This window comes from Xanthomonas campestris pv. badrii, from assembly GCF_012848175.1.
GTDB classification, from domain to species: Bacteria; Pseudomonadota; Gammaproteobacteria; order Xanthomonadales; family Xanthomonadaceae; genus Xanthomonas; species Xanthomonas campestris_C.
Genome location: NZ_CP051651.1, coordinates 3739582 through 3794357 on the forward strand (window position 1 = coordinate 3739582; position 54776 = coordinate 3794357).

The 54776-nt window shown below is 62.1% G+C and carries 59 protein-coding genes, 1 tRNA gene, 1 other RNA gene and 6 pseudogenes (2 of these 67 only partly in view); 43 read left to right on the forward strand and 24 right to left on the reverse strand.

Annotation, left to right across the window (positions count from 1 at the left end):
- The 3 genes in view from HG421_RS15780 to HG421_RS15790 are tightly spaced (each overlapping or abutting the next) and all read left to right on the forward strand, a layout consistent with a single transcriptional unit that may run on beyond the window.
- Nucleotides 1-767: the 3' end of a DUF802 domain-containing protein gene (locus tag HG421_RS15780; protein ID WP_169707189.1), read on the forward strand. Its footprint begins 1891 nt before the window's first position; the window shows 767 of its 2658 coding nt (coding positions 1892-2658); the start codon falls outside the window, past its left edge; it ends in the stop codon at nt 765-767.
- Complete coding sequence (locus HG421_RS15785) at nt 764-1429, forward strand: OmpA family protein (RefSeq protein ID WP_169707190.1); 666 nt, start codon at nt 764-766, stop codon at nt 1427-1429. The genes HG421_RS15780 and HG421_RS15785 overlap by 4 nt, the downstream gene beginning before the upstream one ends.
- The gene (locus HG421_RS15790; protein WP_169707191.1) at nt 1426-2085 is read left to right on the forward strand and encodes a DUF2894 domain-containing protein; all 660 of its coding nucleotides are present in this window, start codon (nt 1426-1428) and stop codon (nt 2083-2085) included. Before HG421_RS15785 ends, HG421_RS15790 begins: the two co-directional genes overlap by 4 nt.
- A gap of 269 nt (nt 2086-2354) precedes the next feature.
- On the opposite strand, the pseudogene HG421_RS15795 reads toward HG421_RS15790, so the two are convergent.
- Nucleotides 2355-3184, reverse strand: a pseudogene (locus HG421_RS15795) (LysR substrate-binding domain-containing protein); the annotation flags it as partial.
- A gap of 433 nt (nt 3185-3617) precedes the next feature.
- On the opposite strand from HG421_RS15795, the gene HG421_RS15800 reads away from it, so the two are divergent.
- Entirely contained in the window at nt 3618-4355 is a 738-nt protein-coding gene (locus HG421_RS15800; RefSeq protein ID WP_169707192.1) for a DNA/RNA non-specific endonuclease, read from the forward strand.
- A 51-nt stretch (nt 4356-4406) separates the two neighbouring features.
- On the opposite strand, the gene HG421_RS15805 is transcribed toward HG421_RS15800, so the two are convergent.
- The 3 genes from HG421_RS15805 to HG421_RS15815 all read right to left on the reverse strand — a co-directional run bounded on the left by HG421_RS15805 (nt 4407) and on the right by HG421_RS15815 (nt 5472).
- The gene (locus HG421_RS15805) at nt 4407-4739 is read right to left on the reverse strand and encodes a hypothetical protein (RefSeq protein WP_169707193.1); all 333 of its coding nucleotides are present in this window, start codon (nt 4737-4739) and stop codon (nt 4407-4409) included.
- Between the two features lie 35 nt (nt 4740-4774).
- Nucleotides 4775-5005: a DUF1653 domain-containing protein gene (locus HG421_RS15810; protein ID WP_169707194.1), complete on the reverse strand. Its 231-nt coding sequence runs from the start codon at nt 5003-5005 to the stop codon at nt 4775-4777.
- Nucleotides 5006-5286: 281 nt separating this feature from the next.
- Nucleotides 5287-5472, reverse strand: coding sequence for a hypothetical protein (locus HG421_RS15815; RefSeq protein ID WP_169707195.1), 186 nt, complete (start codon nt 5470-5472; stop codon nt 5287-5289).
- Nucleotides 5473-5669: 197 nt separating this feature from the next.
- Here HG421_RS15815 and HG421_RS15820 point away from each other — a divergent pair.
- A pseudogene (locus HG421_RS15820) lies at nt 5670-5863 on the forward strand (hypothetical protein).
- A gap of 38 nt (nt 5864-5901) precedes the next feature.
- On the opposite strand, the gene HG421_RS15825 reads toward HG421_RS15820, so the two are convergent.
- Together HG421_RS15825 and HG421_RS15830 are read right to left on the reverse strand one after the other, a co-directional pair.
- Nucleotides 5902-7701, reverse strand: a complete 1800-nt coding sequence (locus HG421_RS15825; protein WP_169707196.1) for a chloride channel protein — start codon at nt 7699-7701, stop codon at nt 5902-5904.
- 392 nt (nt 7702-8093) lie between these two features.
- Nucleotides 8094-8969: a LysR family transcriptional regulator gene (locus HG421_RS15830; RefSeq protein WP_228330891.1), complete on the reverse strand. Its 876-nt coding sequence runs from the start codon at nt 8967-8969 to the stop codon at nt 8094-8096.
- A 154-nt stretch (nt 8970-9123) separates the two neighbouring features.
- On the opposite strand from HG421_RS15830, the gene HG421_RS15835 reads away from it, so the two are divergent.
- From HG421_RS15835 to rarD, 5 genes are all read left to right on the forward strand, one after another.
- Entirely contained in the window at nt 9124-9876 is a 753-nt protein-coding gene (locus tag HG421_RS15835) for an SDR family oxidoreductase (protein WP_169707198.1), read from the forward strand.
- A 109-nt stretch (nt 9877-9985) separates the two neighbouring features.
- Complete coding sequence (locus HG421_RS15840) at nt 9986-10600, forward strand: isochorismatase family cysteine hydrolase (RefSeq protein ID WP_169707199.1); 615 nt, start codon at nt 9986-9988, stop codon at nt 10598-10600.
- 27 nt (nt 10601-10627) lie between these two features.
- Nucleotides 10628-10927 (forward strand): putative quinol monooxygenase, encoded by a 300-nt coding sequence (locus HG421_RS15845; protein ID WP_169707200.1) that lies wholly within the window; start codon nt 10628-10630, stop codon nt 10925-10927.
- Between the two features lie 93 nt (nt 10928-11020).
- A non-coding RNA gene (locus HG421_RS15850) (sX9 sRNA) lies at nt 11021-11096 on the forward strand.
- Between the two features lie 31 nt (nt 11097-11127).
- Entirely contained in the window at nt 11128-12021 is an 894-nt protein-coding gene (rarD, locus tag HG421_RS15855; protein WP_169707201.1) for an EamA family transporter RarD, read from the forward strand.
- 421 nt (nt 12022-12442) lie between these two features.
- Here the strand turns inward: rarD and HG421_RS21305 are convergent, their stop codons facing one another.
- Together HG421_RS21305 and HG421_RS15870 are read right to left on the reverse strand one after the other, a co-directional pair.
- Complete coding sequence (locus HG421_RS21305; protein WP_248279394.1) at nt 12443-12673, reverse strand: hypothetical protein; 231 nt, start codon at nt 12671-12673, stop codon at nt 12443-12445.
- Nucleotides 12674-12853, reverse strand: a complete 180-nt coding sequence (locus HG421_RS15870) for a DUF1778 domain-containing protein (RefSeq protein ID WP_343204217.1) — start codon at nt 12851-12853, stop codon at nt 12674-12676.
- 222 nt (nt 12854-13075) lie between these two features.
- Between HG421_RS15870 and HG421_RS15875 the strand changes: the two genes are divergently transcribed.
- The 7 genes and pseudogenes from HG421_RS15875 to HG421_RS15905 all read left to right on the forward strand — a co-directional run.
- Nucleotides 13076-13819: an alpha/beta hydrolase family protein gene (locus HG421_RS15875; protein WP_211161736.1), complete on the forward strand. Its 744-nt coding sequence runs from the start codon at nt 13076-13078 to the stop codon at nt 13817-13819.
- A 177-nt stretch (nt 13820-13996) separates the two neighbouring features.
- Nucleotides 13997-14926, forward strand: coding sequence for an AraC family transcriptional regulator (locus HG421_RS15880; RefSeq protein WP_169707202.1), 930 nt, complete (start codon nt 13997-13999; stop codon nt 14924-14926).
- Between the two features lie 481 nt (nt 14927-15407).
- Nucleotides 15408-17645 carry an ATP-binding protein gene (locus HG421_RS15885; RefSeq protein WP_248279395.1) on the forward strand — a complete coding sequence of 746 codons (2238 nt, stop codon included), beginning with the start codon at nt 15408-15410 and terminating at the stop codon, nt 17643-17645.
- Nucleotides 17642-18115, forward strand: a complete 474-nt coding sequence (locus HG421_RS15890) for a response regulator (RefSeq protein ID WP_169707203.1) — start codon at nt 17642-17644, stop codon at nt 18113-18115. Before HG421_RS15885 ends, HG421_RS15890 begins: the two co-directional genes overlap by 4 nt.
- On the forward strand, nt 18108-20501 hold the full coding sequence (locus HG421_RS15895; RefSeq protein WP_169708234.1) for a response regulator: 2394 nt from the start codon (nt 18108-18110) through the stop codon (nt 20499-20501). The genes HG421_RS15890 and HG421_RS15895 overlap by 8 nt, the downstream gene beginning before the upstream one ends.
- A gap of 463 nt (nt 20502-20964) precedes the next feature.
- Nucleotides 20965-21926 (forward strand): annotated as a pseudogene (locus HG421_RS21310) (BCCT family transporter); the annotation flags it as partial.
- A gap of 41 nt (nt 21927-21967) precedes the next feature.
- Nucleotides 21968-22345: pseudogene (locus HG421_RS15905) on the forward strand (phage virion morphogenesis protein); the annotation flags it as partial.
- 21 nt (nt 22346-22366) lie between these two features.
- Here HG421_RS15905 and HG421_RS15910 read toward each other — a convergent pair.
- On the reverse strand, nt 22367-22801 hold the full coding sequence (locus tag HG421_RS15910; RefSeq protein ID WP_248279396.1) for a hypothetical protein: 435 nt from the start codon (nt 22799-22801) through the stop codon (nt 22367-22369).
- A gap of 190 nt (nt 22802-22991) precedes the next feature.
- On the opposite strand from HG421_RS15910, the gene HG421_RS15915 reads away from it, so the two are divergent.
- The 19 genes and pseudogenes from HG421_RS15915 to HG421_RS15990 all read left to right on the forward strand — a co-directional run bounded on the left by HG421_RS15915 (nt 22992) and on the right by HG421_RS15990 (nt 31908).
- Nucleotides 22992-23882: a baseplate assembly protein gene (locus HG421_RS15915; protein WP_169707206.1), complete on the forward strand. Its 891-nt coding sequence runs from the start codon at nt 22992-22994 to the stop codon at nt 23880-23882.
- A complete protein-coding gene (locus HG421_RS15920) occupies nt 23875-24423 on the forward strand; it encodes a phage tail protein I (protein ID WP_169707207.1) in 549 nt (182 codons plus the stop codon). Before HG421_RS15915 ends, HG421_RS15920 begins: the two co-directional genes overlap by 8 nt.
- 3 nt (nt 24424-24426) lie before the next feature.
- Entirely contained in the window at nt 24427-25623 is a 1197-nt protein-coding gene (locus HG421_RS21440) for a phage tail protein (protein WP_169707208.1), read from the forward strand.
- Nucleotide 25624: 1 nt separating this feature from the next.
- On the forward strand, nt 25625-25852 hold the full coding sequence (locus tag HG421_RS15930) for a hypothetical protein (protein WP_169707209.1): 228 nt from the start codon (nt 25625-25627) through the stop codon (nt 25850-25852).
- A gap of 78 nt (nt 25853-25930) precedes the next feature.
- Nucleotides 25931-26494 (forward strand): phage baseplate assembly protein V, encoded by a 564-nt coding sequence (locus HG421_RS15935; RefSeq protein ID WP_169707210.1) that lies wholly within the window; start codon nt 25931-25933, stop codon nt 26492-26494.
- Entirely contained in the window at nt 26491-26850 is a 360-nt protein-coding gene (locus HG421_RS15940; RefSeq protein WP_169707211.1) for a GPW/gp25 family protein, read from the forward strand. The genes HG421_RS15935 and HG421_RS15940 overlap by 4 nt, the downstream gene beginning before the upstream one ends.
- 11 nt (nt 26851-26861) lie before the next feature.
- Nucleotides 26862-27284, forward strand: a pseudogene (locus HG421_RS15945) (phage tail protein); the annotation flags it as partial.
- Nucleotides 27285-27311: 27 nt separating this feature from the next.
- Nucleotides 27312-27530, forward strand: a complete 219-nt coding sequence (locus HG421_RS15950) for a hypothetical protein (protein WP_169708235.1) — start codon at nt 27312-27314, stop codon at nt 27528-27530.
- On the forward strand, nt 27527-27814 hold the full coding sequence (locus HG421_RS15955) for a hypothetical protein (RefSeq protein WP_169707212.1): 288 nt from the start codon (nt 27527-27529) through the stop codon (nt 27812-27814). The genes HG421_RS15950 and HG421_RS15955 overlap by 4 nt, the downstream gene beginning before the upstream one ends.
- Nucleotides 27814-28086, forward strand: coding sequence for a hypothetical protein (locus tag HG421_RS15960; protein WP_169707213.1), 273 nt, complete (start codon nt 27814-27816; stop codon nt 28084-28086). Before HG421_RS15955 ends, HG421_RS15960 begins: the two co-directional genes overlap by 1 nt.
- A 78-nt stretch (nt 28087-28164) precedes the next feature.
- Entirely contained in the window at nt 28165-28590 is a 426-nt protein-coding gene (locus HG421_RS15965) for a hypothetical protein (RefSeq protein WP_169707214.1), read from the forward strand.
- Entirely contained in the window at nt 28583-28765 is a 183-nt protein-coding gene (locus HG421_RS21320; protein WP_248279397.1) for a hypothetical protein, read from the forward strand. The genes HG421_RS15965 and HG421_RS21320 overlap by 8 nt, the downstream gene beginning before the upstream one ends.
- Nucleotides 28758-29030, forward strand: coding sequence for a hypothetical protein (locus tag HG421_RS15970; RefSeq protein WP_169707215.1), 273 nt, complete (start codon nt 28758-28760; stop codon nt 29028-29030). Before HG421_RS21320 ends, HG421_RS15970 begins: the two co-directional genes overlap by 8 nt.
- Nucleotides 29027-29251 (forward strand): hypothetical protein, encoded by a 225-nt coding sequence (locus tag HG421_RS15975; protein WP_169707216.1) that lies wholly within the window; start codon nt 29027-29029, stop codon nt 29249-29251. Before HG421_RS15970 ends, HG421_RS15975 begins: the two co-directional genes overlap by 4 nt.
- Nucleotides 29248-29520 (forward strand): hypothetical protein, encoded by a 273-nt coding sequence (locus tag HG421_RS15980; RefSeq protein ID WP_169707217.1) that lies wholly within the window; start codon nt 29248-29250, stop codon nt 29518-29520. Before HG421_RS15975 ends, HG421_RS15980 begins: the two co-directional genes overlap by 4 nt.
- Nucleotides 29517-29726 carry a DUF7696 family protein gene (locus HG421_RS21325; RefSeq protein ID WP_248279398.1) on the forward strand — a complete coding sequence of 70 codons (210 nt, stop codon included), beginning with the start codon at nt 29517-29519 and terminating at the stop codon, nt 29724-29726. Before HG421_RS15980 ends, HG421_RS21325 begins: the two co-directional genes overlap by 4 nt.
- Complete coding sequence (locus HG421_RS21330) at nt 29723-29947, forward strand: hypothetical protein (protein WP_248279399.1); 225 nt, start codon at nt 29723-29725, stop codon at nt 29945-29947. Before HG421_RS21325 ends, HG421_RS21330 begins: the two co-directional genes overlap by 4 nt.
- Nucleotides 29947-31134 (forward strand): site-specific integrase, encoded by a 1188-nt coding sequence (locus HG421_RS15985; protein WP_169707218.1) that lies wholly within the window; start codon nt 29947-29949, stop codon nt 31132-31134. Before HG421_RS21330 ends, HG421_RS15985 begins: the two co-directional genes overlap by 1 nt.
- 246 nt (nt 31135-31380) lie before the next feature.
- Nucleotides 31381-31908 carry a hypothetical protein gene (locus HG421_RS15990; RefSeq protein ID WP_169707219.1) on the forward strand — a complete coding sequence of 176 codons (528 nt, stop codon included), beginning with the start codon at nt 31381-31383 and terminating at the stop codon, nt 31906-31908.
- Between the two features lie 7 nt (nt 31909-31915).
- Here HG421_RS15990 and HG421_RS15995 read toward each other — a convergent pair whose 3' ends face one another.
- From HG421_RS15995 to HG421_RS16005, 3 genes are all read right to left on the reverse strand, one after another.
- The gene (locus HG421_RS15995; protein WP_169707220.1) at nt 31916-32902 is read right to left on the reverse strand and encodes a YagK/YfjJ domain-containing protein; all 987 of its coding nucleotides are present in this window, start codon (nt 32900-32902) and stop codon (nt 31916-31918) included.
- A gap of 304 nt (nt 32903-33206) precedes the next feature.
- Entirely contained in the window at nt 33207-33419 is a 213-nt protein-coding gene (locus HG421_RS16000; RefSeq protein ID WP_169707221.1) for a helix-turn-helix transcriptional regulator, read from the reverse strand.
- Between the two features lie 887 nt (nt 33420-34306).
- The gene (locus tag HG421_RS16005; protein WP_169707222.1) at nt 34307-35326 is read right to left on the reverse strand and encodes a hypothetical protein; all 1020 of its coding nucleotides are present in this window, start codon (nt 35324-35326) and stop codon (nt 34307-34309) included.
- Nucleotides 35327-35627: 301 nt separating this feature from the next.
- On the opposite strand from HG421_RS16005, the gene HG421_RS16010 reads away from it, so the two are divergent.
- Nucleotides 35628-36014: a helix-turn-helix domain-containing protein gene (locus HG421_RS16010; RefSeq protein ID WP_248279400.1), complete on the forward strand. Its 387-nt coding sequence runs from the start codon at nt 35628-35630 to the stop codon at nt 36012-36014.
- A gap of 55 nt (nt 36015-36069) precedes the next feature.
- On the opposite strand, the gene radC is transcribed toward HG421_RS16010, so the two are convergent.
- The 6 genes from radC to HG421_RS16040 all read right to left on the reverse strand — a co-directional run bounded on the left by radC (nt 36070) and on the right by HG421_RS16040 (nt 44810).
- Nucleotides 36070-36570, reverse strand: coding sequence for a RadC family protein (gene radC, locus HG421_RS16015; RefSeq protein ID WP_169707223.1), 501 nt, complete (start codon nt 36568-36570; stop codon nt 36070-36072).
- Nucleotides 36567-37523, reverse strand: coding sequence for a DUF932 domain-containing protein (locus HG421_RS16020; RefSeq protein ID WP_169707224.1), 957 nt, complete (start codon nt 37521-37523; stop codon nt 36567-36569). Before HG421_RS16020 ends, radC begins: the two co-directional genes overlap by 4 nt.
- A gap of 400 nt (nt 37524-37923) precedes the next feature.
- Nucleotides 37924-38574, reverse strand: a complete 651-nt coding sequence (locus tag HG421_RS16025) for a hypothetical protein (RefSeq protein WP_169707225.1) — start codon at nt 38572-38574, stop codon at nt 37924-37926.
- Between the two features lie 40 nt (nt 38575-38614).
- Nucleotides 38615-42634 carry a hypothetical protein gene (locus HG421_RS16030; RefSeq protein ID WP_168968114.1) on the reverse strand — a complete coding sequence of 1340 codons (4020 nt, stop codon included), beginning with the start codon at nt 42632-42634 and terminating at the stop codon, nt 38615-38617.
- 37 nt (nt 42635-42671) lie between these two features.
- The gene (locus tag HG421_RS16035; protein WP_169707226.1) at nt 42672-43313 is read right to left on the reverse strand and encodes a DUF1629 domain-containing protein; all 642 of its coding nucleotides are present in this window, start codon (nt 43311-43313) and stop codon (nt 42672-42674) included.
- Nucleotides 43314-43586: 273 nt separating this feature from the next.
- The gene (locus HG421_RS16040) at nt 43587-44810 is read right to left on the reverse strand and encodes a DNA cytosine methyltransferase (protein WP_169707227.1); all 1224 of its coding nucleotides are present in this window, start codon (nt 44808-44810) and stop codon (nt 43587-43589) included.
- Nucleotides 44811-44977: 167 nt separating this feature from the next.
- Between HG421_RS16040 and HG421_RS16045 the strand changes: the two genes are divergently transcribed.
- Nucleotides 44978-45232 (forward strand): helix-turn-helix domain-containing protein, encoded by a 255-nt coding sequence (locus HG421_RS16045; RefSeq protein ID WP_169707228.1) that lies wholly within the window; start codon nt 44978-44980, stop codon nt 45230-45232.
- Nucleotides 45165-46223: a Cfr10I/Bse634I family restriction endonuclease gene (locus HG421_RS16050; RefSeq protein WP_248279401.1), complete on the forward strand. Its 1059-nt coding sequence runs from the start codon at nt 45165-45167 to the stop codon at nt 46221-46223. The genes HG421_RS16045 and HG421_RS16050 overlap by 68 nt, the downstream gene beginning before the upstream one ends.
- Here the strand turns inward: HG421_RS16050 and HG421_RS16055 are convergent.
- The 5 genes and pseudogenes from HG421_RS16055 to dtd form a co-directional block, all read right to left on the reverse strand.
- Nucleotides 46220-47398 (reverse strand): tyrosine-type recombinase/integrase, encoded by a 1179-nt coding sequence (locus HG421_RS16055; RefSeq protein ID WP_169707230.1) that lies wholly within the window; start codon nt 47396-47398, stop codon nt 46220-46222. The genes HG421_RS16050 and HG421_RS16055 overlap by 4 nt on opposite strands.
- A gap of 182 nt (nt 47399-47580) precedes the next feature.
- A tRNA-Ile gene (locus HG421_RS16060) sits at nt 47581-47656 on the reverse strand.
- Nucleotides 47657-47770: 114 nt separating this feature from the next.
- Nucleotides 47771-48095: pseudogene (locus HG421_RS16065) on the reverse strand (hypothetical protein).
- Between the two features lie 175 nt (nt 48096-48270).
- Nucleotides 48271-50148 carry an RNA polymerase sigma factor RpoD gene (gene rpoD / locus HG421_RS16070; RefSeq protein ID WP_169707231.1) on the reverse strand — a complete coding sequence of 626 codons (1878 nt, stop codon included), beginning with the start codon at nt 50146-50148 and terminating at the stop codon, nt 48271-48273.
- A gap of 107 nt (nt 50149-50255) precedes the next feature.
- Nucleotides 50256-50696, reverse strand: coding sequence for a D-aminoacyl-tRNA deacylase (gene dtd / locus HG421_RS16075; RefSeq protein WP_169707232.1), 441 nt, complete (start codon nt 50694-50696; stop codon nt 50256-50258).
- Between dtd and HG421_RS16080 the strand changes: the two genes are divergently transcribed.
- Entirely contained in the window at nt 50695-51711 is a 1017-nt protein-coding gene (locus HG421_RS16080) for a lauroyl acyltransferase (protein ID WP_211161739.1), read from the forward strand. The genes dtd and HG421_RS16080 overlap by 2 nt on opposite strands.
- Nucleotides 51712-51730: 19 nt before the next feature.
- Here HG421_RS16080 and HG421_RS16085 read toward each other — a convergent pair whose 3' ends face one another.
- Nucleotides 51731-52252 (reverse strand): GNAT family N-acetyltransferase, encoded by a 522-nt coding sequence (locus HG421_RS16085; protein WP_169707234.1) that lies wholly within the window; start codon nt 52250-52252, stop codon nt 51731-51733.
- A 239-nt stretch (nt 52253-52491) separates the two neighbouring features.
- Between HG421_RS16085 and ribA the strand changes: the two genes are divergently transcribed.
- From ribA to HG421_RS16100, 3 genes are all read left to right on the forward strand, one after another.
- A complete protein-coding gene (gene ribA, locus HG421_RS16090) occupies nt 52492-53625 on the forward strand; it encodes a GTP cyclohydrolase II RibA (protein WP_169707235.1) in 1134 nt (377 codons plus the stop codon).
- A gap of 174 nt (nt 53626-53799) precedes the next feature.
- Complete coding sequence (locus tag HG421_RS16095; protein WP_211161861.1) at nt 53800-54276, forward strand: PH domain-containing protein; 477 nt, start codon at nt 53800-53802, stop codon at nt 54274-54276.
- On the forward strand, nt 54273-54776 hold the beginning of the coding sequence (locus tag HG421_RS16100; protein WP_169707237.1) for a PH domain-containing protein. The gene runs 1005 nt beyond the window's last position; 504 of the gene's 1509 nt are visible here — the first part of the coding sequence; it begins with the start codon at nt 54273-54275; its stop codon lies off the right edge, out of view. Before HG421_RS16095 ends, HG421_RS16100 begins: the two co-directional genes overlap by 4 nt.

Below are 54776 nucleotides of genomic sequence, written 5' to 3' on the forward strand. Positions count from 1 at the left end.
GCGACACCCAGCGCCTGGCGCTGTGGAGCGAACGCTTCACCAGCATGAGCGCGGCACTGGGCAGCCAGTGGGAACAGACTGGCGCACGCGTGGCGCAGCAGCAGCAGACCATCTGCGACACCCTGGCCAGCACGGCGAGCGAGTTGTCCACGCAGGCACAAGCGCAGGCCAGCGCCACCATCGGCGAAGTTTCGCGCCTGATGCAGATCGCCTCCGAAGCGCCCAAGGCCGCCGCCGACGTGGTGGCCGAACTGCGCCAGAACCTGTCCGAGAGCATGCTGCGCGACACCGCCATGCTGGAAGAACGCAGCCGCCTGTTGGCCACGCTGGAGACCTTGCTCAACGCGGTCAATCACGCCTCCACCGAACAACGCGACGCGGTGGATGCGCTGGTGACCACCTCGGCCGATCTGCTGCAGCGCGTGGGCAACCAGCTCACCGACCAGATCGGCAGCGAAACCGGCAAGCTCGGCGCGGTGGCTGCGCATGTCAGCGGCAGCGCGGTGGAAGTGGCCAGCCTGGGCGAAGCCTTCGGCATGGCGGTGCAAATGTTCAGCAGCGCTACCGGCGAACTCAACGAACGCCTGCAGCATGTCGCCAATGCACTGGATGCCTCGCTGACGCGCAGCGACGACCAGCTGGCCTATTACGTGGCGCAGGCGCGCGAGGTGGTGGACCTGAGCATGCTGTCGCAGAAGCAGATCATCGAGGAACTGCGCCAGCTCGACCGTGGCCGCAGCGATGACGCCGCCGCGGAGCCGGCATGAGCGACGAGATCGACATCGACGGCGAATCGGGTATTCCGATCTGGGCCGCGTTCGGCGACCTGATGTCGGTGCTGCTGGGCGCGTTCGTCTTGATCCTGGTCGGGGTGATCGGCGTGCAGCTGCAGCTGTCCAGCCGCCTGGACGAGGCGGTCAAGCAGCAGCAGGCCGAGGCGCAGCGCCGCAAGACGCTGGAGCAGGCGCTGGCCGCGCCGCTTGCGGCCGGCCGCGTGACCCTGGTCGATGGCCGCATCGGCATCCGCGGCAATGTGCTGTTTGCCTTCAACTCCGATGAACTGCAGCCGGAAGGCCGCGAGGTGTTGAAGTCGTTGGCTGCGCCGCTGGCGCAGTACCTGGCCGCGCGCGAGCAGATCCTGATGGTGAGCGGATTCACCGACGACCGCCCGGTGCTGGGCGGCAATCGTCGCTACGCCGACAACTGGGAGCTGTCTGCGCAACGCGCGCTGACCGTGACCCGCGCGTTGATCGCCGAAGGCGTGCCCGCTGCCTCGGTCTTCGCTGCCGCGTTCGGTTCACAGCAACCGGTGGATTCCAACGCCGACGAAGCGCGCCGGGCAAAGAACCGCCGGGTGGAGATCGCACCGATCGCACGTCCATCCAGCACGCGCCACGACGCGCCTGCGCCGGCCGCAGCGCCACCATGAGCAGGCAGGCAGCCTCTGCGCGCGCGCGCCTGCAACGCTGGCACGCCGAAGGTGCCGGCCAGGTGGATCCGGTGCGCTTCCACCTGATGCAGGCGCTGGCAGCGCGCGCAAAGGCCCAGGCCGACGCGGCGGTGCGTGCGGTGCTGGAAGACAGGCTCGCCGCGCTGGTCGATCAGTACGCCGCAGTGATCGAGCAGGCCGCCGCGCGTGCGACACCCCGCGCCGTCCCGCCCGCGCCCCAACGCAGCCGATTGGCTGCACTGAGCGACCAGCTCGCCAGCCACGCGGCGCTGATGGAAGTGGACAGCCGCAAGACCGCTGCCGCCGATGCACTCCCGTTTCCCGAGCTGCCGGCACTGGACGACTTCCGCCGCACCTGGACCACCGTGCGCACCGCCAGCCAGGTGCGGCAATCGCTGCAGGACGCGCCCAAGGACGCCGGCCCGCTCAATTCCAGCGTGCTGGTGCATCGCTGCATCAGCCTGATGCGCGAACGCTCGCCGGGATATCTGCAGCATTTCCTCGGGTATGTGGATGCCTTGTCGTGGCTGGAACAGATGCATACCGGCGGCGTGCTGGCGGATGAAACTGCGGCACCGATCGGCACTGCTGCAAGGAAGCGCAGCCGCAGCAGCACGGCAAAGCGGCGCAGCTGAGGTTGGCATTGCCGCCGGACGGCGGTGTCCGTACGCCGTTACAACCACAATCGCAATCACCTACTGCATGCATGACACGTGACAGGACGGTGTGCCGAATCAGCCACAAGCGCCCGGATCTGCGCGGGCAGTGACCATCACTGCAAGCACGCCACCCCAGTCGCTCGCCGCACGCCTGGTTGACGCAGTTCGACCGCTACGATGCCAACGCCCGCCTGCAGCAAGCACAGGGTCTGCAGGCATGGGACGTCGATGGCGCGCCGCCACTGTCATCGCATCGGCGGTGTAATCACCGGCGCATGCTCCTGCATCAGCGCGATCACCCAATCGATGAAGGCACGCACCTTCGTACTCACGCGCCGGTTGGGCGGGAACACGATCGACAATGGCATCGGCTCCAGATACCAGTCGGTGACTACCGGCACGAGCTCGCCGCGGCTCAGCGGCGCAAGCGCCATGTACTGCGGCAACCACAACGCCCATGCCGGCCAACCCGGGGGCGAGATAGGCATTGCCGTCGTCACAGGCCACCGCATCGCGGCCTTGCACCTGTATCTGCTCGCCATCGCGCTGCATGACCAGTGGCCACGGCACGCCATCGTCCCAGCGCATGAAGCCCACCGTGCGGTGCGCGGTGGCTTCCAGCTCGCGCGGATGCGCCGGTGTGCCCAGGCGTGCCAGATAACTCTGCGCCGCGTAGACGCCAGCCTGCAGGTCGCCCACATGGCGCGCCACCAGCGATGGGTCGATGCCGCCGCCACGTATCACGCAGTCGACGTGTTCGGCGATCAGATCGATCTGCCGGTCGTTGGCTCCCATATGCAACTGGATGTCGGGATAGCGCGCATGGAAGGCGGGCAGTGCGGGCATCAGAATCGGCCGGGCGAGCGGACTGGGCACATCCACCCGCAGCCGCCCGCGTGGCACGCGCGAGGCGTCGGGCAGGCTGATTTCCGCATCGTCCATGTCGGCCAGCAACCGCACCACCGGCGCGTAGTAGGCCGCGCCGTCGGCAGTGACCGCCACCCGACGCGTGGTGCGGTTGAGCAAGGTCACCCGCAGGCGCCTCCAGCTGCTGCACCAGTTGGGTTGGCGCGGCTCATCTGCAAGGTGTCGCCGCCCCTGCCGCTGGCCTGACCATGTCCGATCGGATACTGGCGTAGCTCGGGCCGCCACAAGCGTGGAGGTCAGCCGGCCGTGAGCGCGCTGGCCGCCGCGCAGTGGCGCACTGCTGCAGACGCCTGATCTGCGGGCGCCTCCGCGCGCGCAAGGCATAACCAGATGCTTATCGCCCTCTTCGCGCGACCAGGAAAATAGGCGGTCTTTGTCACATTTTTGCCCCAAAGTGGCGCGGCCGCACATTCTTCACGCATACGTCACCAATAAGCAACATTCACATGCGATAGCTGTTGTGCTCGCTAGACAGCGAGCCAACCGTCCCCTTCCAGCGCACGTTCGCTGAGCGTCGGCCTGCCCTCCAGCAGCCGGCGGTGGCTTCGTGCGTCCGATTGATTCCCAGGAGATTCACTCCCATGCGCTTACGGACCCTGTTTGTCGTTCTGCTGCTTGCCGCTGTCAGTGCCACCGCAAATGCCCAGGTTGTCACCCTCAACAAGGGCGGTTACACGCTGCGGTATGACTGCACCAACCGCACCGCGCTGCGCTACGAGTACGTGCTGCAGGCCGACACCGGCTCGGCCGCACGTCCGTCCAGCTTCAATCTGGATACCGAACTGCCCAGCGGCTGCGCCGGCCAGACCTCCACTGCCTCCTATGCCAGCGTGCGCACCGGCTACGACCGCGGCCATCTGGTGACCTCCAACCACATGGACTACAACGCGACCTACATCCGTCGCGCCAACCTCATGAGCAACATCGTGCCGCAGGTGGCCAGCTTCAATCAGGGCATCTGGGTGCGCGCCGAGAACGTGGCCGAGTGTTACCGCGACATCGCCAGCGTGCAGGTCTACGGCGGGGTGATCTACAGCGATACCAGCAACGACTACTTCCTGAGCAGCCACGGCATCCGCACGCCGGATTTCTTCTGGAAGACCATCATCACCGCCAACCCGGGCGGCGGCACCCGCGCCATCAGCTGGCTGATTCCCAATAGCGCCAATCTGGGCTCGCTGGACAGCTACATCGTCAGCATCGACGAACTCGAAGACCTGTACGGTGCCAGCACCATCGGCATCACCGCCCCGGCCGCGGTCAAGGCCATGTTGCCCGCCACCACCTGGCCGCAGCCGAGCAACTGCGACCTGGGCTGAGTTGCTTTACATCCACCTCGATGCACCCAGCCCGGCGTTTGTCGGGTTGGGTCACGCGGTGTCGCACGCCGCAAACCACGCGGCATACGGCGTGTTCCTGACCAGATGCCGATCGAGATCGGCGGCACCGTCGGTCCACCACACCGGCCCGCGTTCGCCCTGGGCGGCCTTGGCGGCGTCGACCTGGCGACGTGCCGCCGCCTGACTCTGCGCATCGTCATCGCGCGTGGCGGCCTTGACCGCATGCCGCGCATCCATCAGTGCGCCTACCAGCGCTACACGGATGGCTTCGCTCAGATGCGGATTGGCCGCGCGCCATCGCCTGCCACGCACGATGAGGTAGCGTCCGTCCGGCGTCCGCAGCGGTGCGTCGGTTCCGCTCATGGCGATGGCTGGTACCCGAGAGTCGGCACGTCGGCTCACCCAACCGGTGCGAAGCGTGGGCGCATGACACCGTCCACCTCGACCTGTTCGACGAACATCGCATACGGCCTCACCCACAGGCCAACGTCGCTGTCCATTGGCCGGTACAGCACCAACGGCTCCAGCGTTTCGCTGCTGCGTACGACGCCAAGTACGTCATAGCGGCCGCCCTTGAAGTGGCGATACTCGCCCAGCGCAATGGTCGGTAATGGCGGCAATGCTTGCATGGCATTCAACGCAATAAGGGCGGTGGAGTGTAGGCCGGCTGTCAGTTGCTGACGAGCCGGCGCTGCATTGCACGCCTGTCGTGGTGCGCCCGCAGCAAGCCGCACGCAGCGACGACAGGAAACAGCGTGCTGCCGTGCTGCGCGCCCGCGGCAATGTAGCTGCCGACGCCTGTGGGGCCGTTGGCGCAGGCCTTGCCCGCTTTCGGGCAAGGTCCATTGCCTACCTCCATGCGCCGCTGGATCGGTGACGCACGCGGCCTCGCAGCTGGCGACGCCGCGTTTCAACCACTGCCGGGCGAGGTGTCTTCGTCCTCGTCCCCATCGTGTTCGATGCCGTCGTCGTCATCGATTTCGCTGTCCTGCGCAGGCCCATCCTGCAGCAGGTCCTCGTTCTTGCCCGGCGCCTTGACGCCATTGGGCGGTGTTGGATCGTCGACGCCCCGATTGCCGTTCTGGCTGTTGCTCATGGTCAGCTCCTGCGGCAGAAAACCGCCCCATCACCTTCCTCCCGGCCATGTGATGCGCATGTGTGGCGCGTGCAGCCGATGCGACGCCTCTCCCAGCATCCGGACCCACCCCGCTTGAGGCCGGATGCTGCCGCATCGGCCTGCATCCGCGTCTTGCCTGGCTCCGTAGATAAGCAGACGCCTCCCAAGGAACTACCATGCCGAGCCTGATCTGCGATCTGGAAGATCTGCTCGCCTCCTGGAAGGCAGAGGCGCACACCTTCGACGCCTGCGACATGCCGGCTTCCGCGATTGTCACCGTCGCCTGTCTGCGTTGCTGGCCGAGCATACCGCCCAGGCCATACCCACTGCCGAGTGCATTGCAACCAGCCAGCAAAGCGCACTGCCCTAGCTGCGGGCGCATGCGCTGGCTACAGCACATCGCCCCCCTCACTCATCGCCCATTGCGCGCTCGCCCATCAACTCGCGCTCGCGCTTTTCCAGTTCCTCGGCATAGCGCTTGCGCACGAATCCTTCGGACAGCACGCCCAGTACCTTGCGCTCGCTGTCGATCACCGCCAGCTCATCGGCCTGGGTGGCATCGAACACCTTCATGATCGCCACGATGTCGGTCTGCGCCAGCAGCGCCGCATCGCGATGCCGGGCGTAGTCGCTGACCGGCGCGTCCAGCTGCACGTTGTCGGCATACAGCACTGCCAGCGGCACCACGCCGGCGTACTGGCCGTTGGCATCCTCCAGCACCACGCGCTGGGTCGACCCCAGCGGGAAACGGCGCCGGAACTCGGCAACGCTGATGTCGTGCGCGGTGTGGTTGGCATCCTTGCGCATCATCTTGCCGGCCGACAGATTGCGCACCCAGCCCACATCGCGGGCGCTGCGGATGTTTTCGCCGCGCAGATGCAGCCGCCAGGTGGAGAACGAATACCCAAACACCTGGCGTACCACGGTGTTGGCCACCAATACCGCCGCCATCACCGCGCTGGCCAGCACGAAGTCGTGGGTGCCCTCCAGGATCAGCATCGCCATGGTCATCGGCGCCCCGACGATCGCCGCCGCCAGCGCCGCCATGCCCACCAGCGATGCGCTGGTGGCATCCACTACCGCAGCGCCCATTAGCAGGTTGAGGCTCACCGCGAACAGGCTGCCGACCAACGAGCCCATGAACAAGGATGCGAAGAACAACCCGCCGCGGAACCCGAACCCCAGCGAGATGCCCGACGCAATGCACTTGAGTACCAACAGCGTGGCCAGCACCTGCAGGCTACTGCTGCTGGTCAGATCCAGGTGCAGCGCGCCGTGGCCCGAGGACAGCACCTGTGGCGAATACAGCGCCAGCGGAATCAGCAACAGGCCGCCGATGACCGGCCGCCCCCAGACCGGCAAGTTGATCCGTCCTACGCCGCGCTCGATCCCGGCCACCAGGCGCATCACTGCGATGCCGATCAACGCGCACACCAGACCGAGCGCGATATAGATCGCGTAGTCGCGCGGCTGCAACTGGTACGCCACCGCCGCCGGTAGCGAGTACGGCGCTGCGCCCAGCGCATTGGCCATGAACGCGCCGGCCAATGCCGCCGCCGCCACCGGTGCCAGCGCCGACGGCGTGTAGGCGCCGATCACGATCTCGAACGCATAGAACGCTCCGGCCAGCGGCGCGCCAAAGGCAGCGGCGATCGCGCCCGCCGCACCGGCTCCCACCAGCGTGCGCATGTCGGCGCGGCGCACCCGCAAGATCCGGCCCAGCTGCGAGCCTGCACCGGACCCCATCTGCGTGTACGTCGCCTCCAGCCCCACCGAGGCGCCGAAACCGTTGGACAGCAAGGTCTGCACCGCAACGATCAGGTTGTCGCGCATCGACATGCGCCCACCGTGCAATGCGTTGGCCTCCACCGCATCCACCAGCGGCCGTTTGCGCCGCCGCGCCAGCATCGTCACCACGCCCACCAGCAAGCCGCCCAGCGGCAGGACCAGCAGCTGCGTGGGCGTGATCGTGCTGGCCGTACTGAGCCGCGCGTCCGGACCAAGCCCATACAACCAGGCCTGCATGCCGTGCGCGATACCGGACTGCGCCACCATCAACGCCGCGGCGATCAACCCCACCACCGCCGCCAGGCCGATGAACCACAGGTCGTTGGCGCGGAGCTGCCGGCGCAGCCAGTCCAGCGGTCGGCGCGCCAGCGCGCTGGGCGGATGCGGTGTCTGCGTGGGGGCGTGGGAATGTGGCTGCATGACAGGAGTGATCGCCGGATCAGCGCATCGGCCACGCCGACGCCAGCTGCGGCGTTAGTGTGCACCCGCGTCGCTGACCCCAGGCAAGCTGCGTGCGATGCATCCGTGTACCGCCTGCTGCGCCAGTGACCGCCGTTACGGCAAGGCTCTTTGCCAGAGTGGTCATGGCCTCGCTGGTTCGCCAGGCTGTCGCCCGCCGGCCGGAGCGGTGCGACACACGACACGAAGCGCGGATGTTCAACCGGCTGCTGGCACTGTTGGTGATCGAAGGCGCCCTGCTGCTCGGCTGTAAGCGGATCTATTCCGGCTGGGGTCTACCGTTGTTCAAGCGGCGCATTCCCATCCGCCGTGCGCGTGCTGCACCACCTCCCCAGCCGCTTATCGCGCACACCTCACATCGCCACATTGAGTTGCGGAATCTTGGCGAATTCTTCGGCGATAAAATCCATGAACGCGATCGCGCGCCTGGGCACCAGCCGATTGGCCGCGTACACGATCTGCATCGGCGCCGGCGGTGGAGCGAAGTCGTCCAGCACGGTCAGCAGGTCGCCCGAGGCCAGGCCGTCCTGGTACAGCCAGGTAGGCCCCTGACCGATACCGAGTCCGGCGGTCACCGCCGCGCGTGTGGCCTCGGGCGAGTTCACCCTGAACCGACCAGACACCGGCACATCGGTGTCCTTGAAACGCCAACTCGCCCCGGTGGCGAGCAAGGTATACAACACGCAATCGTGATGGCGTAGATCCTCTGGCACGCTCGGCACCCCGCGCTTGTCCAGGTAGGCACGGCTGGCCACCATCACCCGTTTGAACGCACCGATGCGCCGTGCGCGTAAGGCACTGTTATCCAGGTGACCGATACGGATCGCAAGCTCCGCACCTTCGTCGAGCAGATTGACGTAGCGGTCACTGATCTGCAGATCCAGTTCCAGTGACGGATACCGCTGCAGAAAGGTCGGCACCAGTGGCAACACGTAGGTGTGCGACAGCGCCGTGGGGCACGCGACCCGCAACAGTCCGGACGGCTGCACATCATCACGCAGCGCCATCTCCGATTCGGCCACCGCATCCAGGATGCGGCGCACCTCGGCGTAATAGCGCTCACCCTCCGGCGTCAGCACCAGCTTGCGGGTGGAGCGATTGAGCAGCCGGGTCTGCAGATGCTCTTCCAGCGTCGCCACGTGGCGGCTGACATTGGGCTGCCCCAGGCCCAGGTCGCGGCCGGCGGCAGAAAAGCTGCCTGTCTCCACGGCGCGGGCAAAGCAAGTCATCAACAGAAACCGATCCATGCGCTCTCGATTCATGCGGCTGGTGCATGAAGGTTATGCAGCTGCGACCGCTTCTGGCAAGCAATACATGACGCGATGATGGCTCCACCAGCTGGCCCACCAACGTGGAAGGCCAGCCCCTCAAACAGGAGCACGCATGAACCGTCTCGCAGGCAAACGCACCCTCATCACCGGCGGCACCAGTGGCATCGGGCTGGAAACGGCCAAGCAGTTCCTCGCCGAAGGCGCACGCGTCATCGTCACCGGCGTGAACCCCGACTCCATCGCCAAGGCCAAGGACATCCTCGGTTCCGAAGTCCCCGTGCTGCGCGCCGATTCGGCCAGCGTCGCCGCCCAGCAGGAACTGGCCCGCGCGGTCGCCGACCACTACGGCCAGCTGGACGTGGCCTTCCTCAATGCCGGCGTCTCGGTCTGGATTCCGATCGAGAACTGGACCGAGCAGGCCTTCGACGCATCCTTCGCCACCAACGTCAAGGGACCGTACTTCCTGCTGCAGTCGCTGCTGCCAGTGCTGGCCAACCCGGCGTCGGTGGTGCTCAATACGTCCATCAGCGCCCACATCGGTGCGGCCAGCTCCTCGGTGTACAGCGCCACCAAGGCCGCCTTGTTGAACATGAGCAAGACCTTGTCGAGCGAGCTGCTTGACCGCGGCATCCGCATCAACGCGGTCAGCCCTGGCCCGGTGGAAACCCCGTTGTACGACAAGGCCGGCATTCCCGATGCCTATCGCGCACAGGTCAACGAGCAGATCATCGCCGGCATTCCGATGGGTCGCTTCGGCACCGCGGAAGAAATCGCCAAGGCCGTGCTGTACCTGGCCTCGGACGAGTCCCGCTGGACGGTGGGCTCGGAAATCGTGGTCGATGGCGGCCGCCTGCTGAACCGATGACCTCATCGCGCCGTCGACCATTGCGCCGGCAGCGCTCCATCCACCTCAACCGATCACTCACCGGAGGTGTCCAACCCGACACCTCCCGGCATCTCCAAGAGAACCCGAAATGACTACCACGTCCTCGCATGCTTCAACACCGAAGAGCGCCCTGATCCTGATCGAATATGTCAACGACTGGCTGGCACCCACGGGTGGAATCCACGGCCAATTCCAGGACCGCGAGCAGGTCGATCTTGCCATCGCCAACTCGAAGACGATGCTGGCCGAAGCCCGCCGCCGTGGCATGGACGTCATCCATGCCTCGCTCAAGTTCGAGCCAAGCTTCAAGGTGCTTGGCGAAGGGAAATACGGTCTGCGCAAGATGATGCGCGATTACGGCTCGTTCCTCGGTGAGCAGGCCGATTTCTTCCCCGGCTTCGAGCCTCAGGACGGCGAATACGTCATCCGCGAACGTGCCGGCGGCAGCAGCGTCTTCGTCTCGACCACGCTCGACAGCTACCTGCGCAACAACCGCATCTTCGATATCTATCTTGCGGGCTTTGCGCTCAGGCAGTGCGTCGAGTCATCGATGCGCAACGCCCACGACCTGGGCTACAACACCAACGTGATCTATGACGCGTCGGCCGCGTTCACTCGCGACCAGCAGACAGCGTTCTTGAACGAGATTGCGCCGTTCTACGCCAATGCCATCACCACTCAGGATTTCGTCAAGCAGGCTTGACCTGCATCCTGCACCGGAGAAGACCCGATGATCGGCATGATCGTGACACTGGCGATCAAACCGGATAGCGGCGAGGCATTCGAGCGCGCTTTCGGCGCGCAGGCCGCAGCCGTCCGTGCCAACGAGCCGGGAAACCATCTGTACGAACTGCTCAGGTCGCGCACGCGACCTGACAGTTACCTGCTGCTTGAGATCTACGAAGACCAGGCCGCACTTGCATCCCACCGCAACGCCTCGCACATGACGCACCATCGCCCGCTGACAGCCCCCTTCATTGCGGCCGAGCCAACCATCGAGGCCTTCGATGTCATCAGACATCCTGTCTGACCTCAGCGCGATGCGGCCCGCCATTCCAGTAAGAGCGGCTAACAAAACTACTGCGCAGCCGTCAGGCGGGCGCGGTCGGTGCTCGGAATCGGCATGTACCACGCGTACACTCCGGTTCCTGCGCGCCGCCTACACCCACCTGACGACTGCTCGCTACGTTCTGTTAGCCGCTCCAAGTCGTTGATCCCCTCGAGGTTCCCATGAACGAGACTCCGGATGACCGTACGGGGTTGCTCTACGCTATTGCGGCCAATGTCCTGTGGGGCGTACTGCCGCTATACCTCGCCCTGCTCAAGGGCGTGGATGCGCTGCAAGTTCTCTCGCATCGTGTTGTCTGGTCGTTGCTGGTGTTCGGTGCGCTTCTTGCGGCGTGGGGTCGGCTACGGCCACTCATCGCCGCGGCGCGTGGCCGAATTCTCGGCCTGCTGACGTTGAGCGCAGCGCTGATCGCGTTCAACTGGTTCGTGTTTATATGGTCGGCTGCTAACGGTCACCTGGTCGAGGTGAGCCTTGGCTACTTCATGATTCCGCTCGTCAATGTCGCGCTCGGCACCTTGCTGTTGAAGGAACGGCTGAGCCTCCCGCAGTCGGTGGCGATCGGCGTTGCGAGTGCAGGCGTTGCGATCCTTGCCATTAGCGGAGGTGGCCAACTGTGGATTTCGCTGACATTGGCATTGAGCTTCGGCTTCTATGGGCTGATACGCAAGATGACCGCGATCGATGCGCTTGGCGGGCTGATGGTGGAGACGGGACTTCTCGCCCCGCTCGCGATTGGCTTTCTTTTTTCCACCGGCATCACCGGCGACGGTGAATTCGGACGCAGTGGCCTCATCGATGCGCTGTTGATTCTCGCAGGACCAATTACCGCCTTGCCGTTACTCCTCTTCGCGGCGAGCGCAAAGCGGCTGCGCTACACGACGCTGGGGCTGCTTCAGTTCATCGCCCCCACGTTGCTTCTGCTGGAGGCAATCTTTGTCTACCGAGAACCCATCCGCCCCATCCAGCTCGCCACGTTCAGCCTGATCTGGATCGGCTGTGCGATGTATGTGTGGAGCAGCATCCTCTCGGCACGAGGTCTGAACGCACACGCCTGAGCAAACGCTGAGTACGCCTGTGCATGTCGGCAACATGCGCAGGATCAGATCGAAGGCACGATCGGCGACACCGCCGAGCAGCTCAGACGCCAGGCGTGCGGCACGTTTGAACGCCCCCACGTCCTGAGGCGTTCCTTACGGATGGACCAGCGGGTGCTGTGGAGCGCGCTGCTCTCCTAGACCCGGCTGGGGAGCGCTACGCTATTTGGACGCCTTGCGCTTGCCGCGATGGGCAGCGAGGAACAGTCCGACAGCCGACCGGCAACAGGATTGGATCTCCTTGCTGTCCTGGGCTTTGGACGCATCGAAACGCGCGACGATCAACAGGTCAGACCCCTTGAAAAGCGCGGCAAACAAGCGTGCGGACGTGAGAGGGTCGGGCACGTCGGTCTTTGTCGATGGTCACGCCATTGCACCCGATCTACGCGCCGATCTGGCAAGCCGCAACATGCCCGTGATCGATGGCCGCATCACCGGAATTGCCCGCCAAGGGAACCACGCTGCCACCATCAGCACCGATGCCGGCTCCGACGTTGCGGTCGACATCCTGTTTGCGCATCCACGCACCACGCCATCGGCAAGCCTGCATGAAGCGCTGGGCCTGGCCACCATCAACACGCCAACCGGCATCGCCCTCGAGGTCGACGCGCACTCAGCCCTGCGCGAGGTGGGTAAGCCCCTTGCCCAACTTGGCGTTGGGCTGGAAGGGTGCGTCCAAGGCCTTCAGGAATCGCCCAGGCTCCACCGTCGACGATGTCACCGTCAACTCGGCAGCCATGACGCTCTCGGCCTCGCGCATGACCGCATCACGCACAAAGGCCGAAAGCGGCACGCCACGCAAACCGCTGGCATCAGACAGTAGGCGGCATGGATGTCTGCGTTGAGTTGCGAAGCAGGTATTGCTTCGTAATGCAGCCCCCTGTCTGACTGAAGGGTCAGTGGCGATGCACTTCCCATCATCCTGCTATCGCACGGCCACGGACCCTCGCTCTATCTGCCGTCCAAGGACGGCTACGCGCCGCTTGCGGGCTTCTACGCAGAGCAGGGTTTCGTCGTGATCCAGCCAACGCATGCCAACTCCAAAGTTGCCGGGCTGCCCGCAGGCACTCCGGGCGCACCGTTGTTCCTGCGATCGCGCGCTACTGATTTGTCACTGGTGCTGGACCAGCTGCCGGACATCCAGGCACAGGTGCCACATCTGGCAGGTCGCCTGGACACGGGACGCATCGCGGTCGTAGGACATTCGCTTGGTGGCATGACCGCGAGCATGCTGCTTGGCGCAAGGATCCCCGACATCACTTCCCCGGCAAACACATCTCTCGATTTCTTCGAGCCTCGCCTGAAGGCAGGCGTCATCCTCGCCGGCCCCGGGCATGGCGATGGTCTCAGCGAGATGGCGGCACGCAACTACCCGGAGTTGCACCCTGACTTCACCTACATGAGGACACAGACCATGGTCGTGACGGGCGAACATGACGTTTCGCCCCATATGACTGTCCGAGGAGCCGATTGGCACGCCGATCCGTATCACCTGAGTCCAGGGGCCACGGCCCTGCTTACCTTGACCGGCGGGCGCCATGGACTGGGCGGGATCTCCGGCTTCGATGCGAAGGAAGCGGACGACGAGGATCCGGATCGGCTCGCAACTACACAGCGTATGACAGCGGCCTGGCTGCGCTCGGCGCTGTACGCGGGCGACGATACATGGCGCGCTGCCGCCGATGCGCTTGGTTCGGATGCACCAACGCTGGGCACCATCCAAACGAAGCGATCCGGTCCAAGCCCCATCCATGGATAGATCGATTGCTATCATCGGCCGTCGATCCTCGGCACGACGCGCCTGCGGCATTTTCTGCTGCCGCATCCTGCGCTCGTAGCGGCTGCCTGTTCGCTGGGCTGCGACCATCGACGCCAGCGCCAACCGCACTGGATCGGCCTCACACCCAGTGCAATTCCCGGAGCGGAACATTCAGAGATGAGCGACCCGATTGCCGAGGTGGTGGGCCTCCTCCAGCCCAGCGCGCCTTTCACCAAGCAAGTGAGTGCTGCCGGAGCCTGGCGGGTACGTCGGTCAGAGGCCGGACGCCCCTTCTATTGCGTTGTGTTGGAAGGCGGTTGCAGGCTGGAGGTCGAGGGCCGTGCCCTGCTCGAGCTCCAGGCTGGCGATTTCGTGCTGATACCGTCTGCGCGGCGGTTTGCGATGTCCAGCCTGGAACCGGTAGCCGCTGACGACATCGATCCGGCCACCATCGTCATTCGCGATGGCAGGGTGCGATTAGGCCAACAGCACGGAATGCCCGATTGGGAGGCCCTGCTTGGCTACTGCGTCTTTGGATCGCCAGATGCAGCGCTGCTGACTTCCCTGCTTCCGCAACTGATCCATGTGCGTGGCGAGCAGCGATTGTTGACACTGGTGCAACTGCTGCGCGATGAATCGCGCGCTGATCGGCCCGCGCGCGAATTGATACTGAAACACCTTCTTGAAGTGATCCTGCTCGAAGCCTTCCGCGCTGACACCGGAACCGATGCACCTCCGGGCCTCCTGCGCGGCTTGGCCGACGACCGGCTGGCCGTGGCACTGCGCAGCATGCATCAACACCCAGGGAAGGCGTGGACCGTTGCCCTGCTGGCCGACGTCGCCGCCCTTTCACGATCGGTGTTCTTCGAGCGGTTCAAGCGCGCATTGGGCGTTGCGCCGATGCACTACTTGCTGGCCTGGCGTATCGCTCTGGCCAAGAAACTATTGCAGGAAACGGATATCGGCATCGCGCAGTTGGCCGAGCGCCTGGGCTATGGCTCTGCAACCGCGTTCAGTGTCGCTTTCTCCCGCCATACCGGGATGTCGCCGACGCAGTATGCACAACGAAAGGCGTCAATCCTGCCAGGCTTTAATTTCCCGGGGTAGAGCGACGAGACGGCAGGATCTGTCCGGCGTCCACGTAGTCCTCGCCCCCGTGGTGCTCCCGCTCGGAGAGCTTCCATGTGAAGTAAGCAGAGAAACGAGCAGGTGAAACCTTGCCTGGCCGTCGATCCATGGACCAACGGTAGGCCACCCGGCTCATGGATCTCCCGCGATCGTATCCGCCCTGTAGGGCGATGCCCGTATTTTTCTAGCACACGTCCACCACGTCGAACGCCCTTGCTATCGCCCAAACTGATCAATTCAGGTTTGTTCCATCCTGCAAAGCGCACTGCCATGCGGCTCCAAGCGGATGACAGGCACGCGTTCTCATGCGTGCTCACCGGCTGCTGGTAGGCAGGTTCGTATCGTTCGGGCAACATAACAGGGTTAGGCCGCAACGATCCTGCGGCACCTTGCAGCAGGCGCTGCGCCCCCTGCCTGCAGAACAGACCGGGGGGTTCACACCACGCGGTAGGAGTCGGTCGTGCCATCTGAAATAGCGCTTGAGCCCACCCTGGACCTGTCCAGCTGTGCCAAGGAGCCCATCCATACGCCCGGTGCGATTCAGCCGCATGGATTGCTGCTCGTCATCGATCCAGCAAGCCTATCGGTCACCCAGCGCGCGGTGTCCGACTCCCGCATGCTGGACACCTATGGCGATCCATTGGGCTGTGCTGCTTCAACCGTCCTGGGTGCGGTGCTGGCGCCGTTCTCTTCGATGCTGGCCGCGCTCAGGCCTGGGGCCTCCACGCTGGTGGGGTTTTTGCCGCTCGGCGAGCATGGCACCCATACCGTGCTGGCGCATCGCTCCGAACGCGACCTGCTGGTTGAATTCGAAGCGCCCATTGCAGGCGAGTCGGATTCCCCCAACGACTTCTATCCAGCAATCCGTCGCTTCATCGAAGTGATCGAGGCCACCACCACCACCAGCGACCTGTGCCAGGTTGCAGCAACCCACATCCGTGAACTGACCGGCTTCGACCGGACATTGATCTACAAGTTCGATGGTGACTGGAATGGTGCCGTACTGGCCGAGGATCGTAACGAGGTCCTGCCCTCCTATCTGGATCTGCGCTTTCCCGAGTCAGACATTCCGGCACAGGCCCGCGAGCTCTATCGGCGCCATCGGATACGGCTGATTGCCAGCAATTGCTATGTTCCCGTCCCGCTGGTCGCAACCCCTGAGCAGGCGGCCACTGCACCGACCGACCTGAGCCTGACGGTGCTCCGGAGCGTGTCTCCGGTGCATCTGCAGTACATGCGCAACATGGGGACCGGTGCGTCGTTGTCGATCTCGGTGGTTTGCGACGGTCGCCTGTGGGGCCTGATTTCCTGCCATAACCACGACGCCAAACGTGTGCCCTACCCGGTACGCACAGCCTGCGAGTTCATCGGGCAGATCTTCTCGCTGCAGGTCTCCCAGCGCGAACGCGCGCTCAAGGTGGAGGAGCGGGTCAGGCGGCGTGCAATCCAGGTGCAGCTGCTGGGACGGATGGCGGGCGACGAGAACTTCATGGCTGCGCTGGGACGGCATCCACAAAGCCTGATGGCCCTGACCCAGTCCAGCGGGGTCGCCATCGTGCATCGCGATGCCTGCGTGCTGCTGGGCGACTGCCCGACACAGGCCCAGGTGCTGAAACTGGTGCAATGGCTGACGGCCCACCAGGGCAGCGAGGATCTGTTCCATACCGACCGGCTGCCGGCGCTGTGGCCGGAGGCCGATGCCTTCGCCGATGTGGCCAGCGGCGTCCTGTCGCTGTCGATCTCCCAGTTGCACGACAGCTTCGTGCTGTGGTTTCGCCCGGAGGTGGTGCGCACCGTGCGCTGGGGCGGTGATCCACGCAGCAAGGCCACCGGCCAGGTCCTGTCGCCGCGCATGTCGTTCGAGTCCTGGAAGGAGATCGTGCGCAAGCAGGCCTTGCCCTGGGACGAGGTAGACCGGGATGCGGCCATGGAATTGCGCGTGGCCATCGTGGACATCGTGTTGCGCAAGGCCGAGGAGATGGCCGAGCTCAACGAGCAGCTGGTGCGCAGCAACAAGGAGCTGGAGGCGTTTTCCTATTCGGTCAGCCACGACCTGCGTGCGCCGTTTCGGCACATCGTCGGCTATTCGGAGCTGCTCGGTGCCTCGGCGTCCGAGCGCTTGAACGACACCGAGCGCCGCTTTCTGGCAACGATCGCCGAATCGGCCAAGTCGGCGGGCGTGCTGGTGGATGACCTGTTGAGCTTTTCGCAGATGGGCCGTTCAACGCTGGGGCGCCTGCCCATCGACATGGGCGTGCTGGTCGAGGATGTGCGCCACACACTGGCCATGGAAGCCGGCGGCCGGTCGATCGACTGGCAGGTGGCCGATCTTCCCACGGTGGATGCCGACCCGACCATGCTGCGGCTGGTGTGGCAGAACCTGCTGGCCAACGCGATCAAGTTCACCCGCGACAGCGCCGCGGCCCGGATCGAGGTGGCGCACACCCGCACCGAGCACGAAGACATCTTCTCCGTCGGCGACAACGGATGCGGCTTCGACATGCGCTATGTCAACAAGCTGTTCGGCGTGTTTCAGCGCCTGCACCACTCCGACGAATATGAAGGCACCGGTATCGGGCTGGCCAACGTGCAGCGCATCGTCAATCGCCATGGCGGACGGACCTGGGCCGAGGGCGAGCTGGGCAAGGGCGCAACGTTTTACTTCACCATTCCGCATTCGACTGGAGACAGCGCGTGAGAGATCTTCGCCCTATCCTGCTTGTAGAGGACAATCCCAAGGATGCGGAGCTGACCATGGCAGCGCTGGCACGTTGCCAGCTTCTCAACGATGTGACCCATGTGCGCGACGGTGCCGAGGCACTGGACTACCTGCGCTGCGAGGGCGCCTATGCCGGGGCGCAGCATGGTGGCCCGGTGGTGGTGCTGCTGGATCTCAAGCTGCCGAAGGTCAACGGGCTGGAAGTGCTGGCCGAGGTCCGCGGCGACCCGGCGCTCAGCAGCACGCCGATCGTGATGCTGACCTCGTCGCGCGAAGAGCCGGACCTGATCAAGAGCTACCAGCTGGGCGTCAATGCCTTCGTGGTCAAGCCGGTGGATTTCAAGGAGTTCTTCGAAGCCATCCAGGGGCTGGGCATGTTCTGGGGCATCACCAACCAACCCCCGCCGCACCGTCCCATGTCACCAGGCAAGAGCTCATCGAATGACTGATGCAAACATGGACGCGCCCATTCGCGTCCTGATGCTGGAAGACAACGCGCTCGACGCCGAACTGATCAGCGCCCAGCTTGCCGCCGCACGGTTGCATGTGGCCATCACCCGGGTCTGGACCCGGGACGCATTCGTCGACGCGCTGGAGACACGACAGCACGACGTGATTCTGGCAGACCACGTACTGCCCGGCTTCGACGGTGACACCGCCCTGCAGCTGGCACATGCGCTGTTGCCGGAGATTCCTTTCATCTTCGTTTCCGGCACGCTCACCGAAGAACTGGCGGTGCAGGCGCTGACGCGCGGCGCGCGCGATTACGTGGTCAAGCAGCGCCTGCAACGTTTACCCGATGCCATCAAGCGCTGCATCAACGAGAGCCGCGAGCGCGCAAAGCTGCGCGCGGCCGAAAGCGAGCTGCAGGAAAGCCGCGTCCGCCTGCAACTGATCACCAATTCGCTGCCAGCTTTGATCGCTCACCTGGACGCCGATCACCACTATCAATTCGTCAACAGCGCCTACACCCACTGGCATGGTCTGGACGCGGACCGGTTGATCGGCATGCATGTGCGCGACATCGTAGGCGCGCCGTTCTTCGAGGAAATCGCCCCATTCCTGCGCCAGGCCGCGGCCGGCGAGCGGGTCCAGTTCGAGGCGCGCGTGCCGCGCAAGGAGGGCGGCTTCCGCTATGCCCTGGTCGATTGCGTGCCCGAAAGCTCGCAGGACGGACGGGTCAAGGGCTATTACTCGATGGTGCGCGACATCAGCGATCTCAAGCAGGCCGAGCTGTCGCTGCGCGAAGTCAACGAGTCCCTCGAACATCAGGTGGAAGAGCGTACAGCGGCCCTGCGCAGCAGCGAAAGTCGCCTGCAAACCTTGTTCGAGTCCAGCTTCCAGCATCAAAACCTGCTCACGCCTACCGGCCACATCATCGATTCCAATCGTGCTTCGCTGTCGGCGATCCTCGCTGACAAGGCGCAGGTCTTCGGCCTGCCGTACTGTGACGCGCCCTGGTTTTCGGAAACCCCCGACGTGCGCGACAGCGTCGTCGAGGCGATCGTCGCTGCAGCGGCAGGCCACGCATCGCGACACGAGTTCAACCTCAATCTGCCCACTGGCCGGCGCTCATTCGACTTCTCGTTCCGTCCCCTGCTCGATCACCAGGGAACGGTCACCGCAGTGGTGTCCGAAGCGGTGGAAACCACCGCACGCCGGCAGGCCGAGGAGGCGCTCAGGCAGAGTCAGAAGATCGAGGCAGTGGGCCAGCTGACCGGCGGGATCGCGCACGACTTCAACAACATCCTGACCGTGATCGCCGGCAACGTCGAGCATGCCAAGATGTATATCGACCGCATGGACGATTCCGCCACGCCCTCACGTGCGATGGACAACGCGCTGAAAGGCGTCATGCGCGCCTCCTCGCTGACCCAGCGCCTGCTGGCCTTCGCCCGCAAGCAACCACTCAACAGCCAGGCGATAGACCTCAACGAGCAGCTGCTGGGGATGCAGGACATGCTCCAGCGGACGCTGGGCGAATTGGTGCAGCTGGAAATCGTCACCGCACCGGACGTATGGTGCGTAGAGCTCGACCCGAGCCAGGTGGAGGCGTCGGTGCTGAACCTGGCCGTCAACGCGCGTGATGCCATGCCCGATGGCGGACAGCTGACGATCGAGGTGGGAAACGGACACCTGGAACACGACTACATCACGCCGCTGACGGATGTACCGCCGGGCCGCTATGTCATGCTGCGAATCCGCGACACCGGCCATGGCATGCCCGAGGACGTGAAGTCGCGTGTCTTCGAGCCGTTTTTTACCACCAAGGAGGTCGGACGAGGCACCGGGCTGGGGCTGTCCATGGTCTATGGCTTCGTGAAACAGTCCGGCGGCCATGTGCTGATCGAGTCGGCGCCCAGTGACGGGACCTTGATCACGCTGCTTTTTCCCCGCTCGCCGCTGCCGTTGCCGCGCGTGCAGGTCGATGGAAACAGCCAGCCCACCCGCTACCGTGTCAACGAGGAAACGGTGTTGGTGGCCGAGGACAACGACGATGTGCGCGCCTACACCGTCGGGGCGCTACGCCAGCTGGGTTACAAGGTGCTGGAAGCGCACGATGGCGACTCGGCGATGCGTCTGCTCGAACGGCGTGACGTCAAGGTTGACCTGCTGCTCTCTGACATCGTCATGCCGGGCATGAATGGCTGGGAGCTTGCGCGCAGGGCGAAGGCCCATCTGCCTGGGCTGCGCATCCTTTTCGCCTCGGGCTATCCCCGAGATTTCAGTGCCAGGGATGTATCCCGGAGCGATGCCGGCATTCTGGTCAAGCCGTTTACACGCAGCGACCTGGAACGCGCGGTGCGATTGAGCATCGACGGCGCAGGGGCCTAGCATAGTGGCGAGCGTGTCTCAGCCGTTGCATTGAACAGGCAAGAGCCAAGCGTCGCTGTCGACAAGCGATGCTGTGGCGCCAGTCAGGCATGCAGCTGCCATCGCGGCGGTGATTCTTTGATGGCTGACCTCGATGGCGGTCGACAGCATCTGGTCGTCCGGACATTGGCCTGCCGGCCTTGCACACATCAGGCCAAGGGCGCCCGGACACAGCGTGCAGCATGTTGTTGCCACATTGAACGCCGCAGCGAACTGGCCAGGAGCGTGGTCAGAATAAGAGAACAGCCAAGCGCACCTGCATCTAGGAAGCATGAAGCGGATGGTTCGCCGGTAGCCACTGCATTGCTAGCGACGATCGTGCCTCATCACACAGGCATTCGTGGCCGAACCAGAATAATGGCCTCCACGTTTGGTCGTCCGGCCGTACCGGCGACCCCCAACCCGCCATTCCACGGAGGCATCCATGCAGGGCTCGGCTCCGCAACGTCCCGCCATTCGCCAGCGCATCCTGCCGCAGGTGTTCATCCCGACCGCGACGATCGTGATCGCCCTGCTGGCACTGGCGGCCTTTGCGCCGACAGTCGCTACCCGCTGGTTCACTGCGGCCAAGACCTGGGCCGCCAACGATGCCGGCTGGTTCACCATCCTGGCGGTCGCCGGATTCCTGGTGTTCGTGGTCGCAGTTGCGGTAAGCAGCTATGGCCGCATCAAGCTGGGGCCGGACCACAGTACAGCGGATTACAACTATGGTCATGGTTTGCGATGCTGTTCGCTGCAGGCATGGGCATCGGGCTGATGTTCTTCGGCGTCGCCGAACCCATCATGCATTACGCCACTCCGCCGATCGGCGCGCCGGAATCGGCGGCCGCGGCGCGTCAGGCGATGCGTATCACGTTCTTCCATTGGGGCATCCATGCCTGGGCGATCTATGCTGTCGTCGCACTTTCCCTGGCCTACTTCGCGTATCGGCACAACCTGCCGCTGCGCGTGCGATCTGCGCTCTATCCGCTGATCGGAGATCGCATCCACGGCCCGCTCGGACACGCAGTGGATACGTTCGCCGCGCTGGGGACCATCTTCGGCCTGGCCACCTCGCTCGGCCTGGGGGTCATGCAGATCAATGCCGGCCTGAACTACCTTTTCGGCCTGGAGGTCAGCACGCTTGTCCAGGTCTGCCTGATCACGCTCATTACCCTGGTAGCAACCGGCTCGGTGGTTGCGGGATTGGACAGCGGGGTAAGGCGGTTGTCGGAAATCAACATGATCCTGGCAGCGGCATTGCTTGCATTCGTTCTGATCTGGGGGCCGACGGTTCACCTGATGCAGGCATTTGTCCAGAACACCGGCATGTACGTGTCCAACCTCTTCTCCATGACGTTCAACTTGTACGCCTACGAGCCCACCGGATGGCTCGGCGGATGGACGCTGTTTTACTGGGGCTGGTGGATCGCCTGGTCGCCTTTTGTCGGCATGTTCATCGCAAGATCGGCACCGCGCTGCGGCGATCGCAGAGCCAGCGCATCGGTCGACAACAGGCACCCGACGGGACATCCTACGCACCGCGCAAAATGCCGGTGCGGGATAAGGCCGGCAGAGTGAAACGCAAGAAGATGTTCGCCAAGCTGCGGCAAACCAAGTTCCTCAAGGTGAGCGCCAGTCCCAACGAGGTGAGCGTGGGATTCATGGGGCGTGTGTCCCGTATCGCACGTGTGCACCAAGACGGCTTAAGCGAAAGAGTGCGGCCTAGAGGTCCAAGGGCACATTACGAACGGCGCGTGCTGTTGGGGCTCACCGAGCCAGACCGGTACCTCATCCGAAACCAGCTCTTGAATCACCTACAATAATGTACTTCTAGTTCTTTATATTTATATTATATTAAATTCAATAAATGCCCAGGGCGCTGTTCTCGCTCGGACCAGCAACGAATATCTGATGAATGCAATTTTCATACTTACATCCTTTCCGCCAACCGTGCACCTACCATTGGGGCAACGGCCAACAACAATTACGTCAATTATATTGGCAGTACAAGACTGCTTACCTGGCGTAGAAACACAGCGCATGCGGTAGCGCCTCCCACAAGCAGCACCGTTATCCCATATATCACCCGAAACTGTCACGACCTGGTAGTTCATGCTGCTGACTGTATCTTCAGATATATTGCAACCCTGAACAAATTCAGCAGGACGAGAAGCGTTATTTCCATAAAAACTAATGGCGGCAACGTCTGCAAATGCGGCCGAAGAAATGAGCAGGCCTACTGCCAAGACGCTAGCCCCAAGCATATTTTTGTGTTTCATAAGTGCTCCCATGAGAACATAAACTGTCTCAGGTCGCGCATTTCAGCCACATCAAATATGCGAAGATCTGTTGCCGCTTACGATTTAAAGTAGCTATCAATTTTTTGTAGAACGAGACCCGACAAGTCGCTGCCTGCAAACTTCCTGAGGTGGCACGAGATCATTGCGTACCGTTCGACGCAATCATCTGATGACCTCTTTCACCGCGGTTGACCTGTCAAGGCTCCAAGCGCCCGACCTAATTGAGCCGCTGGACTTCGAGACAATTTTTAGCGAGGCGCTTGCCCAATTTCAGAAGCTGATGCCGGAGTTCTCCGCGCTCACCGAAGCCGACCCGGTCTACAAGCTCGTGCAGCTATTCGCGGCTCGCGAGCTGCTGCTTCGCCAACGTGCCAACGACAAAGCGCAACAGACCATGCTGGCCTTCGCCACCGGCAACAACCTCGATCACCTTGGCGCCTTATTCGGCGTCGCGCGCCTGGTGCTCGATCCGGGCCGACCGGAGAACGGCATTGCACCGACCTATGAGTCGGACGTGGACTTCCGCCGCCGGATCCAGCTGGCGCCGGAGGGCTTCAGCGTTGCCGGCCCCGAGGGCGCCTACATCTATCACGCGCTCAGTGCGGCGGCCGATGTCATGGACGCCAGCGCCACCAGCCCCGCGCCTGGCCAAGTCCTGGTCACGGTCCAGTCGCGCACCGGCGATGGCACTGCTCCCCAGGCGTTGCTGGATGAAGTCGCGGCGATCCTCACCAACGACGACGTGCGCCCGCTGACCGACAATGTTGCGGTCCAGAGCGCCCAGATCGTCCCGTATGCCATTCGTGGGCGCGTCTACACCTACGCTGGCCCAGACTCGGCAGTGGTCATGCGCGAGGCGCTACGCAGCCTGCAGGCGTATCTGGACGAAGCTCACCGCATCGGCCGTGACGTGCCCGAATCAGCGATCAAGGCCATGTTGTTCGTCGCTGGCGTGCAGCGCGTTGAGCTGGACTCGCCTGCTGCCGACATCCGGATCAGCCGCACGCAGGCTGCGTACTGCACCTCGATCGACATCGTGCACGCCGGCATCGATGAGTAACTCCCCGCTGCCGCCCAACGCTACGCCGATGGAGCGCGCCCTGACCGCAGTCACCGAGCGCCTGGAAGCGATCCCGCTGCCATATCCGGACCTGTGGAATCCGGACACCTGCCCGGCCGGCCATCTGCCGTGGCTGGCGTGGACGCTGTCGGTAGACGACTGGAAGGCCGACTGGAGCGATGCGGTCAAGCGCTCGCGCCTGCGTAGCGCCATGGCAATCCAGCGTCGCAAGGGCACCGCCAACAGCGTCCGCATGGTGGTCGCCTCATTCGGGGGTGCGGTAACCATCCGCGAGTGGTGGCAGCAGCAGCCACGCGGCCAGCCGCACACCTTCGAGCTGACGCTCACGCTCAACGGGTCCGATGGGCGAGCTGCGAGCGCTCGGTTTGTCGATGAGGTCATCGCCGAGGTCGAGCGCACCAAGCCCGTTCGCTCGCATTTCGGCTTCGTGCAGGGGCTGCAAGCCACCGGCAACGTCTCGCTGGTCACCGGTATTCGCATCATCAACTACCGCCGTCTGTCGATGACGGCGCAGGGGTAAACCATGGCACTGCAATTGGTCCTCACCACCGCTGGCCGCGCGGCGCTGATCAACGCCGAGAAGAACGGTACCAACGCTGTCAAGGTGGCCAGCATCGGTTTTACTGCGGCGGCATTCGCTGCAGCGGAAGACCTGAAGACCGTCCCCGGTCAGCACCTGGAGCTCTCCAGTATCTCGGGCGGCACGACGTCGTCCACCACCATCCACGTCACAGTCAGCGACACCAGCCGGGCGAGCTATGAGGTACGCGGGTTTGGGTTGTACCTGGATAACGGCACGCTGCTGGGTAGCTACTCCCAGCCGGATCTGATCATGGAGAAGGCCGCCGCGTCGGACCTGCTCATGTCGGCCGATATCCTGTTTTCCGGCGTTACCGTGTCTTCGGTGACGTTTGGCGATGCCAACTTCACCAACCCGGCCGCGACCACCGAGAAGGAAGGCATTGTCGAACTTGCCACGCGCTTAGAAGCAATTGCAGGTGTAGACCCACAACGAGCCGTCACACCGGACGCATTGAAAGCCGCGATCGATAGCCGCAGTGGCCGTGCGAGGTTCGAGGCATCTGGCAACTTTGTTGTGCCGGCAGGCGTGACTGCGATCTACGTCAGCGCTTGCGCCGCAGGCGGTGGTGGTGGCGGCGGTGGAACCCGTGCCGAGAAGTCGAACGGGTCCGGGACGTACACAGCGACTGGCGGCGGTGGTGGCGGCGCTGGACGGTCGATTCAGCGAGTGCGCTTTGCAGTCACGCCAGGGAGCACGCTTCCGATTGTCATCGGTGCCGGCGGAGCAGCTGGCGCAGGCTCGCGCACAGACGGCGCCTCTGGCGCTGCCGGCGGCGCTGGCGGCGCCACGGTCATCGGCGGCCTGGTGTCGTTGTCTGGAGGCCAGGGCGGCGGCGGTGGGTTCACCGGCGCCAACCAGGTGGGAGGCGCTGCTGGCGGAGATGGCTACCCGGCCGGCGGTGACTCGGCATCTATTGCTGCAGTTTCTCCCTACGGCCCAGCAGGAACCGGAGGCTCGTGCCCCTTCGGCGGCGGCGGGCCTGGAGGTCGCAGTGCAGGCGACACCACTTCGGCCAGTCGTAGAGGCTTCGGCTTTGGCGCTGGGGGCGGCGGCGTGTCCAATGGCGCCGCCGCCGCAACGTTCGGCAAGGATGGGGCCACTGGGTGCCCCGGCTTCGTTTTTATTGAGTGGTGCTGAGATGACGATTGGACGTTACGCGATGATCCAACGCGGGACCGACGTGGTGGTCAACATCATCGTTTCCGACAGCGGCTTCACCATTGATGGTTTCGAGTTCCGCGCACTCCAAGACAAGACCGTGTGCGAGCCTGGCATGTACTTCAATCGCGGCGATGGGCTGTATTACTTCGATGCGAAGTTCACCCCGCGCGAGTTGATTGCACCGGAATCCCCTGAGAATTTGTAGCACCGCTGCGCTGCGTAGATCGCGCAGCTACAGCACAACTGCAGTGTCATGCTGCACGCGCGCGACGACCATGACTGCATGGGCAACGCATCCTCCGCACTGAGTAACGCCATTCGCCTCGGCACCGTCGCCGAGGTGAATCTAACCACTGCGCGATGCCGGGTGCAGGTCGGCGAGATGCTGACCGACTATCTGCCCTGGGTGGTCACCCTGGCCGGCACCACCATCATCTGGTCGGCGCCGGCGATCGGCGAACAAGTCGTGGTGCTGTCGCCGGCTGGCGACCTAGCCGATGGCGTAGTGCTACGGGGCTTGTACTCCGACCAATTCGCAGCGCCTGCGGCGTCCGACACGCTCCACGTGCTGCGCTTCGCTGATGGTGCGCAGATCCAGTACGACACCGACGCGCATGCGCTGCAGGCCACCCTACCCAGCGGCGGCACCGCGTCCATTACTGCCGATGGCGGCATCACGCTCAATGGCCCGCTGACCGTCAACGGCAAGACGATGCTCAATGGTGACGCCACCATTACCGGTACCGCGAAGGCGACCACCGATGTCATCGGCGGCGGGATCAGCCTCAAGAACCACAAGACCACCGGCGTGACGGCGGGCAGCGCACTCAGCGATGGTCCGCAGTGATCGGCGTCGATGCCGCCACCGGCCGTGTGATCGAGGGCGAGCAGCACCTGGCCCAATCGATCGCCTGCATCCTCACCACGCCTATCGGCACGCGCGAACAGCGCCGCGACTTCGGCTCGCTGCTGCCCGAGCTGATCGACCAGCCGTCCAATGGGGCGACCCGCACGCTGCTCTACGGCGCCACCGCCACCGCGCTGATGCGCTGGGAACCGCGCCTGCGCCTGACCCGCGTCGACCTGGTCATCGGTGATACGCCCGGCAGCTTCGTGCTGACGATCGAAGGCGAACGCACCGACGTTGCTCCCGCCAATGCGCGACTGCGCATGACCATCCCGCTTCGCTTCCGCTCGTCCTGATCGAGGAACCTATGTCTACTGCCTACCACCACGGCGTTCGCGTCATCGAAGTCAGCGCAGGTGCGCGCGTCATCCGCACCGTTTCCACCGCCATCGTCGGCTTGGTCGCTACGGCCTCCGATGCGGACGAGGCGGTCTTTCCGCTCAACAAGGCCGTGCTGGTCACCAACGTGCTGGCTGCGATTGCCAGTGCCGGCACCAAGGGCACCTTGCGCGATACCCTGCAGGGCATCGCCGACCAGACCAATCCTGTGACCGTGGTCGTGCGTGTGGCCGAAGGCGCAGACGCGGACAACACCTCGTCCAACGTCATCGGCGAGGCCAAGTCCAGCGGCTACACCGGCCTGTATGCGCTACTCGCCGCGCAGGCACAGCTGGGTGTGCGTCCCCGCATCCTGGGCGCACCTGGTCTGGACACACTGCCGGTGGCCAAGGACTCCAATCTCAACGGAGCCTGCACCATGTCCTACGACGCTCAAGAAGCGCCGGCCGCAGCCGCGCGCCAGATCGCCCACTATTTCGGCCTGATCGCCGACACCCTCGACTGGAACCACACCGCCTGGCTCGCCCTGCAGGCGAAGCTGCAGGCCGGCGGCAAGGCGCCTGAAGCGCTGACCCTGGCCGACGTTGCTATGGCCATTGCAACCATCAACGCCGACCAGGCCGAGGTGCGCCAATGAGCCGCCGCGCCCTGATCAAGACCCACCGCATCGCGCCTGGCGTCTACTTGAGCTTGCAGGCCCGCAGCCAGGACGTGCTCGCCGAGCTGTATGCAGATGGGCTGCACGACCGGGCGCCGGTGATGTTCGCCTGCAGTGCAATCGAAAGACCTGCCGACGTATTCCTCGTCGATGACGGCACCGGCCTGGTCATCGGTTCGATGCACGTAGTGATGCCCGGAGCCGATGCTGCCTCGCTGAGCGAATGGATGATTGCCCGCCTGCCTGTCCCGGAGGTGGCCTGATGGACGCAGCCAGTCCAATCACCCAGCTGCCGGAGGGCGCTGACTACTCGATCAGCGAAGAAGAACAGTTCCGGCTCTGGCGCGCCTATCACGCGGCCGCTTTGCTCGCCGCGCTGACCAACGATGTGGCGATCGAGGCAGGCATCAACCACGACGGACCAGCGGCAGTAGCCGAGTACATCCGCCACGAGCTGCTCGATGTCCTCAATGGCGCGCAGCACTTGCGCGAACCCGACCCAAGCATTCCGCCATCTGGCGCTGACCTGATCTGACCCCGCAACAGCGGGCCGGCGGGCGGTGCTGCAACACCGCCCCAAGGCCCTCCACCACCGCAACTCAGGAGAGTCGATATGCAACAGCAAACTGGAACACGTCCAGCCACGGCAGCACGCCCGCTGGCTTTGGGCACCGGACCCGACGCGGAGGCTAGCACGCCGACCGTCGTCGCCTACGATCGTGGCATGGGCGACTGCTCGGCCACCATCACCCTGCACGTGACGCATGGTTCCGTGGTGGTCACTGCATCGTTGAACATGGGGCCCTTGCGTGAGGCCCGTCAGTCCTGGGAGCGGCGTCGCGGCTCCGGCGGCGGCTGGAAGCTCATAGAAGGCCCCCGCCTGTGGACGGCTGCAGAGGACTCGATCAGCACGGAGCTGGCCGAGTTCATGGATGGCTTGGACTTCCCCTTCGACCTGGCCAACATGCTGCCCCGCCGTCCGACTGCGGCGGCTGCCGCCGCAGTGGCACAGGCTGCACGCGAGGTGGCCAATGGCTGAGCTGCTCGCGCTCGCGATGGTGTTTGCGCCGGCGATCGGTGGCGCCCTGGTCTACAGGCTGTGGACGACCCGCCGCCCACGCCTTACTCGGACCGGACTGGCTGTTGGCCAGGTGCCACAGCGTCGCCGCGGCCGCAGCCGTATGGCAGTCCGCCGGGAGGCCATCCATGGCTAAGTCCGTCATCTTTCTTGGCCCGCAAGGCACGGGAAAATCGCTCAATGCCGATGCTCTGCGCCAAGTGCTGGGCCTGCGGGAGGTGATCGAGCTGGACGACATCCTGCACACCTTCCGCGCTGATCGCCTTGAACCCGTGGGGCAGCTGATGCTGACCTGCAACGAACAGCAGGCGCAGACCTGGTCAGTGCGCTGGGGTCTTCGCGTCCTTCGTGTCGAAGAAGCCCGCATCCAGCTCGGCTCCGCATGGAGGACGCATCCATGAACCTGCAGCGCGTGATCGAGATTGCTCGCGCCGCCGCGCGCATGGGAGGGCCTGGCCCCTTGTCCACCGGCGAGGCGCTCACTGCCGCTCTGGTGCTAAACCGTGCCGATTGGCTGGCCGAGATGGACTACACCATCGCCCAGGCGTTGGACCGGATCGATCCAGACACCGTGCAACATCTTCGGGAGGCTGAGCGCGTGCTGCGCTTGGAGGTGCCGTGACACAACGCCAGATTGACCACGACAGTCCTCTGCCGCCCTGCAAGAACGGCCACTTGGCTCGCCATATGCTCGACGCCCGCCGCCCCGAGGCGGGCGGCGGGCACTTCATTGAGTGCGTGTGTGGGCGGACACAGAAGCACCCCAGCTTCGAGTTGGCCATGACCGAATGGCGGCGTGCTCATCGCATCCGCGCGCCCCGTCAGCCACAGCCCAGCGCCCAGAACGTCGTGCAGCTCGGCCTGCGCTTCACCGGTGCGCGCCAGCGATGATCGATGGCGCAAATATGGAGGGGTTTCGCAGGGCTTGCGAAGCGCGCCACTGGCTTCGGCAGGGCTACGTGGATGCAGCCAAGGTGCGAGAGCTACGGCTCCGAATCGCGGCCCAGCGCGGCTACGCCGCAGCTGACATGCTCGTGGAGGCAATGCGCGAGCAATGGCGGCACAGGCGGGAGTGGATGAAGGAGCAAGATGCATGAGCGGAGGTGTACTGACATTTGAGGATCTTCGGCGCCTATGCGCGCCAGCTGGCCCCTCCCCTCGTACAGCTACCGTAGTGCGTTGGGCCAACGATCAGGGCATCCGTTACAAGTACGACGGTCGAGGTGGGATCTGGACAACGCTAGATGCGCTCAATGCCGCCCTTGGGTTGCAGCACGAAAATGACACCGAGATGGATACAGAACAGGAGCTGATGTAATGGCACGAGGCCGCAAGCGCAAATTTAATCCGCTCATACCGGCACACATTGACCAGGCCGCGCTCCCGCGCGGACTGTATTGGGAGGATGGCCGGTGGTACGTCGTCGAGCCGCATCCAGAAGGCGGTGCCACACGAAAGCAAACCGTGGCGTACGCTGGAGCTCGTCTATCGGAATTGCATGGAATCGTTGAGGAACGTGCAGGTAGGGGCACGCGCGGCACGTTGCGCTATCTCTTCGATCGCTTTCACGAGTCGTTGGAGTTCAAGGAACTGACAACCGACACGCAAGATGACTACCAGCGTTATGCCGACTCCATTGCCAACTATCTCCGCAAAGATGGATCGAAGTTGGGTTCGGTGCAGGTTGATCGCATCACCACGCCTGTGGTGCAGCGACTCGTAGAAGTCTTCGCGATGGGGCGGCCAGCCAACCGTTTCCAACCCGCGCTTCCAGCAACGCCTAGTAAGGCAAATCACCTTCACCGCTATTTACGTCGCACACTCGCGTGGGGCGTGCGCGTCGGCCTATGCAGATCGAATCCAGCCATCGGCGTGAGGCAAGCACGCGAAGCAAAGAAACACCGAATGCCGACGCCGGCCGCGTTCGACAAGGTGCTGACCTTCGCAAGAGAGCGCGGCTCCCTTCCGCCGCATACAAAAGGCAGCTGCCCGAGCTATCTCGCGCCAGTCATGGTGCTCGCGTATAGCGCGCGCCTACGCGGCATCGAGGTGTGCACACTCAACGACACACATAAGCAGCCAACAGGCATCCATGCGCAACGGCGCAAGGGATCACGCGACACGCTTACCGAGTGGGATCCAGAGATGATCGAAGCGTGGGATTTCCTCGTAGCACGACGAACCGCCATATGGACCAAGAACGGTCGAAATTTTGCAGTCCCGATCAAGGCTGAGGATCGGCGCCTACTTGTTGAACAGACCGGTAATCCGATGGCTAAGTCATCGCTTGATAGCGCCTGGCAGCGATTCATCACGCTCGCAATGAAAGACGGGATCATTTCAAAGCAGGAGCGCTTTTTGCTGCACGGCCTCAAGCATCGCGGCATTACCGATACAGTGGGTAACCGCGGCGACAAACAAGACGCTGCAGGGCACGCGACGCCAGAGATGACCGGCCGCTATGACCACGCGCTGCCGGTGGTAAAACCGCCAAAGCGCAGCTAATTTTTCCGGCAATTTTCCCGGTGGCATCAATTCAGAGCGTTTGGCATGAGCTAAGCGCTTGATTTTATGGTGGCCCACCATGAACCACATTTGACCACTAAATGACTGTAATTACAGAAGATTAATTCACACTAGCAGAATTCTTACTCACAATCTTACTCACTTCAGCGATATTGCTTGAAGGTTCCTCGACATGGCAGAAAGAAGTAGTCTGAGAGCAAGTAGCAGCCCAGTAAGCCTTGCTCTATGTCCTTAGCTTTCCAGACACGCAGCACATTCAGTCAAGCACGTAGCTTGGTCGCCAAGGGACTGTCTGACGCTCTCGAGGACAGCAAAGATGATCAGTTCTCTGAACTCCATGACGCTATCGCAGATCGCGTAGCTTATGGCCAAAATTGCCTAGAAAAGGCGGAGAAGGATTTTGAAGCCGGCGACGCTGACGCCGCCTGGCTCTCCTTGATCAGAGCGAGCATCGAGATGGGCGCCGTGGACGCACTCTTGCAGGCCGTGTGGATAACGCCCAGAGCGCTGGCTGCGAGGAAGGGGCGTGAAAAGGCCACCCAGGCCTTTGAGGAGCGCAGGGCGGCCGCGGTGAAGCACTTTTTAACCAACTTCGGTAAGCCAAGTACGAAGGCTGAAGCCATCGATAAGCTTGAAGCTTCTATGGAGCTGCATGGTCTGGCTGTTGGTCCGAACCCGAGGACTTCGCTTTATGCTCAACATCCAGAAATTAAGACGCTTATCAGCAGCCTCCCTCGCAGACCTAAGCAGTAAATTGGGCTCAGCAACCTAGGGGCAACGCTGATCGACCAAAGGCTCGGCGACTGTCCGGCACCTCATATCGGAAATAGTAATCAGTCTTGGTGATGTAGGTAACGACCAGATCGTGCAGCGCTTGATAGGTCTTATCATCATCGCGTTTGAGTTGACCTATAGCTACTCTCCGATACCGTTCGCGCTTTCTGGCGTTACAGTTGAAGGCAACCCCTTCCCCTTTCGTTATGACATCGACCCAATACCGCCCCATGACGTAGGCAACGGAGGAGTCATTTCGCAATTTCTTTCCGTCAAGAAAGATCAGCACATGGGTATGCGGCCCTTTCTCAACGCCCGTTTCCTGCTTCCAGGCGTACCATAGGAAGGCATTACCAAAACCGCCGCGCCTTAGATATCGCAAGAATGCCTCACGATTCCTGGCGATCATACCGTAGTCTTTTTTCTCGCCATTGAAGGCCCCTCTATATCCGTCAAAGTCGCTTCGATAAAGCAAGTCTAGTCGGATTGCTAAAATCCGACGATAACGCTTGCGCAGGCGAGCTATGTCTCGGACTAGCTTTGCCTGATTTTTAGCCATGGTCCTGCGCTCGTTGTCGAGCATTCGAATAAAGTCTTTTTGCTTTGCCCTGCGCCGGATCTCCTTTGCTAAATATTCGAGCTCTGCAACGCGATCAACAGGAAAGGGCGATGGGATATGACTGATCGTCGCGGAACACTCTAAGAACAGTTCCCACAACGGGTTGAACTTGTGCTCCTGCAAATGATGCGCAACCTCGGTCACATCGATGTTGAAGCATTGAATGAGTGACTTGCCTAGCTCGGTTGCGTAAACCCACTTATGGTTACCAGCTGATTTTATGGTGAATAGTTCTCCTGAACTTTTTATTACGTCGGCGATCGTGTCAATAGCTCTGGCGACAGCGCTTGCGACACGCCCCCTAGCGATAGGAATAGGATTCTTTCCGTCCCATATTTCGCCTTGATCGATCAATGCTCTGTTGATCGAGTACTTGAGGAATTTCCGTCCTGGAAGCCTTGCGCTACGGCTCCAATAGTTGTGCTCAGGCCTCGGTTTAGATTGCTGATGCTTCAAGTGCTTGCTAGCAGATATGGTGCATCTATATTTGAGAAGTGGATCTATCGGTGCAGTGGGTAAGGCAGGTGTCAACAACGTACGATCCCCCTCCAGTACAGCAGATAACTTATATTTTCATTGAAATTGATGCCTTGCGGCGTTGCTTTTGCGCCGCGCCCCCTCCTCTCTATTCAGTGTCGGGTTAGTGCAGTGATCTTGCTCAGCTGCGGCTAGCTGAGCGCGCAAGGAGCCATTGGTCGACCTCGTGCTCGTAGAAACCAATTGAACGCTTTGAGAGGCGGACTGCTTTAGGTGCAGATGCATCGTAGTAGGGCGACTTCTTGTTGCGCATTGCATACAAGGTTGAACGACTCAGACCAGTTTTGGATTCAAGCTCCTCATGGCGCAGAACTTGGTAGGAAATGTTTGTCATTGCTCTCATCTCGTTGACGAGGCTAGACGATAAGGCCTTTCAAGGAACGCCGTAAATCGATTAGCCCAGAAGCATTCATTGCGCTTTGGCAAACATGGAGGCTGTGGAGGCTAAACAGTGGCCCGGACCTAACTTTTTTGGGTTGGACCTAACTTTTCCACCCTCCCTCAATCCGAGGGCTTCCTACGGCGTCTGATGGACAGATTGCTCAATCTTGCTAAAGCCCAAATCGATCTTCCTAGGTAGGACGCACAAAGAAGAAGCCCAGCACGAGGCTGGGCTTCTTCGTATGCACTGAGTTATAGCCGCGCTTACAAGGCACTTTTTTAATCATTGAGGTGGAAGTCCCCATCAGCGAAGTGGTGAAGATGAGGACATGCAGCCCTGCCTAGGGCTGCGATAATCGTTCACAGCCCAAGTCAGGGCGTTGGGTCCGGTTGATCAAACCGGAGTTACGCCCCCACCGCCAGATGCCGCGGCAACTATACAAATCGTTTCTTGAGATCTGGAAGCTTCATTACGCGAAGCCAGATATCTTCTTCTCGCAAGGCTTAGGCCGGATCTTTGCCGCTGCACCATCGGTCGACGAAAGCCAACTTCACCGTTTTGCCAATGACATACCGAACTTCCTGGGCCAGCGATTGCACCTGGACGCTATCCTACTGGTCGGCCGGTATAATTCGGATGGCCAGCAAGTGGCTTTCCAAGTGTTTACCTACGTGTGCATCTTCATACCCTTCATCCATTTTTAGCTGTTTTAAACCTTTTAGCTGGCGGGTTGGCTGCTATCGCATGTGGATTGCACATTACCGCAATTAAAGATCAATATTTTAAAAAAGACTAGCACTGCCGAGTTTCAAAACATGCAGCTTGATGTCACGGCTTCTTTACAACTCACTATTCTCATCGCGGCTTCGCCTCGTCATTTCTTGCTGCACTAAGTGCTGATTTTTTTCAGCCCAAGGGCCAACATCTTCTTTCGACCAGTTGTATTGAGCAACTGCATCAGCTATGTTCCCTCCGGCTTCAGCACACGAGTCGAATTCGATGCCTCTGGCGGTAGTTTCGATATTCCACCTGGTGTAAGCCGCTTGATCAATCGGAAGCTTATCAAGAGCAGCATCCGTTACAAGAGCAACCGCAGCGTCAATTGTTTTGCTGCTCTCAGAATTACTATCAGCACTGATGCGCACCATCTGAGCGCATGTCGGTAATCGACCAGCGGCTACATCTGATGACACTTTTTCGGCCAGCTCTTTAGTCTCAGAGATGAACGCCTCCTTTGCTTGATCCATCGCGTACTGGCGTTTCTCTTGCTCTTTCTTCGTCAGCTCCCGAGTCACTACTTGAATTTGCGTCACTAAACTCGAATTAGGATTTTCAGCGCACTGCGCTTCTAACCTCTCCTGATAAACCCGAATACGGGGATCTTTAGGGTCTACTTGAGCACTGAGCTTTCCTTCCCACCCGACAACCATCTCCATAATACTTTCTACCGTAATGCGCCCGTCATTGAAGGCGACACATACCCCAGCGCGGGGCAAGTTCTTGTTTTGCTCAAAAGACTGGGTCAACGCTTCCTGAAAAGCGGTTGCCATAGACTTGTCGCTGTCGACAACGCATTGCTCATAGATCTTTCGGTGTATGTCACTAATTAGGCTGGAATTGTTCAAGACTGAGTTTTTGAAATACGACTCAATCTCCGTATTGGTGCCGTAACTCTTGGCTGCCGCGTTGACCGGCATTTTCCATATATTTCCATAAGTGACGGCATCATTGATTGCACGCGCCTCAATTAATTCACTGCATGTGAATTTTTCATCAAGCTGTATCTTCGGTGCGCCGCTGCGGTCGCAACCGCATAAGAATCCAGCAGCTGCAATGGCAACAAAAAATTTCAATTTCATGAGGTCCCTATGGCTTGAAATATGGTGCGAAGCGGGCTGATCTGGAACAGTGCCCTCTCCGCAGACAGCCCGCTCGGGGCGAACTTGCTTACTCTTGCGATGCATTCGGTCCCAGTTGCCTGGGGGCTCGCAACAGCTTGCCGCCTCTGTTACGACCGCCTCTTTCTATGGGTTGCGTCAGCTTTCTTGGTTTTCATTCCCCGTCTGTTGACTCCCTAGACACTCTACATCTAATGTAGAGCATGACATAGCAACGGAGGTTTCGTCATGCTGAACGGCCGATCTTCCTCAGTGCTTTCTGGTGTCCCAAACCCCTCGCTCGCTATTCGCTGCACGACTGATCCAGGCGCGACAACTCCGTGGTTTGAGTCAGCGCGGGCTGGGTGACCGCATGGGGCTGGGCAAAGAGAAGGGCTCCACGCGGATCAACCGCTATGAGCAGCAGGCATCAGCCGTGGGCTTTGACAGCCTTGACCTGCTGGCCAAGACTCTTGAGGTTCCTGCTGCATATCTCCTGGCTGAGACCCCAGAGATGGCTGATGCCATCCTTGCAATCGCGCAGGTCGACCCAGCCCAGCAGGCCGACGTCGCCCTCCTATTGAAAGCACTGGGTTCCGACCCGGCTTTACTGGCTAGACTACTTGCGCTTGCGAGCAACGCGGGCAAGGCAAGCCCAGCCAAGGAATAGCGTGAAGCACCTCCTGGACCGAGCTTGGTCCAGTAGACCTGCAATGCCCTTCCCTTCATATCAGCCCGCGTGTCGCCATGGACAGCGCAGCTCGGTTGGTCACAACGAAATGATCGAGTAGCCTGACATCCACTAATGCCAGGGCTTCCCGAAGCCGTTTGGTAACCGCACGATCTGCATGCGATGGCTCTGGGTCACCACTTGGGTGGTTATGCGCTACCAAAACTGCCGCTGCATTCAGCGACAGCGCGCGTTGGGCAACAATGCGCGGATGCACTGTGGACTGATCCACCGATCCAGAGAACAGTCGTTCTGCTTGGATGAGCCGGTGCCGAACATCCAGGAAAGCGACCTCAAAGTGCTCCCGTAGCTCGTCTGCCAACCGAAGGCGGAAGAAGTTGCCGCAGGCATCAGGGCTACTCATCAACTGGTCGCGCTCAACGGCACGCTGCTCGATGATCTTGAGCGCGCGAGTGATAGTCCGGTTCTCCCGAATCCTTGCTGCAGCGATGGCGCCGATCCATGAACTGTCCAGAAGTTGCGGTAGCGCCATCATGGGACCAACTCCAGAACCTGTTCCCAAGCACGTCGCTTGATCGCAGCACCCAGTCCGAACCAAGCAGCGTCCCGGCGGTTGTCATCGCTATGCGCACGTCGGTGATGGTCGACGAACTCGGTCAGACTATTGAGCACGCCCCATGCAGTTCCGCGGCTAGAGGGGAGCGTTGCACCACGCCCACCGCCCTCGTACAGCGCGCGCACCTTCGCCACTGCCTGTTGATTGACAACTGGTGAACCAGGCGCGGCGCCTCCATACACCAACACACGACGCAGAAGCCCTTCCACCGAATGCGGAGGGACAGACACATCACACAACTCTTTCATCCGGTCCACGAAATTGACCCACCCACCAACGACGATGCCGAGTTGCCGCTTGATAGCGTTGGGCTGGAACTGGCTGCGATGCGGAACCTTGATGGCTCCGCCGCTCTGACCAATCGCAATCTGCAGGGTGTTATTGCATACCACGCGAACGGACGTGAACTGCGCTGTCGTTGCCAGTGTTCCGTCGCACGCTGTTGCGAGTAGGAGGTATCCATCGACTCTGTCGCGCCTCTTCAAATTGGTACTCTGTCCGGTCCTAGCCAGAGCCCAAAACTTTTTTCCTCCACGCAAGACGCCGGCAGTTTCAAGTTCAAACCCGTGGAGTGCTGTCAGGTCGCGGTAGAACTCCAGGATCTCGCCGGGCTGCACAACCTGGAAGCGTTTGGACACCACCGCTAGCGGCGCTTGAGTATCCGACCGATAGAGCACCTTCTGCTGGGGAAAGGTGCTAGTCCCGGTCGAACTCCGACCCTGCGTGGTGTACCGCACCTCCGACTCTTTTATCTCCCATTCCATACCGGCCTGGCGTCTCCAGATTTCTATGGGTTGGTGCTTGCCCAACCTGTTACCCAGGCCATGCCAAGGCGCCTGGCCCTTGTATGCCATCGATTCAATAAGATGCATCTGTCTCTCCTGAAAACGCGGCATAAACGCACAAAGCCCGGACAATGCCGGGCTTTGTGCAGTGCCGATGGATGGTGGATCAGTCGTTACGGAAGGGCTCCGAACCACTGGGAGCAAAGGAACAGCGCGCGACGGCCGCCAAGACAGAGGCAGCCACAATGAAAACGCAGTAAAGGAACTCGGACTTGTCCCTCATCAGATCACCTGTTCAATGGACGGATCAGTACGGACCGTCCCTACGCAAGGCCAGACACCTCCTGGCTCTCATGTAGGTATTAAGGGTTTCAAATGTATTTGCTTGGAGGAAGCGCATCGAGCAGCTCGATGTTATCGGTGGGAATGACGCCGGCACGCCCTCAACTTTGCAAGATGACATGCTTTCTTTCGTCCTCGACAAGCATTACCGCGCAGCCTGCACAGCTCGTAAATTGACAGCGCGATATTGCTTCTGATTGCCGTAACGCGGCCCATTTTTTTCGAGCGTGGCGCAGAGCCGACCTTCGCCACAGGGTGCCAGGTCGGCGCGCGAAATACGGTCCATATAATCGATGGAAGCTCGAAGCTGGGCGAGTTCGGTTCGCTTTTCGTTGATGATGCCAAACGAGTAAGCCACCGCACCCAACCCCAAGATGCCCGCCACGAGCATCGTGGCCGATGCGATCCACATGCGCCGCGTGATCCGTGTTTCCAAGGATTGCTGGGCCTGCGCGTAACGTCGAGTGGCTTGCTGCAACGTCTCGTCCGCATGGGCCATCTCTTTGTTGAACCGCTTGGCGGCAGGTTCCAGCGTTTGAGTCAGCGCCTGATTGGTCAGCTGCGTCAAACTCGGCAGTGCGTTGTCCAATACCCGATTGACCTTGGCATCAGCGCTGCCCACCGCGTTCTGGAGCGCCTGGAGTTGCTCGGCGACCACCTCGCGCAGCCGTTGTTCGCGCTTCTGCATGGATGCCACCAGCGTCGTTAGCACTTGGACCGTCTCCTGTAACGAGGCGTTCGATGCGTTCAACGTGGCCATCATTTCCGCCATTGCGGCGGCGTCTTGCCTGTCCATGAGGTCTCCTAAGCTCGACTAATCACGGAAGCGATTTTGACTAACCACCGCCCCCTCCACCACCACCGCCTCCTCCCCCGCCGCCGCCGTCTCCGCCTCCACCGCCGTCCCCTTGGGGACCGCTCTGCATCGGCCCCTTGGCGAACTCCGGCAGCGTCATCACCATCACAGGTCCGCGGCTGGTGTTGACCTCTGCTGAGACATCCATCCCCAGCGCCTGGCGTGTGGTGACGTGCTCCTGGGCCTCCTGCTGGGCCTGCGCTTCCAGGAACTCGTTGCCTCTTTTGATCAGCGCCTGCGTTGCTGCGCTGTTGGCCACCCGATTCAAGGCCTGCTCGATCGCCAGCTCGTTCTTGCTATCGAGCGCGTAGAGCACCTCGTCTACGTCTGGGTCGCCCGTGATGGATTTTCGCTGAGTCTGCGACGAATCGTTTGGCGCATCCCCTGCACCTGGACCGGCGAAGCGCTGAGCTAGAGGTGGAAAGGCATCGGTTTGTTCAGCCGCTTCACTGGGAGAGCGATGCGCTTGCTCGCGCTGCGGGAACTCGTCGAGGCTGGCGCCGTCCACGCTTCGGGTGTCGTCGCGAGCGAAGGGATAGGGTTCTCCACGATCGCGATACTCCTTCCATTCCTGGTGGAAGCGCTCGTCTTCCCGATCCGCCGCCTCAATCTCCTGTTGCAGTTGACGCAGCGAGCGCATGGTCTCTTCCAGGAACAGTGCGCCACCCGGGTCGGCGGCGCTGCGGTCCTGCGCTGGGGTCGATTGGGGCTGCTGGTTTTCCGCGTCTGCTGGCTCCTTGGGAAAGCGATTCTCTGCGCTACCTCCTAACGATTGCCCGTGTGCCTGCGCGAGGTATGCAGGGGATAGCGCTGGCGCGTCATGCTCAGCGAGAAACGTGTCCGAAGGACGGTTCTGCTCTGACGTCGTTTCTTGCTCAGGTTTGGTAGACGCTGCGGACTGCGATGCACTCAACGGCTCTACTGTCGCAGGTGTTGTTTGAGCTATGACGCGAACCGGCTCTGCCTCCTGCTCATGCGCCGTGTCTTGCTGGCGGACCAACGCTTGCTCCATCTCCACCTGCTGCGTCAGCGCTGACGGCCCCGCATCGGCCTGCACGCTGTGGGAAGGTAGGCTTCCCGGCTCCGGACCTTTGGAGGAAGACACTTGGACGCGGGCAGCGGCGCGATTCTCCGCCCCCGACATTTCCAGCGAGTGCTCTGCTTCTTGGGCTTGACGCGGCTGGGCGTTACCTGCCTCGGACGTTTGCTTCAGTGATTCATGTGCGTCAGGAGCAAGGCGTTCGTTCGCCGGTTGATTCTGTGTTTCCAGCAGTGAGCGTGCATCCTCCAGCGACTGAGGGAGCGTTGTTTGCTGAGTCGGCGCGAGCTCTGGTGCGTGATGCTGAGTGTCTGGTTGCTGCGAGGCTTGCTGACGTTGGTCCTGCGTCGGTTCGAGTGCTTGAGTTTGTTGCTGCTGATCCTGTGCCTGCTGAGCCTGACGTTCCTGGACCTCAACTTGCCTGGTTTCTTGAGCCTGGCGGTCTTGCTGCTCCCGCTGCTGGTTGTCTTCGGCTTGGCGTTCCTGCGCCTGCCGCTGCTGAGCGTCCCTCTCCTCACGCTCCTGCAGCTCGCGTTGCTGGCTGGTCTGCGCTTGGCGCTCCTGCACCTGGCGCTCTTCTAGCTCACGCTGCTGCTCAGCTTGGCGTTGACCTTCCAACACCGCGTTCGCCTGAACCGCTTGCTCGCTTTGTGACCTGTCTTCGTGCTCAGGCTGCACCTGCTGGAGGTGCTCGCGCACCTGCGCGACGTGCTGCTCTTGCGCAACACGATCTTGCTGCTCGCGTTCTTGCCGCGCCTGCGCCGCGACAGAGGCTTGCATGCGTGCTTGGATATCCAGCACTTGCTGCGGATTGGACGACTCGGAGGTCGAGGCGTCCCCATCTCCCGTCGCTTCGGACGCCCGAGCAACGGTTGCCGATTCCTGTCGGTGGTCCCGCGCCTCACTCAACGCCTGCCGGATTTCTTCGCTGCTGGTGATGGCAACCACACGAGCGACCCCATCGCTGCCGCGTTGGAGGTGCGCGATGGGGCTGTCATACCCATATTGCCCCGACTCATTGCGCTGCAACTGCTGCATGGTCGGCCCGGTGATGCCGTTGACCTCCATGGTCCGCTGCGAGGCTAGCTTCACGGCCTGCTGGGTGTCTGGGTTGACGTTCAAATCGACGCCGGCAGCCCGGTAACGGTGCAGCAGCTCGTTGTGCTCCATCTGCGCCGCTGTGGGAGCGGGGAGCGCTTGAATCGCTGCCAGGGCTTCTTGTGACCGTTCCAGCGAGGGTTGCCGCATATGGTCGGTCAGTTCCAGCTCCACCGCCAAGTTGCCGCTGGCAACGCCATCCTTGCCGGCCCACTGCCCAGACTCAGTGCGCTGGTAAAGCTGAGCGTCCGACCCCAGCACAGCGCCGGGCTTGGCCTGGGCGGCTTGAACGGCCGCAGGCACTTCGACACCGTAAGCCTGGGCTCGCTGAGCAGCATGGTTTTCCAGATAGGCGGCGGCGATGGCTTCGCGCCCGGTGGCGATGTTGTGTTCGATACGGGCCAGGGCTTCTTGGTTGAGTTGCTGCGCGCGTTCCGGGGAAGCGGTTTGGTGTTCGTAGCTGCCTCGGTCGTTGGCACCGGACACTGAGGTTTTGACCTGTCGTTCCCACGTCTGGCTTTCCGGATTGCGTCGCCAATTTTGGTTATCCAGTCCTACCTGGTCGCTTGCCTGAGCAGGGAGGTCGAACGGGTCCTGGGGCGCAGGCACCTTACCTAGCGCCAACTCCACGGCCTTGGCGTTGGCCAGCGCCCCCAGTTCCTGCGATTTCTCATAGCTGGCGACCACGGGCTGCTCGCCCGATGTGCGGCCGCCGTCCTGGGCAAGGTCGATGGCCGTGTCGCGCTGCCAGTTGCGACCGTTGAATTGCCACTCCACACCGGCCTTGTCGGTCTGGTGATAGATGGCGCGGTTGTCCAGCAAGTCGGCGCCTTTGTCGAACGCCTTGCTCATCAAGACAGCATCGCCCACCACCAACGCCGCAGGCACGAAGCCGCTGCCACCAATCGCGGCGGCGGTGGACGCACCACCGGCCCAACCGCCGACGTTGCGGGCCAATGCATGGGTGACCTCGGACTGCGCGGCGGTGGCATTGCCTTGTTCCAGCAACTCGGCAGATCGGCGAGCGGTTACCACCGCATCCGCGCCGGTCACCAGCAAGCCACCCGAGCGGACCAAGGTGCTGGCCGAAGCATTGCCGAGCAATACTTCCATGGACACGGCACCCCTTTGCCCACGGGGAACTCGCAGAGGTCCGGCGGCTTCTTCGCCCAGAACCTGCTCGACCTTGAGGATGCTCCGCTCGGAGAAGACCACCCGCCCATCGTGATGGGCATTGGCAATGGCGAGCGACAACCCATGGCGCTGAAGCTCGATGTCTCCGCCTCGAACGATGGCGGTGTTGCTGACATGGATCTGGTTGAGCGTAGTGACGATGCGCGACTCGGAATGCGCAACAGCTCCCCAGCCATGGTCCACCCCCGTGAATCCCTTTAGAGCCTCGATCTGCTGAGCGTGGCGTTGGTAGTAGGCAGGGATATCACGAAAGAACTGGCGAACTCTCTGGTTGGTTTGCGCTGGAAGCTCACCTACTGGCGTGTTGGTATTCAAGTCATTGTTGATCAGTCCGACCTTGACGGTATCGCGCAACTGTTCCACGCGCTTCACGACCCGATCCATTGCGTCCGTGTCGCCACTCAGCGCTAATTGGCCGTCTCGCGTCGACTGCAGTCGCTCCAATCGCTCAAGCATCCCGTTCTGGTATTCGGCAAGCGGTCCGCCACTGTGTGGTGTGACACCGAGAGCGTCCGCCAACTGAGGACTGGCCGGGAGAAACAATCGGTTCTCGGGGGCATGAATATGGAACTTGCCGACTTCCTGCAACTTCGCCAACAGTTCGCTGTTCTTCAGCGTCTGCTGTTCGATGTTGTGATGGTCTTGGAAAAGTGTCCGATAGTTCGGCATGGCTCAGGATCTATTCCTTGTGCCCTTGACGCGTGGATCAGCAGTTCACCGTGTCGTAGAACCAAAGCCCATTGGACTGGTCCGGTGTGACGATGCCTGCAGCCTCAATAGCTTCCTTGAATACCCGATCGCAAAAAACACCCCCATGAAACGGCAGCCTAAAAACGTGTGCCGAGCCGAGAACATCGCGCCTGAATGCCAGTCGGACGTCACCGGTAAGATCGTAGTATTTGCCTGCTTCGAATTCGTCACTAATTTCGATATTGAGTTCAGAGGCACGCTCGTCCAGAGCGTCTAGCGTGCGAACAACATCGCAAAGGAAGACGGTTGGCCCTGGCGACCCATCAGCAAGGCGATAGTCGGCATCTGCAAAAACGAAGGCGTCCGCGTCCACGGACTCCATCACTTGGCGGAGTCGTTCGGAGACCAACCAATAGCCGCTGAATCCACCTTCGAGATCTTGAGGAAGCACACCTTCATCGGGGTGATAGACCAAGCGTGGGGTTTCGCGCAGTGAAGGGAATCCCCCTTGCTCTGGCTTCAAGATGAGCCGCGGCGGCGTTCGCAGGGCTTTTTCGTTCTCAAAGATTACTCCGTGTCCCTTCCCGCCTCGGCGGACATCGGGCCGCAGCTGGAAGAACTCTTCCTTTTGGGGCTGATTAGTCATCTTGATCTCCATGAGTTACGCCCAGTCCACCTAGCTAGACTCTCCACCTCAGCCGGGCAGAGTCTACCCCGCTGGTCGATGGCCTGAGCAGACCATGCACATACACGTCCCGTGCTGCGATGCTCGCTCAGCCACAGCGAGAGCCGAACCCCTTTCTCCGATGATCCGACAACTCGACTCCTTTTCCACTGAGTTCATCAGTCTTCGCACTGACCACACAAGTAGCCCAATCAAATTCATATGCGGATGAAAAAGCTTTGCTTGGCGCTCAGAGCGGGCAAGTCGTTAGGCGGCGACTAACTGCAACATCTCCGATGCAATTCCGTCATAAGCGTTGCCTTCGTCTAAAGCTTTCAGGACCTCCTGTGCTAAGACACCGAGTGCGTGCCCCATAAGTGGCGGCACAGCGTTGCCGATTTGCTTCAACTGCTGCCATTCACTCCCCCGGAAGACAAAGCCGTCATGGAAGGATTGAAGGCGGGCGGCCTCACGCACGGTAATCCAGCGATTCAAGTAGGGATGTACCCACTCGCTGAGGTCACGATGCATGTGGGCAAGGATCGTGTACGAAGGCTCTTCTGGATGCAGGCGACGCCACTTCTCTGGACGCTTCCCATTCCAGATCTCCTTTGGAAGGCTGTCAGCCTTCTTTCCAGCTTCCAAGAGGGAAATTAGATTGGCACGGCGCGCTTGTATTTCTTTCGTGTGGTGGTTGTGCAGCACAGCTTCGCCTGAGCCCAGCCCCCGCTGGCGCTTGGTGGCCTTACTGTACTGAGCAAGTCCGTGATCCAGCCTCATCATCTTTTGGAAGCGTGAAGGCGAATCTGCGGCGGGGTAGCTCATCACCTCGCCGCTGTGTACCACTTCGCTCGGCAGGTCATCTAGCGCCTCGCGGACAGTCACGTGCTTTCGAACCTTCAAACTATCGAGAACGGCGTTGCAGAAGCTCTCCATGTCGAACGAGAACGCATCTTCATCACGGGTGCCAACAAAGATCACCCGCTGGCGAAGCTGAGGCACACCATAGTCGGCTGCTGACACCCGAAGCACCACCACGTTGCTGTAGCCGATAGAGGCGAACTTCTCGGTAATCAGCTTACGGAAGTGCCCCTTGTTGAGGAGCACCATGTTCGGCACGTTTTCCATCAAGAAGACGCGCGGGCGCAGCTTTTCGACGATACGTGTGTACTGGAGATAGAGCTCGTTACGCTCGTCATCCAGGCGGCGCGTGCCGATCTGGCTATAGCCCTGGCACGGCGGTCCTCCAAACACCACATCAACGTCGTTTAGACGGTACTTCTTCAAGTCGCTTGAACGAGGCTTCAAGAACTCGTGCACGTCTCCCTCAATCAAGGGGGTGGACGGAAAATTGTGGCGATAGGTCTCACAGGCGTAGCGATCCATCTCCACTGCTGCCCGGATATCGAACCCCGCTGTTTTCATCCCCTCACAGAACCCACCGCAGCCCGAAAACAGGGAGAGGGCTGTCGGCATGGTCGTCTTTTTCATCGCGGCTCCACCGGCGTTTAAATGTGACTTTCAATCTGCGTGAGAGCCTATCTTGGCTGTCATCAGACTTCAAGTTGCTGGGGCACCTAGCGCCATCTGGCGCTACATGCAGTTTTGTGACTCATAGTCCGTAGCCTCTTCGTCCACAGGCAAATACGCTGCGAGACATGGATCTTGCCGCCAGCTTCGGCGCCGCCGTTCGGCGCCAGAGAGAATTGCTACGACTCAGCCAAGAGGACTTGGCTGACCGGTCGGGATTGGACCGCACCTACATCAGTGGGGTCGAGCGAGGCGTTCGAAATCCAACGCTTCAGGTCATGCAAAAACTTGCAGACGCCCTCGGCTCTGACCTGGATGTTCTATTCGCAACAGCACGTCAATGTGCAACAGCCATGGAAAGGCCGGATGCCCTTCGCCCCTGATCTACAAATCGACTGTGCCAACTGTCCTTACGGCGTATGCATCGAGGATCGACGCACTAATAGGGTCAAGGGGCGAAGTACGGACTTCCGTTTGCGGCAGGCCACCATCACGGCCTGTACGTTTGACTCCTTCGTCCCTGGTTGCGCGAACGACCCGGCCCCGGACCGGACCTTCAACGAATATCTTGGCCAGCTCCGAAAGAACTCCTTTAACGCGGGCGTCGCGAACTTTGGAGCGGGTTTCAAGTTCGAGGGGAATGCCGTCAACAAGGTTGAGGGCGACGTTTTTGAGCTGCTGGAAGCAGCTGCATTGTGGAACGCTGCTGCGGCTTGGAATCGGTTCATGGAGACTGGCCTCTGGACGTCGCAATCATTCACGCAGCCTGTCGCATCCGTTGCGACGCCCGCTCGAAAAGTCGCGATCGTCAAGCTGCCACGGGGGTACAACGCAACAAAGCTTTTTAGACCCGATGTGCGCGCCACGATCCAGGCTTTCGAGCACTCAATGGAGATGGCAGACATGACTCTGGGTTTGTCTTCGCCCGACATCGTGGCGCTCCGCCTACCTCATCCCCTTCCTCCAGGCCTGGAGATATTCCTGGAGGACCTGCCTAACCTGAACAGCGCGAACCTTGCTGCACTCGAGGATGCACACGCCTTGCTCGAAGGGCAGGTAGACAGCAGTGGCTTTCTGATGGCAATTGCAGTGAAACGCACCACGCGGAGCGATCGGCTCTATCAGCCGCTCTACGAAGCGACCGTGCTCAAGTTCCTGATTGAGTATGTGTTGCGTGGCTCCGCCATGCGGTTCTATGCCCATATGGGGTCTTTTGAAGGCGCGAACGTTGAAAAGGCCTACAAGTCCGGGCTCCTGACTTCACTTATTCGTGGAGGCATGTCTCAGAAAGCCGTCGATCAGACCTATCTCGCTCTGTCACCCCGTGCAACAGCCCAGTCCATCCTGGACGATCTCCCTCGTTTCCCTATCTAAGCCCCCCCCCTGAGCTCATCTAAATAGTCGGCCCAGGCTTGCATCATCTTCCGCCTTTCACTGAGGTGGGATGTGCGGTTGTAGGCTCGTCCGAGTGGGTCTCGTACTGCATGCGCCAGCTGGTGCTCAATGAAATCAGGTCGAAAGCCCAGCACTTCGTCCAGGATAGTCCGGGCCATGGCCCGGAAGCCATGGCCGGTCATCGTGCTGCTGTCAAAACCAAGACGTCGGAGCGCAGCGTTGATCGTATTTTCGCTCATCGGCCGCCTCACTCCTCGTACGCTCGGAAATACGAATTCGTGCCTACCTGTCAAAGGCTGTAGCTCACGCAGAATGTCCAGGGCTTGGGATGAGAGAGGGACGACATGGGGCGTCTTTGTCTTGCTTGTTACGTAGCGCCATTCCGCAGACTCAAGGTCAATATCAGCCCAACGTGCACTCCTCAGCTCCCCAGGACGTACGAAGACCAAGGCGGCGAGCTTGAGGGCGGCAACGACGACGGCGGAGCCTTGGTATCCGTAGATCGCCCGGAGCATGGGGGCGACTTCCGCGGGCTCGGTCACGCTCGCGAAATGGGTGACCTGGGGTTGCATAAGAGCCCCGATCAGATCATGCGCAGGGTTGTTGGTCGCTCTGCCGGTTGCGATGGCGTAGCGAAAGACCTGAGAAGCCAATGCTCGCGCTCTATGGGCTGACTCGACGGCACCACGCTGCTCAATCTTGCGCAGGGCAGTCAAAAGCGCCGGGGCAGTCACGTCAGCCACTGGAATCTCTCCAATGTGCGCTAGATCTTTCTCTATCAAGCGTCGCTCTCGCACGACGGACCCAGGACTCAGTTTTCTTACGCGCTTGGAAAGAAGCTCTGTGGCCACGACGCGGAAGGTCGTCTCAGAGCTCTCGATCAGTGCGGCCCGCTGCGCACGTGCTGCCTGGACGGGATTAGCACCAGCTTTCAGCACGGCGCGGGCTTTGTCCCTGGCGGCCCTCGCCTCCGCGAGAGACATTGATGGGTACTCTCCCAGGCCCGCCATGCTGGCTTTGCCTGCGAACCGGTAGCGGTAGCGCCACAGGCGTGCGCCTGTAGGTCTAACCTCAATACAAAGGCCATTAGCATCGGCGACGCGGTAAACGGATTCCTTGGGCTTCAAAGCTCTCAATTTCGTATCTGTCAGCATAGGCGGGTGAGTACGTCATTTGTGAGTACCGATAGCTGCAGGGCGATTCTTACTCACACCCTTACTCACCTATCGACCGGAGGTTATACAATTTCTTCGGACAGCATAAAACGAAAAAACCCGCAGGAGAGCGGGTTTTTGTCTTCGCATCGGAAGGTGCTGGACTTCTTGAAATGCCTGTGTGGTGGGCCCAGAAGGATTCGAACCTTCAACCAAAGGATTATGAGTCCTCTGCTCTAACCGTTGAGCTATAGGCCCTGCTGCACAGCGCTCGCTGGTGCCGCATGCATGCATCGGGCCCATGGGAGTGGGGCAAGTTTACCTGTCTGTCCGCGGGCTTGTCTGCTGTAGGCCAGGCACACAAACCACGCCTTACGCATCAGCCGTCTGTCGTTGCCTGTCGATCAGCTGGCGGCCTGCGCGGAAGCCCTGCGCGATGGCGTCCTGGTAGGTCTCCCAGGTCTGGTCCTGGCCACTGATGCGCGGCAGCCGCGTGCTGCCGTTGTTGGCATAGACATCCACCCACAACGTCCACCTAGCCGTCGGTGACGCCTGCGCAGCGCGTACGCGGATCTCGTGATCGCGGTAGGTGGTGGTCTCGAAGCGGCTTTGCCTACTCATCGGACGGTCTCGTTTCCATTCGTAGCACCAACGTAGAAGCGCCGGCCGGAACATCAGGTGAGATTGAAGGAAACATCCATTTAATAGTGCGGTGCGGTGCGGTTTCGTCGCCAGAACGTGAAGCTGCGTGGCCTGGCCGGCGCTGTTCCCGGCAGCGCACGCGGCAAGCATCGCTTCACCGGGCCCCACAACACAACAGCCCCGCAGGTGCGGGGCTGTTGTGTGATCAGCTGAGCGCGACGACCGACAACTCAGTCGATATCCAGGAACGAGCGCAGCTGTTCCGAGCGGCTGGGGTGACGCAGCTTGCGCAACGCCTTGGCCTCTATCTGGCGAATCCGCTCGCGGGTGACGTCGAACTGCTTGCCCACTTCTTCCAGCGTGTGATCGGTATTCATGTCGATACCGAAGCGCATGCGCAGCACCTTGGCCTCGCGCGGGGTGAGGCCGGCCAACACATCGCGCACCGTCTCGGAGAGATTGATGTTGGTGGTGTTGTCGATCGGGGACTCCACGTTGGTGTCCTCGATGAAGTCGCCCAGATGCGAATCCTCGTCGTCGCCGATCGGGGTTTCCATCGAGATCGGCTCCTTGGCGATTTTCATCACCTTGCGGATCTTGTCTTCCGGCATGTCCATTTCCTTGGCCAGCTCTTCCGGCGTGGCCTCGCGGCCGAACTGCTGGAGCATCTGGCGGGAAATGCGGTTCAACTTGTTGATCGTTTCGATCATGTGCACCGGGATACGGATGGTGCGCGCCTGATCGGCGATCGAACGGGTGATGGCCTGACGGATCCACCACGTTGCATAGGTCGAGAACTTGTAGCCGCGACGGTATTCGAACTTGTCCACCGCCTTCATCAGGCCGATGTTGCCTTCCTGGATCAGGTCCAGGAACTGCAGACCGCGGTTGGTGTACTTCTTGGCGATGGAGATCACCAGGCGCAGGTTGGCCTCGACCATTTCCTTCTTGGCCTTGCGCGCCTTGGCTTCGCCATAGGCCATCGCACGGCTGATTTCCTTGATCTCGCCCAGGGTCAGGTAGTTGGCCTTCTCCATCTCGATCGAGCCCTGCTGCTCGGAGACGATCTGGTCCTTGACGTCGCGCAGCGCCGAGGACCACTTCTGCTTGCGCTTGAGTGCGTCTTCCACCCACTCCAGGTTGGTCTGGTTGCCTTCCCAGGAGCGGATGAAGTCCTTGCGCGGCATGCGCGCCACGGTGGTCGCCAGGTGCAGCACCTTGCGCTCGTGGTCCTTGATGCCGTTGACCACGCCACGCAGCTGGGTGACCAGCGCATCGGTCAGCGGCAGCGGCAGCTTGAAGGTAGTGAAAATCGCCGCCACGTCTTCGCGCGCCTTGACCACCAGCTTGTGTTCGGCGCCGTTCTTGGCATAGGCCTTCTTGAACTTGGCATATTCATTGGCCAGGTTCTCCATGCGCGTGGCCACTTCCACCGGGTCCGGACCGGTCGGGCCGGCTTCTTCTTCGGCAGCGTCGTCATCGCCGTCTTCGTCGTCGTCTTGGTCCACCGCTTCATCGTCGGACACGGCGACCGGGCCGGCGGCGGCCAGCGCAGCAGCGGCGGCGTCGGCCTCTTCGATCAGGTCGTTGAAGCCGACCACGATTTCGGCCAGACGCTTCTTGCCTTCCTTGTGCGCTTCGTAATCGGCCAGCAGCATTTCGGTGGACAGCGGGAACACGCCCAGTGCTGCCTGGACCTGGCTCAGGCCTTCTTCGATACGCTTGGCGATGGCGATTTCGCCTTCGCGGGTCAGCAGCTCGACCGTGCCCATTTCGCGCATGTACATGCGCACCGGGTCGGTGGTGCGGCCACCTTCGGTATCGAGCGCGGTCAGCGCGGCGGCGGCTTCTTCGGCGGCGGTATCGTCAACCTCGCGGTTGCCGGTGTTGCCATCGTTGAGCAGCAGGGTTTCGGCATCGGGGGCAACTTCATGGACATCGATGCCCATGCCGTTGATCATGCTGATGATGTCTTCGATCTGCTCCGGGTCGACGAGGTCGTCGGGCAGATGGTCATTGACTTCGGCGTAGGTCAGATAGCCCTGTTCCAGGCCCTTGCTGATCAGTAGCTTGATGTCGGATTGCTGGGCAGGACGTTCGTTGGCCATGAGTGCTCGCGCCACCGGCTTTGAGATTGGAAAGAGAACCTAGCATTATACCAGCGTGAAGCCCGGTCTGCCGGAATCAAGACGGGACCACTAGTGATGTGGTGTATCTAGGGTCTGAGAAGAAAGGTCACCGGGCCGTCATTGACCAGGTCGACAACCATATGGGCACCAAAACGCCCGGTTTCCACCCCGGCGCGGTGTTTTTCGCGGCAGATCTCCACCAAGCGATTGAACGCCCGTTCAGCCTCCCCGGGTGGCGCGGCCGTGCTGAAGCCCGGGCGGTTGCCGGAACTGGTGTCCGCAGCCAGGGTGAACTGGCTGACCAGCAGCAGCCCGCCGCCGGTATCGGTGAGTGAGCGGTTCATCTTGCCGGCGTCGTCGCCGAAGACCCGGTAGCTGAGCAGGCGCTCGGCCAGGCGGCGGATCTGTGCATCGCTGTCGCCGGGCTCCACGCCAACCAGCGCCAGCAGCCCGGGACCGACCTGCCCGACGATCCGGTCATCGACCGTGACGCTGGCGCGGGTGACGCGCTGGATCAAGGCGAGCATGCAGAGTCCTGGGCAGCAGAGTGTGTCGCGCAGCATGCCCAGCGCTGCCCGCACTGTCACCTGCGGGTCTTCGCCGGCCACGCTGTTTAGAATTGCGCGGATGACACCTGATCTTCGCGCTCGCCTGCTCTACGCCACCGCCGTCACCGTGGGCCGCCTGCCGTGGCCGCTGCTCAAACGCATGGCCGACACGCTGGCCTGGAGCTGGCGCAAGCTCGATGCACGCGAGGCGCGCGTGGCGTGGCGCAACCTGGAACTGGCCTATCCGGAGCAGAGCGATGCCCAGCGCGCGCAGCTGCATGCACAGATCCTGCGCTCGACCGCACGCCAGACCCTGGAAGTGCTGCGCACCTGGACCCGCCCGCCGGCGGAAAACCTGGCCCGTCTGCAACGCAACGGCCAGGAACTCTACGACGCGGCGCTGGCCTCCGGGCGCGGGGTGATCGTGGCGGCGCCGCATTTCGGCAACTGGGAATTGCTCAACCAGTGGCTCTCCGAACGCGGGCCGATCGCGATCGTCTACCGGCCGCCCGAGTCCGAGGCGGTGGACGGTTTCCTGCAGCTGGCGCGTGGCGGCGACAACGTGCGCCAGGTGCGTGCCGAAGGCCCGGCCGTGCGGCAGTTGTTCAAGGTGCTCAAGGACGGCGGTGCGGTCGGCATCCTGCCCGACCAGCAACCGAAGATGGGCGATGGCGTGTTTGCGCCGTTCTTCGGCAGGCAGGCGCTGACCATGACCCTGGTCAACCGGCTGGCCGAGCGCACCGGCGCCACGGTGTTGTACGGCTGGTGCGAGCGTGCCGGCGAGGATCTGCAGTTTGCGCTGCATGTGCAGCCGGCCGACCCGGCGGTGGCCGATCCTGACCCGGTGCATGCGGCCAGCGCGCTCAATGCCGGCATCGAGCAGATCGCCCGGCGCGATCCGGCGCAGTACCAGTGGACCTACAAGCGCTACACGCTGCGCCCGCCGGGCAGCGGCGAGGCCAACCCGTACGCCACCGAGCGGCATCCGCACTAGGAGTGCAATCCCACCACGCTCAATCGTCGTGTGGCTCGGCAGGCGTGGCCAGGATGCGCTGATAGAACGCCAGGTCCAGCCAGCGCCCGAACTTGAAGCCAGCTTCGCGCACCGTGCCGGCATGGGTGAAGCCAAATTGCTCGTGCAAGGCAATGCTGGCCTGATTGCTGGCATCGATCCCGCCGACCAGCACATGCACGCCGCGCGCTTCGGCGGCGGTGATCAAGGCCTGCAGCAGGACGCGGCCCAGGCCTTTGCCACGATGGTCGCGGTGCACGTAGATCGAATGCTCGACGCTGTACTTGAACGCCGGCCAGGCGCGAAAGGTGCCATAGCTGGCGAAGCCCATCAGCGTGCCATCGGCATCTTCCACGCCGATCACCGGAAATCCGCCGGCGCGCTTGGTGGCGAACCAGCCGACCATGCTTTCGGGCGGCCGCGGCCGGTAGTCGTACAGCGCGGTCGAATGGGCGATGGCCTCATTGAAGATGTCCAGGATCGCACTGGCATGACGTGCCTGACTGCAGTCGATAAGACGCATGGGGTCTGCTGAACGGAAAGAGCGCTGATTAGAAAGCATTGCCGGGCGCTGAACAACGCAGCCGGCGCGCAACCAATCACTGCCGGTGCCGTCACTCACGCGCGGCCGCTGGATGCAGCGTTCCACCTCACGGTGGCAACCGTCGGTTGCGAAGCACGCACAATGGCGCCACGCGTCCGGCAACGGCGCGGCGGCGTTCGCCTTGAAGCGGCCGTGGCCATCCCCATCTGGAGTCGTGAATGAGCAGCCCCGTCCCCTCCCCCAGCGCACAGGCCTTCGGCGATCCGGCGGCGATCCGCTGTGAGCGCGCCGCCTCCGAGTTGCGGGCTGGCCGGCCGGTGCTGCTCACCGCCGCGGGCGGGCAGTCGCGCGCCGTGCTGGCGCTGGACAGCAGCACGGCGCAGTCGTACACCGCTTTCGCGCGCGCGGCGCAGGGCCGCCACTATCTTTTCGTTACGCCCACGCGCGCGCAGGTGCTGGGGTTGACCGCGCCGCAGGGTGCGCGCGTCGCGCTGGCCGACTACAGCTACGACCAGCTGGCCGCCCTGGCCTATCTGCGCGACACCCCGGTACCGGCACACTGGGCTGCGGGCGACGCGCTGGATGCCGGCGGCGTGGAGATTGCGCGGCTGGGGCTGCTGCTGCCGGCGCTGCTGGCAGTGGACCTGCGCGATGTGCACGACCATGCCGCCTTCGCCGGCTGCCAGTCGCTGGCGCTGGACGACCTGGGCAGCGGGTGCGCCAAGTCCGCCGCAGCCGGCTACGAGCTGGTCACCCGCACCCCGGTGCCACTGCGTGGCCTGGGCATGAGCGAATTCGTGGTGTTTCGCGGCGGCGTGGCGCAGCGCGACCAGGTGGCGATCGTGGTCGGCCAGCCCGACCTGTCGGCGGCGGTGCCGGTGCGTGTGCATTCCTCGTGCCTGACCGGCGACCTGTTCGGCTCGCTCAAATGCGATTGCGGCGACCAGTTGCGGCATGGGCTGGCCAAGCTGAAGGAGCTGGGCGGCGGCGTGCTGCTGTATCTGGACCAGGAAGGCCGCGGCACCGGCATCGCCGCCAAGATGCGCGCCTATGGGTATCAGCATGCCGGCCTGGACACCATCGATGCCGATGCGCAGCTGGGCTTCGGTCCGGACGAACGCCGCTACGGCAGCGCAGTGGCGATGCTGCGGGGCCTGGGCGTCGGCCGGATCCGCCTGTTGACCAACAACCCGGCCAAGGCCGAGCGGTTGCGCGCTGCCGGCATCGCGGTGGACGAGCGCATTCCGGTCACCGGCGACATCACCCCGGAAAACGAACACTACCTGCGCACCAAGGCGACCCGTGCCGGCCATGCGCTGGACGTGGATGCGTTGATCCTGGCGGCGCAGTAGTTGGACCAGCTCGCAAAACTACTGCGCGCCACGTGAGCCCGCTAGCAGCGGATGCGTCCTGACCGGGCGCCCGGCTATGCTTGCGCACCGCTTCTGCAGGCCTGCACCGTGCACGACGCTCCACCGCCGCATCCCGACATCCTGGTCACTGCTGCAGCTGCCCAGACCCCTGCGGTGGACCATGCGCAGTGGCAACAGCTCCCTCGCCGCGGCGCCTATGTGGCGGCAATCAATGGTGTGCTCGGCGGTGGCTGCGCCGGTCTGATTGCAGCCGGTGTGACCGTTACCGTGCTGCACGCCTGGCGCTATTGGCCACTGGTACTGGGGGCGACGCTGCTGCTCGCGTTGCTGTGCGCATGGCTGGCCGTCAAACGGCATCGGCTCACCCACTGGAAACTCGATCAGCACGGTCTGGCGCTGCAACGCGGCCATCTCTGGCAGAGCGATACGCGGGTTCCGATCTCGCGCGTGCAGCACGTGGACCTGCGCCGCGGGCCGATCGAACGCGCCACCGGCCTGACCACGCTGGTGGTGCACACCGCCGGCAGCCGGCTCAATGCGGTGGCCGTGTCCGGGCTGGATCGGGCCGATGCCGAGCAGCTGCGCGACCGGCTGGCGCGCCAGCTCGACCACCACGACGACGCGCTGTGAGTGCGATCGAACATCGCGGCCACGACGAGCAGCGCCTGCATCCGTTGTCGTGGGTGTTCGTGCTGTTGCAACAGATCCGCCAGTTCCTGGTCCCACTGGTTGCCTTGATCGTGTTCGGCAGCCGCGATGGCAGCCGCGACGTCGCCGACCATATCGCCACCGGCGTGGTGATGGCGGTGCTGGTGGCGATCTCGGTGCTGCGCTACTTCACCTATCGCTACCGCATCGGCACCGATGGCGTGGCGATTCGCAGCGGCCTGCTGGAACGCAGCCGGCGCGATATTCCGTTCGCCCGTATCCATAACGTGGTGGTGCACCAATCGCTGCTGCATCGGCTGGCCGGCGTGGCCGAAGTGCGGCTGGAATCGGCCGGCGGGCACAAGCCGGAGGCGGAAATGCGCGTGCTGCGGCTGGACCAGGCGCTGGCGCTGGAAGACCTGATCCGGCGCCGCGTGCAGTCTGCCGATGCAATACCGGTGCAGGCCGACGACAGCAACAGC

Excerpts from the sequence above, each read along its gene's own strand:
- HG421_RS15785 (WP_169707190.1), top strand. The coding sequence starts at position 764 with ATGAGCGACGAGATCGACATCGACGGCGAATCGGGTATTCCGATCTGG.
- HG421_RS15790 (WP_169707191.1), top strand. The coding sequence starts at position 1,426 with ATGAGCAGGCAGGCAGCCTCTGCGCGCGCGCGCCTGCAACGCTGGCAC.
- HG421_RS15800 (WP_169707192.1), top strand. The coding sequence starts at position 3,618 with ATGCGCTTACGGACCCTGTTTGTCGTTCTGCTGCTTGCCGCTGTCAGT.
- HG421_RS15805 (WP_169707193.1), bottom strand. The coding sequence starts at position 4,739 with ATGAGCGGAACCGACGCACCGCTGCGGACGCCGGACGGACGCTACCTC.
- HG421_RS15810 (WP_169707194.1), bottom strand. The coding sequence starts at position 5,005 with ATGCAAGCATTGCCGCCATTACCGACCATTGCGCTGGGCGAGTATCGC.
- HG421_RS15815 (WP_169707195.1), bottom strand. The coding sequence starts at position 5,472 with ATGAGCAACAGCCAGAACGGCAATCGGGGCGTCGACGATCCAACACCG.
- HG421_RS15825 (WP_169707196.1), bottom strand. The coding sequence starts at position 7,701 with ATGCAGCCACATTCCCACGCCCCCACGCAGACACCGCATCCGCCCAGC.
- HG421_RS15830 (WP_228330891.1), bottom strand. The coding sequence starts at position 8,969 with ATGACTTGCTTTGCCCGCGCCGTGGAGACAGGCAGCTTTTCTGCCGCC.
- HG421_RS15835 (WP_169707198.1), top strand. The coding sequence starts at position 9,124 with ATGAACCGTCTCGCAGGCAAACGCACCCTCATCACCGGCGGCACCAGT.
- HG421_RS15840 (WP_169707199.1), top strand. The coding sequence starts at position 9,986 with ATGACTACCACGTCCTCGCATGCTTCAACACCGAAGAGCGCCCTGATC.
- HG421_RS15845 (WP_169707200.1), top strand. The coding sequence starts at position 10,628 with ATGATCGGCATGATCGTGACACTGGCGATCAAACCGGATAGCGGCGAG.
- rarD (WP_169707201.1), top strand. The coding sequence starts at position 11,128 with ATGAACGAGACTCCGGATGACCGTACGGGGTTGCTCTACGCTATTGCG.
- HG421_RS15880 (WP_169707202.1), top strand. The coding sequence starts at position 13,997 with ATGAGCGACCCGATTGCCGAGGTGGTGGGCCTCCTCCAGCCCAGCGCG.
- HG421_RS15895 (WP_169708234.1), top strand. The coding sequence starts at position 18,108 with ATGACTGATGCAAACATGGACGCGCCCATTCGCGTCCTGATGCTGGAA.
- HG421_RS15910 (WP_248279396.1), bottom strand. The coding sequence starts at position 22,801 with ATGAAACACAAAAATATGCTTGGGGCTAGCGTCTTGGCAGTAGGCCTG.
- HG421_RS15915 (WP_169707206.1), top strand. The coding sequence starts at position 22,992 with ATGACCTCTTTCACCGCGGTTGACCTGTCAAGGCTCCAAGCGCCCGAC.
- HG421_RS15920 (WP_169707207.1), top strand. The coding sequence starts at position 23,875 with ATGAGTAACTCCCCGCTGCCGCCCAACGCTACGCCGATGGAGCGCGCC.
- HG421_RS21440 (WP_169707208.1), top strand. The coding sequence starts at position 24,427 with ATGGCACTGCAATTGGTCCTCACCACCGCTGGCCGCGCGGCGCTGATC.
- HG421_RS15930 (WP_169707209.1), top strand. The coding sequence starts at position 25,625 with ATGACGATTGGACGTTACGCGATGATCCAACGCGGGACCGACGTGGTG.
- HG421_RS15935 (WP_169707210.1), top strand. The coding sequence starts at position 25,931 with ATGGGCAACGCATCCTCCGCACTGAGTAACGCCATTCGCCTCGGCACC.
- HG421_RS15950 (WP_169708235.1), top strand. The coding sequence starts at position 27,312 with ATGTCCTACGACGCTCAAGAAGCGCCGGCCGCAGCCGCGCGCCAGATC.
- HG421_RS15955 (WP_169707212.1), top strand. The coding sequence starts at position 27,527 with ATGAGCCGCCGCGCCCTGATCAAGACCCACCGCATCGCGCCTGGCGTC.
- HG421_RS15960 (WP_169707213.1), top strand. The coding sequence starts at position 27,814 with ATGGACGCAGCCAGTCCAATCACCCAGCTGCCGGAGGGCGCTGACTAC.
- HG421_RS15965 (WP_169707214.1), top strand. The coding sequence starts at position 28,165 with ATGCAACAGCAAACTGGAACACGTCCAGCCACGGCAGCACGCCCGCTG.
- HG421_RS21320 (WP_248279397.1), top strand. The coding sequence starts at position 28,583 with ATGGCTGAGCTGCTCGCGCTCGCGATGGTGTTTGCGCCGGCGATCGGT.
- HG421_RS15970 (WP_169707215.1), top strand. The coding sequence starts at position 28,758 with ATGGCTAAGTCCGTCATCTTTCTTGGCCCGCAAGGCACGGGAAAATCG.
- HG421_RS15975 (WP_169707216.1), top strand. The coding sequence starts at position 29,027 with ATGAACCTGCAGCGCGTGATCGAGATTGCTCGCGCCGCCGCGCGCATG.
- HG421_RS21325 (WP_248279398.1), top strand. The coding sequence starts at position 29,517 with ATGATCGATGGCGCAAATATGGAGGGGTTTCGCAGGGCTTGCGAAGCG.
- HG421_RS21330 (WP_248279399.1), top strand. The coding sequence starts at position 29,723 with ATGAGCGGAGGTGTACTGACATTTGAGGATCTTCGGCGCCTATGCGCG.
- HG421_RS15985 (WP_169707218.1), top strand. The coding sequence starts at position 29,947 with ATGGCACGAGGCCGCAAGCGCAAATTTAATCCGCTCATACCGGCACAC.
- HG421_RS15990 (WP_169707219.1), top strand. The coding sequence starts at position 31,381 with ATGTCCTTAGCTTTCCAGACACGCAGCACATTCAGTCAAGCACGTAGC.
- HG421_RS16000 (WP_169707221.1), bottom strand. The coding sequence starts at position 33,419 with ATGACAAACATTTCCTACCAAGTTCTGCGCCATGAGGAGCTTGAATCC.
- HG421_RS16005 (WP_169707222.1), bottom strand. The coding sequence starts at position 35,326 with ATGAAATTGAAATTTTTTGTTGCCATTGCAGCTGCTGGATTCTTATGC.
- radC (WP_169707223.1), bottom strand. The coding sequence starts at position 36,570 with ATGATGGCGCTACCGCAACTTCTGGACAGTTCATGGATCGGCGCCATC.
- HG421_RS16020 (WP_169707224.1), bottom strand. The coding sequence starts at position 37,523 with ATGCATCTTATTGAATCGATGGCATACAAGGGCCAGGCGCCTTGGCAT.
- HG421_RS16025 (WP_169707225.1), bottom strand. The coding sequence starts at position 38,574 with ATGGACAGGCAAGACGCCGCCGCAATGGCGGAAATGATGGCCACGTTG.
- HG421_RS16030 (WP_168968114.1), bottom strand. The coding sequence starts at position 42,634 with ATGCCGAACTATCGGACACTTTTCCAAGACCATCACAACATCGAACAG.
- HG421_RS16035 (WP_169707226.1), bottom strand. The coding sequence starts at position 43,313 with ATGGAGATCAAGATGACTAATCAGCCCCAAAAGGAAGAGTTCTTCCAG.
- HG421_RS16040 (WP_169707227.1), bottom strand. The coding sequence starts at position 44,810 with ATGAAAAAGACGACCATGCCGACAGCCCTCTCCCTGTTTTCGGGCTGC.
- HG421_RS16045 (WP_169707228.1), top strand. The coding sequence starts at position 44,978 with ATGGATCTTGCCGCCAGCTTCGGCGCCGCCGTTCGGCGCCAGAGAGAA.
- HG421_RS16050 (WP_248279401.1), top strand. The coding sequence starts at position 45,165 with ATGTTCTATTCGCAACAGCACGTCAATGTGCAACAGCCATGGAAAGGC.
- HG421_RS16055 (WP_169707230.1), bottom strand. The coding sequence starts at position 47,398 with ATGCTGACAGATACGAAATTGAGAGCTTTGAAGCCCAAGGAATCCGTT.
- rpoD (WP_169707231.1), bottom strand. The coding sequence starts at position 50,148 with ATGGCCAACGAACGTCCTGCCCAGCAATCCGACATCAAGCTACTGATC.
- HG421_RS16080 (WP_211161739.1), top strand. The coding sequence starts at position 50,695 with ATGCAGAGTCCTGGGCAGCAGAGTGTGTCGCGCAGCATGCCCAGCGCT.
- dtd (WP_169707232.1), bottom strand. The coding sequence starts at position 50,696 with ATGCTCGCCTTGATCCAGCGCGTCACCCGCGCCAGCGTCACGGTCGAT.
- HG421_RS16085 (WP_169707234.1), bottom strand. The coding sequence starts at position 52,252 with ATGCGTCTTATCGACTGCAGTCAGGCACGTCATGCCAGTGCGATCCTG.
- ribA (WP_169707235.1), top strand. The coding sequence starts at position 52,492 with ATGAGCAGCCCCGTCCCCTCCCCCAGCGCACAGGCCTTCGGCGATCCG.